We start from the raw sequence: 57,671 nt of genomic DNA on the forward strand, positions 1-57,671 counted from the left end.
ACAGATGACCGGAGCGCATCGCCGCCGGGCTGCCGACACCAAGTTTCCACCCTGCCCGTGGCCCTCCGGCAGCCTTGAACAACTGGTTCTGCGCAGCATAGCCCTGCTCAAGCGTCACGGGCCTTAGCGCTGGGGGCAACTCAAGCAGCAACTCACCGTTGCGCCAAGCTTGCAGCAGGACCGAGGCGGTAGCCGTTGAATCGAAAGAAGTACTTTGCATGGATCAGTTCCAGTCATTGGTCGGAGATGTCGTTGTCGCTATCACGATGACCCCCAACGACGCCTCATTGATGCGTGCAGCATAAAGCAGGTCACAGCGATGTGCTGCAACGCGGGATTCAAACGCAAAACATTAGCGCGTTTACCTGAGGGGTATGCCAGATAGAAACCTTGAGTTTCCCCCTTGTGCAGGCTCCGCGAGCAAATCAGTAGCCCCCGGTATCGCACTGTTCCTTCTATTGCCAAAGTGCCGACTGAAAAGGCACAAAGCCGCAATGCAGCTGACAAAAAAATGCAGAACAGCTACGCCATCCCCTCTGGCACGGTATCCACAGAGCGAAACATTATTTTGTGTAAAAATTGACGACAACGGCATTTAGCCATTACTGTTGCCGCCTGCTGAAGCGTCTTCATCAGCCAATGGATTGAATTACAAGGGAATGTTCAGCATGCACGGTGCGCTGCTTCGTACGGGCAAAAGTGACGATTTCATTGCCGTGGGAGAAACAGGGCAACCTGTTTACAAGGCTGCGCTGCAACTCATCGCAGCGCTGACCCGAAAATCGCCTGCATTGGCTCTGTTCCTCGCTGTGCCAAAAAGCAATGAACAAGGCAGCGTCATTGACTGGTATAGCCCGGTTCAGGGTGACGTTGTACCCTGGAGTTCTGCCACAGAAGCAGAGACCGAAGAAGCCCGCTCGCAACTGATTCATTTCAAAAATACCATCGCGGACATGAGTCTGGCACTGGTGCAAGCCGGTAACAAAGGCGGCCAAAGCGATCAGGTTATTTTCGGAAAACTTCTGGGCCTCGTGCCTCATGCACCCTCTGAGAACTATCTGTACCTGGTCCAGGCCAAGCGTACCAACGCCCAAGGTGAGATTGAGCATTACACCCAGCCGGTATTGAGCTTCTGGGGCTTTGTGCAGCACGAAGGCGATCGCCATCGCGACCCGCTGTATTTCCTGACTCCCGCGCCGATCGTCGCCCCGCCCGCCCCTCTGACGGCACTCACACCTGTTACCGCGCCTGACACCCCGATATCTCTGACTACGCGCGTGCGTCCCTGGTGGCGCCGTTTCTGGTGGCTATGGCCATTATTGCTTTTACTACTGGCCCTGCTGCTATTTGGCCTGCTACGCGGCTGTATACCAACGGTCACGCTGCCGGTGGGAAGCGTGTCCCTGCCCGCCACGACCACGACCACGACCATAGACACTTCGAATCTCAACAGTCAGTCCGGAAACGTTGTACCTCGCGGCGCAACATTGCCTGCCAGCGAAATACCGGCGAACGGCCAACTGCCTTCCCTCCCGGCTACGGAGCCCGCTACGACGACGCCAGAGCCGAAGACAGAACCTGTACCAGAGGCCGGCGAACCACAACCCGCCGAGCCACCTGCACCTGAGCCAGCTTCGCCGCCGACCACGGCCGCCGAGCCTGCGCAATCCAGCGCCCCAGTTGCTCCCGGTACACCGCTGAGCATTCCACCGGGTATTGCTGAAGGCCCCGCTGATTTTCTCAACGGCAATTACCGTGCGGGCGCCGGAATCATGGACGCTAAAACCTCCAAGCCATTACGCCTGGAATACGCATTCGAGAAAGGCCAGGGCAACGTCACTATCCGCCGCCCGGATGGCGTGTCCTGCACAGGTGCAGTCAATGCTGCGATGAATGCTGGCAACTTGGGCATACACAGCCAGGATCAAGCCAGTTGCACCGACGGTAGCCGTTATGACATGCCTCAAGTGTCCTGCAAGCCAGGCGCCCAAAGCATCGCTGATTGCCAAGGTAACTATGGCAACACCCAATTCCCCATGTCCATGCGGCGCGAATAAAGGCTGGACCCATGCTGCCAGAACTCACGCAATTCGAAGATACCGTTCACCTGATCAATGACAGCGGACTCCAGTTCATGGACTTCGCCGTCAAGCTTGATTTGCGTAACGAACCCGCCGGGCGCTTTGCCAGGATGGGCAATACGCTCATCGCCCGTCTGTTGCAGAATCAGGAAACCAAACAATATTTCCACTTGGGCCCGGTCGGCACTGCCAACCAGTCTGGCGAGCGGCTGATTCAGTCGCAGACTCAGGAACGGCTGATCAGCGAAGTCGATGACGAAGACCTGACGCTGAGCATGCAGGCGAGCCTCAAGCTGCTGGACGGCCTATGGCTGCCCGCGCCATTCTTTCGCTTCCTGCCGCCCGAGCGCTATGACGAAGGCCCGACCAACTGGGCGCGAGTTCGCCTGATTGAACTCGAACAGCCGGATATTGATGGCAATACCCACCGCCTTACACTGGTGTTCGACACACGCTCGATGGCGTCGGCAGCGGGCATGCAGTATCTGGCCCCTACACGTGACGACATCAATGCGGGCTCGTCTTTCCGCCTGGCCTGTCACGCACGCCAGAGCCGTTGGTTCCTGGACCAGAAATGGGTGCAGGACTGGCTGACGGAAATCTATCGCGAGGGCAATAAGCATCGCCCCAGCGAAGACATTGATGAAGAGCTGGTTGAGCAGCGGCACATCGGCCACTACCTGAACTTGCTGAGCCTGCTGGCCAAACCGATTCCGGAACAGCGCAGCAGCGAGCCAGCACGTATTGAAGTGCCTGAAATCAAGCTGACCGCCAACGGTGTGGATTCCATTGATCCGCCGATCCCGGTGGACTTGGTACTGGACGTTGGCAACTCACGCACCTGCGGTATTTTGATCGAAAACCACGGGCAATCCGGCGATGGGATGAAGCACAACTACATCCTGCAAATCCGCGATCTGGTGCGACCAGAGCGGGTTTACAATCAGCCGTTTGAAAGCCGCATCGAGTTCGCGCAGGCATCGTTCGGCAAAGAAAACTTCTCGGTCCAGAGCGGTCGTCATGACGCCTTCCAGTGGCCGACGATTGCCCGGGTTGGCGTCGAAGCCGGGCGCCTGTCTGGCCGCCGTCGTGGCACCGAAGGCTCCACAGGATTGTCGAGTCCCAAGCGCTATCTTTGGGATGAAAACGCCTACACCCACGGTTGGCGCTTTAACAATTCCTATGTGCAGACCGACAGCGAGCCAAAGGCAACCGCTGCACCGTTTTCGCACAAAATCACCAAGCTCGGGCAGGCGTTCTACAAGCTCAAGAACGAAGATGACCGCCTGCCTGCGTTTTCTCCGCAATACTCGCGCAGCTCGCTGATGACCTTCATGCTTGCCGAGGTGTTGACGCAAACGCTTTCGCAAATCAACAGCCCGGCGCAACGTACTCGCATGGGACACACCCAGCGGCCACGCCAGTTGTCCAGCATCACCCTCACCGTGCCACCGGGCATGCCGCAAGTTGAACGCAGCCTTCTCAATGATCGCTTGCTGCAAGCGCTGGCGTTGGTCTGGAAATGCATGGGCTGGCACGACGGCGACCTCGACCCAAGCAAAGCCAAGGGCCTTAACTCGCCGGTGCCTGCACCTCGCGTGCCCCTGCCGCGAATTAAAGTCGAATGGGACGAAGCCACCTGCGGGCAACTGGTTTATCTGTATACCGAAATTCGTGAGAACTTTGCCGGCCACGCTCAAGAGTTTTTTGACACGTTGGCCCGTCCGGACAAGGCCGACCGCGAGCGTATTACCCTGGCCAGCATCGACATCGGCGGCGGTACGACAGACCTGGTAATCACTGATTACTCGCTGGAGCGCGGGGCCGAAAATGCCAGCGGCAGCAACGTCTCGATCATCCCTGAACAACGCTTCCGTGACAGCTTCAAGGTCGCCGGTGACGACATCCTGCTGGACATCATCCAGCGCTTTGTATTGCCGGGTCTGGAACTGGCGCTGAAAGAGTTTGGCGTGGTTTCGCCACGCTCGCTGCTGTCAAAGCTGTGCGGCGATGAAAGTACCAGCGCCCAGGACGCAATCTTGCGCCAGCAACTGAACCTGCAAGTCTTCGTGCCGCTGGGCCTGCGCCTGCTCAAAGACTACGAAGCCTACGACCCGGAACTGCCAAGCCCCGTGCACCACTACACCTTCGCCGAGTTGCTGGAAAAAGACGCCATCAGCGAGCGCATCCACGAATACGTCGCGGGCGGCGTACGTCGTATCGATGGCGGTCGCGATGGCTTCGACTTGCGCAACGTCACGCTGCGCATTGATCTGCCCGCCATTCACCAGGCGTTCCTCAAGGGCCAGATCAACCTGAGCAAGATTCTTGATGCCTTGTGTGAAGTGGTGTTCCAGTACCCTTGCGACGCATTGCTGCTGACGGGGCGGCCATCACGCCTGCCGGGCGTACAAGCCTACATCCGTCGCAAGGTGCCGCTGCCACCGGGACGTATCGTCCCCATGAACGGTTATCGCACCGGCGGCTGGTACCCGTTCCATCGCAATGGTCAGATCGACGACCCGAAAAGTACTGCCGCCGTCGGGGCGATGCTGTGCCTGCTTAGCGAGCAGCGTAAAGTCTCGAACTTTTACTTCAGCGTCGGGCGCCTCAAGCCCTACTCGACCATGCGCCATATCGGCAAACTGGACGAAAACAATCTGGTTATTGACCACGACATGCTTTACAGCGACGTGATTAAAACCGACGCGAAAGGCAACGAATTCCTGCAACTGCACGAACCACAACTGGACGGCCCGCAACTGCGGGTACTGGGCAAGACCCGTCTTGGCTACCGCCAGTTGAATGCCGAACGCTGGGTTGCGGCGCCGCTGTATCTGATTGAGCTCACCGAGCGCGGTACGCGCAAACTCGTGGGTAAACCAACCACTGACGGCAAGGAAGCCTGCCTCTTATTGCGTTTTCGCGTAGAGAACGCCGATGCCGACCGCGGCGACGCCGAGATCATCGCCGAGACGCTGGTCATTGATGACAACATCGCCAGCAACGTTCAGGACCAATCCTTCGACCGCAAAGACGTGAGGCTGCAGCTCTACACCATGTTGAGTGCTGAAGGCGGTGCCTCCAACTATTGGCTCGACAGCGGGAGCGTGAGTCCGAAATGACTACTCTGAGCACTGAACAGATGCAACTCGCCCACGCCTGGACCTCTGTCCATAAAGGCGCAGGTCTGGCCCTGGACTGGGTGGCCGAAGTGGCCGAGAACAGCGAAGAAGTAGCGACCAAGGCTCACGCCTTGAACCGCGATTTGTATCGCGCTCGCAACCTGGCGCGCAGCCTTGGGCGTGTGTCTACCACCCCTATGGGCATTGGGTTTTTCGGCCTGTCCCAGGCGGGTAAGAGCTACCTGATTTCGGCATTGGCCGCAGACGGCAAAGGCCAGTTACTGACTCAGTTCGGGCCTCAGCAACTGGATTTCATCAAACACATCAACCCGGTCGGCGGCGGCAAAGAAGCCACCGGGCTGGTCACCCGCTTCACCCGTCGGGCACTGCCGAGTACGGATCCACTGTTCCCGGTGGAGCTGCGTTTGTTCCGGGAAGTGGAGATTGCGATTGTCCTCGCCAACGCATGGTTTGAAGACTTCGACCATCAAAAGCTCAATAGCCAGATCACTGATGCGCAGATAGACGCGGTGCTGCACCGCCTTGAAGAAAACGCAACAGCCGCGCCCTCGCCCGGCGTGGGCAGCGACGACGTGGTGCTGCTGTGGGACTACCTGGAGCATAACTACCCCAACGCCGTTCGGCCGTTGAGCGCGCGGTATTGGCCACAGGTGATCAAGCTGGCTCCGCGACTTTCGATTCGCGAACGCGCCCAGTTGTTCTCCTTGCTGTGGGGCGGCGTCGGCAAAATGACCGAAACCTACGAGCAACTGGCGACTGCCCTGCACCGCCTTGGTCTGGCGGAAACGGTTTACGCACCGCTCAGCTCGCTGGTCAGTGAGCGCGACGGACAGATGATCCAGACCAACAGCATCATCAACGTCGATATCCTCAGCCGTCTGGGCGGCATTGGCGACAGCCCGCTGGAAGTCCGCCCGTTCATTGACGGCAGCTTGCGGCCCGCTGTCTCAGTGGGCAGAGCAGAACTGGCGGCATTGACCAACGAGCTGATTTTTCGACTGGACAACGAACCGGCCAACGCCATCGTCAATAGCGTCGACCTGCTGGACTTCCCGGGCTACCGCAGCCGCCAGAAGCTGATGAGCATCGATGAAGCCAGTGAGGTGGACAGCAACGGCGCCACTAATAACCCGGTCGCCAAACTGTTGCTGCGCGGCAAAGTGGCTTACCTGTTCGAGCGCTACACCAACGAACAGGAAATGAATGCGCTGGTGATGTGTACCAGCACCTTCAAGCAGAGCGAAGTGGTCAGCGTTGGCCCAGTGCTCAAGAGCTGGATTGACAAGACCCAGGGCACCAGTGCCCAGCAACGGGATGCACGGGCCAGCGGTCTGATCTGGGCCCTGACCATGTGCGACGGCTTTATCGGCAGCGCGCTCAACGGTGAGATCGTGCAGTTCCCTGAAGCCTGCGACAACATGCTCAAACTGACCATGATCGAGCGCTTCGGTAACGAAGAGTGGATGAAGCAATGGGGCAGCACCCCGTTCAGAAACACTTATCTGGTGCGCAAGCCACGCTTTAAGACAACCTTCCTCGACCTGGAATCTAACGGCGAAGAACTACGCTTCAACGAGTCCTACGACGACGCCTTGCAAGCTCTGCAAACCGCATTCAGCAGCAGCGAATTGGTCAAACGCCATGTCGCTGATCCGCAGGATGCCTGGCAAGCGATGCTCAAACTCAACGATGGCGGCATGAGCCGCTTCAGCAGTGCCTTCACGCCCGTCGCCAACATCGACTTCAAGCTGCAGCGCATCGAAGAACAACTCGAAGAGTTAATGGTGCAACTGCTACCGCGACTCGAGCAGTACTACGAAGCCGGTGGCGAAGACGAGCGCGCCAAGAAGAAAGTCATTGCCAACCTGATCGTCAAACCGTTTGCCACGACCAAGCATGGCAAATACGTGCTCGGCGAACTGCTCGCTTACATGGCGATACCTGAAGATCAACTGCGCGACCTTTACCTGAGCGGCGACTTCGACAGCCCTTCCGTCGAAAGCAGCGAAGCTGTGCAGAACGTGAGCGAGCCGGAAATTGAATACGACATTTTCGGAGAAGCCATTGTCCAGACAGCTCAGTCAGAAGCGACCGCACCTGCAGCAGTGACCGCACCGCAATATCAAAGCCACGAACATCGGTTCGCACGGGCTGCATTCGATTTGTGGGCAACTCACCTGCGCAACCTGAGCCGTCGCCAGCATCTGCTTGAGCTGCTGGAGCTGCCTGCTGAAGCCATCGCCCTGCTGGTGAAGGAACTGGTGATCTGCGCCGAGCGTCTGGACCTGCCATCCCAGCTCAGCGCAGCCTTGCTCAAGCGTGCCCAGAGCGGTGTGCGCAGAGAGAATCTGGTGCAGCGCCAAGTCCTGACAACGCAACTGCTGCTCAACGACTTCGCCGCCTGGTTTGGCCATACCGCCGATCCTGCCGAGCAGCGTCCTAAAGGATTGCTCGGTGCAAAACAGCCACTTTTCGCCTTCTATCAACAGGAAATGCCAGGTCGCTTCCCGCTTCTGGCAGCGCAGGCCGACGACCAGAGCGTGATCTTCGCTGACGACTGGATCTCCGGCATCGCCATCCATACCCAGAACAACGTTGGCCATCGCAAGGGCAAAGAAATCACGCCCGAGCAAAATGAGGCCATGGGCCGAGCCATCCAGGCCTTCAAAGCGAGATAATTCATGTCCATCACGATCAAACTCTCTCCACTTGCCAACCCGATACCGGGGCACGGTTTTCTTCAGGTACGTGGTTGGGAGCATGATGCTGGCAACCTGGAGTTTGCCTTCCAGCGCAATCAGGATGACTACTATCTGCAACACGACCAGCAATGGGGCAATGCGCCTTGCTGGTTTGCTCAGCATTTCGTGGAAGCTGCCGACGGCGACTCCATCAGCTATCAGGTCGGCCCGGAGATCGTAGATCCGCTGTTGCAGAATTCGGCTACCGGGGTTTTTAACTTCCGCCTGCGTAGCCCTGACGGCAGTGGCGAAGATGAAAACCCGATGAAACTGATGGAGGGCCTGGCGTTGTCGGGTGCGGGCAACGCCACCGGACCAGGCGCCGCGCAAACGACAGTTAGCCTTGCTCCAACGCAAACAGCGCCAGAGACACCGCAGCCAGTCGTCGACTCGGTGAGCGAAGCAGCAGTCGAACCTGCAACGTTAGCGGAGCCCATTGTTGAGCCTGCTCCCGCAGCGTCCACGAAACCGGCCAAAAGCCGCACGGCGTTGTTGGCCGTTGTCATTCTGGCGCTGCTGGCGATTGCCGCTGGCCTGTGGTTCTGGCTCAAGCAACCCGCAGCTCCGACTCCGGTCGTGGCGGCCACGCCTCCTCCTATCGTGGCAGCGCCCGCACCGACAAGTGCTGCGCCGTGCAGCGTTGAAGCATTAAGCACTGAAACCGAATTGAATTTTGTTCAAGGCTGCATCAAGCAATCGCCGGACAGCGCGGCATTGCTCAAAGTCATTGAACTGGCCAAAGCCAACAAGCAATGCGGCGTCGCGCAACGGCTGTATGCCAACCGTGCACAAGCGGGCAATGTCGACGTTGCCTTGGCGTACGCTCGCGAATACGACCCCAAGTATCTGCAAGCCAGTGACTGCTTCACGACCCCTGACAACGCCACCGCAGCCTATTGGTACGAAACCATTCTGGGCTATCAGGCCGATAACGCCGAAGCGGCGCAACGCCTCAAGGAGCTGAAGCCGTGACCTTGCGCCATTTTTCGCTGACGCTCGCAGCCTGTCTGTGCCTGGGTTCAGGTTGGGCGTTAGCCGCTGACAAACCGTTGTTGCAGGACGGCAAGAAAACCCTGTTCCAACGTGTGCTCACCACACCCGGCTGCCATTTGAGCACTGCCGCAGGTGGGCCAGCCGATGCAGCGCAGCCGCCGTTCAGCCGTTTCTATGTTTACGAGCGGGCCAGTGCGGGCAATGCCCAGTGGTTGAAAGTCGGACCTGACAGCTTTGGCAAGACCAGCGGTTGGTTACCCGCAGACTGCACCGTGGACTGGAAAATGCAGTTGACCCTGGCCTTCACCAACCCGGCCAACCGCGACCGACTGATGTTTTTCAAGGAGCGCGAAACCCTCGAAGGCATCCTCGACGCTCCGGATCCGGTCAGCCGGGTTGCCCCATTGCGCGCCAAACTCAAGCAAAACACTACCGCGCCCGGAGTACTGGCTCAGGAGCCGGAATACTTCATTGATATGCAGAAGCAATTCTACTTGCTGCCAGTGCTGAGCGGCGAAGAAGTCATGACCGAAGCCGGCTTTCGGACCCGCATCCTGAATGTCGCGTCAGTCAGCAAAGCTGATGCGGCGGCAGCTGCAGGGCAACCTGGCCAGACTGCCGCAACCCCAGGCCAAGGTCAGGGACAAACCGGAGCAGCTGCGGCCAGCCAACTCAAAGAGTTCAGTGCAGCCGTCGTGTTCGTTATCGACTCAACCATCTCCATGGACCCGTACATCGAGCGCACCCGCGAAGCCATCGCCAAGGTGTACGCGCAGATCGCCAAGGAAAACCTTGATCGCCAGGTGAAATTCGGTCTGGTTGCATTCCGTTCCAGCACCAAAGCCGTACCGGGACTGGAATACGTCACCAAGATGTACGCCGACCCTAATACCGTGAAGGACGGCGCCGACTTTCTGGCAAAAGCCGCTGACCTCAAGCAGGCAAAAGTGTCGAGCAAGAGCTTTGCCGAAGACTCGTATGCAGGTGTGATGCAGGCGATCGACCAGGTTGACTGGAGCCCGTTCGGCGCACGTTATGTCGTGCTGATCACCGACGCTGGCGCTCTGGATGGCGACGACAAGCTGTCCAAAACCGGCCTGAATGCCGAGCAGGTCCGTATCGAAGCCAGTAACCCTGGCGTGGCCATCTACACCTTGCACCTGAAAACCGCTGCCGGGGTGAAGGATCACGCCAAAGCCCAGGCCCAGTACGAAGCGCTGTCCACTTACTCCGGAACAAACACCTCCCTTTACTACCCCGTGGATGCCGGTGACGTGAACGCCTTCGGCAGCAAAGTCGATGCGCTGGCTAACGCTATTACCGGCCAGGTCAAAGCCGCCTACATGGGTGACGACGCCATCGGCAGCGCCATGAACGCCACCGCTGCGCCCGCCGAACAGAAAATGCTCGACGATGCCGCGCTGATCGGCCATGCCATGCGCCTGGCCTATCTGGGCGACAAGACCGGGACCCAGGCTCCCCCGGTGTTTCAGGCGTGGATTGCCGACCGCGACCCGATCAAGCAGAACGTCCCGACCACTGACGTCAGGGTGCTGCTGACCAAGTCGCAACTGAGTGATCTCAGTGACGTGCTGAAGAAGATTCTGGATGCCGCCAACGAAGGGCTGATTTCGCCGAGCGAGATGTTCGAGCGTCTGCGCTCTGTCGCCGCAACGATGGGCACTGACCCTAATCAGCTCAAGCAGAATGGCACGGCCAAGCTGTCCGAACTGGGTGTAATGGGTGAGTACCTGGATGACCTGCCCTACCACAGCGAAGTGTTGAACCTGGATGAGGACACCTGGAAAAGCTGGGATGGCCTGGCGCAGGAAAAATTCATCCGTACGCTGGCGACCAAACTGCGCCACTACCAGGTCTACAACGCAGATGTCGACCGCTGGGTATCACTGGCCGAAGGGAGTGATGCCCGTGACAACGTTTACCCGGTTCCTCTGGAAATGATGCCCTGACATGCTGCAGATCAAAGGACTGAAGGTGCAACGAGGGAGCGGTACACAGGCACACCGGGTGCATCTGCCCGAGTTGACACTGGGGCGCGGTGCGGTGCTGGCGATCACCGGCGAAAGCGGTTGCGGCAAAAGCACACTGCTCGAAGCGCTGGGTCTGCTGCTGGCGCCTGAGCAGGTTGCGCACTACCACTTGGGGAACGCGAACATCGCTGCGCTGCTGGCAGCCGATGATCAATCGGCACTGGCTGAAGTGCGTGCTCGTTCGCTGGGTTTTATTCTGCAGAATGGCGGATTACTGCCATTTCTCAACGTTCGTGACAACATCAGTCTGCCCATGCGTCTTCTCGGTATGGGCGGCGAAAGCGAACATGTCGAACGCGCCATTGCGGCCCTGCACCTGGAGCCGCTGCTGAAAAAGCTGCCTCAGGCCCTGTCCATCGGCGAACGTCAGCGGGTGGCCTGCGTGCGCGCCATTGCCCATCAACCGCTACTGCTTCTGGCCGATGAGCCTACTGCCGCTCTGGACCCCCATAACGCCAGGCAACTGTTTGAACTGCTGCTGGGGCTGGTCGATGAATTGGGGCTGAGTGCGCTGATCGTTTCCCACGACTGGGAATTGGTCAGCAGCTTTGGTCTGGCGCGCCTGAGTGCTGTCTCCCAGCCTGGGGAGACACGCTTTGAAGCATTCAATTGAACGCCTGAAGCTGCTTGTAAGCCTGGCTATTGCTGACCTCTGGCACGACCGAAAAGTCTCGCTATGCATCGCGGCCTCACTGGTTGCAGTGATTGCGCCGCTGTTGCTGCTGTTCGGGCTCAAGCATGGCGTGGTCAGCCAATTGCAGGAGGAACTGTTACGCGACCCGCGCAACCTGGAAATCAAGTTGCTCAGCAGCGGCAACTATGACGGACAGTGGCTGAGTGAACTGCAACGACAACCACAGACCGGCTTCGCATTGGGCCTGACCCGCTCGCTCAACACACAGGCTGACCTGCTGGGTAATCGCGGACGCTTCATAAACAACGTCGAAATCATGCCCACTGCTGGCGGGGACCCGCTGCTCAACACGCCTGCCAGCGCACTGGCGCCTGATCAGGTGATTCTCAGCGCGGCGGCGGCTGAACGGTTGACGCTGAAGGTCGGTGAACCGTTGCGCATGCTTGTGCAACGACGCCTGGACGGGAAACCGGAAAGAGGCGAAACCACGCTGACGCTGGTCGGCATTATCCCTGCTGTCAGCTTCGCCCGGCCAGCCGCATTCGTGCACCCCGATGTGTTGCTGCAACTGGAGCGTTTTCGCGACGGCTACGCGGTCAATGCGCTCGGCGCCACGAGCGGCCAACCGGAAGTCGAATTGGCCCCCCGCTACGCCCGAGCCCGGCTTTACGCCAAAGACATTGACAGCGTCGCACCACTGGAGCGCTGGTTGAATACACAGAATATCGAAACCGCCAGCCGGTTGGCCGACATCGAGAACGTCAAAGCCATCAATCATGTACTGGGGGTGATTTTCGGCGTTATTGCCGGAGCGGCCTTAATGGGCTGCATCGCTTCGCTGGTAGGTGCCTTTCTGGCCAATATTGATCGAAAACGTCGCAGCCTGGCTTTGCTGCGTCTGATGGGGTTCACCAGTCAGGCAGTCGCCGGTTACGTCGTCCTGCAAGCCCTGGTGCTGGCAGGAATTGGCTATATCGGTGGCCTGGCGTTTTACCTCGCCGGCAGCCAGGCCTTCAACCAGTTACTGGGCGGCCAACGCATCACTGGCAGTTTTGTATGCCACATCACCCCTTTGCACGGCCTCGCGGCGCTGGCGCTCGCTCTTGCGATTGCGGCACTGGTTGCGCTTGTCGGTGCCACCCGAGCTATCAGAATCCAACCCGCGGAGAGTCTGCGTGAACTGTAAACACTGGCGCCACCTGCTGTTTGTGCCCCTGACATTGGCGAGCTTTCAGGCATCAGCCGCTTGGGAAGAGAAGTTCTACAACCCAATGCCAGACGCTGACGACGTCGTGCTGCCGATGCCCTGCGACGGTGCCATGGTGTTTCGCAAGGTGTTTATCCCGCTGGCCGGCCCACTGGACGACTACCCCATCAATATTGGCGGTGACAACAACGAATGGGGCTATGTCGAACAGACCCATCCAGCATTCATTGCCGGTAGCTTCACTGCCGAAAAAACCGCCAAGTCGCGTTATTACCTGCTCGCCAAATATGAGATGAGCGACCTGCAATATCGTGCGCTGACACAGGCCGAGTGCCCTACGGCATCGAACAAGCAACGGTTGCCAGCCGTTTCGCTGAGCTGGATGCAGGCAATGGCAGCGGCCGACAAGTACAACCTGTGGTTGCGCCAGAACGCAGCGGACAAGTTGCCCAAAGAAGACGGCGTGGCGGGCTTTGTCCGCTTGCCGACAGAAGTTGAGTGGGAATTTGCTGCACGCGGCGGGCTGAATGTCAGCACCGCGGAGTTCCGCGACCTGCGCTACCCGATGCCGGACGGGTTGAATGCCTATGAATGGTTCGCCGGAGCCCAGTCCTCCAATGGTCAACTGCAACTGACCGGGCTGCTCAAACCCAATCCGCTGGGCTTGCACGACATGCTTGGCAACGTCGATGAGATGATGTTTGAGCCGTTTCGCCTGAACAAACTGGATCGCCAGCATGGCCAGGCTGGAGGCTATGTGGTCCGTGGCGGTGACTATCGGACCGCTCAAGGTGACCTGCGCAGCGCCTTGCGCAAGGAACGCAACTACTACGAAGCCAAAGACGCTGCGACCAGCAAAACCACAGGCGTGAGATTCTCCTTGGTGTCCAGCACGCTCACCTCTCGCGAACGCGTTGCCAGCATCGAAAGCAGCTGGAAAAAACTGGGAACCGGCAACGGCGACACCAGCCAGGACGAAAAAAACACAGCACAGGCACTGGGAACACTGGCCTCTGGCGTCGAAGACGAGGTGTTGAAAGAAAAACTCAAGACCCTGGAAAACCAGTTACGTGCCAGTAACCAGCAGCAGGAAGAAACTCGCGATCAGGCGATCCGCGCGAGTCTCAACCTTGGCGCATTCCTCTGCACCAAGATGCTCGACGACGGCAAATACCTGGACTTCCTGCAGAAGAATTACGAGCTTAATTGCTCGGCAACTGACCAGGACAGCAGTTGCCCGATGCGCAAAGGCAAGCTCGACGAGCAGCGCGATCGACTGCACAAACTCAGCCGTTACTACGCAAGTAGCCTCGTGGACTCCGCAACACTCTACGGCGAGCCGCTGTTGGCCAGGCAAATACCGGTCATGGGCGAAATCATCACGCGCAACGAACAGCTCAAAGAGCTCAAGCCCTACTTGCAGACCCACTGGGTCAATCAGCAGGCATTTCTTAAAACCCAAAAAATCGACACCGATGCCTGGCTCGGCCGCTGCAAAGCAGTCCAGTAACTCGACGTCACGCTTACTTCAAGGAGCTTCAGTATGGAACAAGTACGTAATTATCTGCCCAAGGTCATGCTCGGCCTGCTGCTCTCTGTCAGCCTGGTGTTGGCAGGCTGCGGCACCAACGGTATCGGCAGCAGCATGCTCGATAACTCCAGCACAGCACCCGACCCACGGCTAACCAAAAGCGCCGATGCGTCATTCTTTTCCACCTCCGGCCTCACTGCATGTGCGGGTGCCGCAGGTGTTGGCGTTCTGGCTTGTGCCGTGACCAGCCCTAACGACAAAGTGAAATGCATGGTAGTAGCCGGTATCGCTGCCTGCGGCGTGGCCATGGGTGCCAACTATTACTACGACTACCGTCGCGCCAAGTACTCCGACACCACTCAACGCCTGCAACTGATGAATGACGAAGTGAAAGCGGACACCGAAAAAGTCGCTCAGCGCACTGCCACCCTGCAGCAAGTGATCAACGACGACAAAGAGCGCATCGCAGACATCCAGAAATCGATCAAAAGCAAAACCGTGGATAAAGCCAAGGCACAGCAGGAAATCGCCAGCGTCGACAGCAATCTTGCGCAGATGAAAAAAGACCTGAGCGGCATGCGTGACAAAGTCAACGAATACCAGAAAACCGCCAATCTGGAGCGCGTTAATGGTGGTGGCAAGCAAGTGACCGAGATCGATAACGAAATCACCAAAATGAACACTAAAGTAGCGTCCTTGCAGAAGGAAGTCGACGGTCTGTACAGCCAGCGTCAAGCCATCACTCTGGGTTGAGATGAACATGATTATTCGAGCACTTGTCGTCAGCTCGGGGCTGTTGCTGTTGGGTGGCTGTGCCACTCAACCGGGTAGCTGCGATTCAAACAACGCAGAAGCCAGCCTGATCGCAAAAATGAACTGCGATCACTCGGGCGGCTACAGCGAACAAATCCGCCAGCGGGAACAGTCGCTAACGGACGCCCGCGCAGAAAATGCGGCATTCCACGACGTTTACAACGCCTTGCAAGACCAACAGAAAGTCGCCAGTAAAAGCCTTGCCGAGCAACAGCGGCAGCAGGCCACGCTGGACGCGTCGATGAGCAAGCTACTGGGCCAGCTCAAGACCCGTCATGCCAACAAGACGCAGGTTCAGCAACAGATCGCTGACCTCGAAAAGCAGATGGCCGCCAAAAAGCAGGCCACCGCCAGTACTGATCCGGCGGTTATCGAGGCACGTAAGCAAGAACTGAAAGCCCTGCAGCAAAAAGTTTCTCGGCTGCAACTAAGCCTCGGCTACGAGTAACTCCCTTCCTGGAGGCCCTTCGGGGCCTCGTTTTATTCCGGACCTGTGCCATGCAACGCATCTCCCGCGACGCCACCCCCTATCCATCGGCGCTGTTGCGTGCGTTGGAAAGCAAGGTCGAACTGCTGCACCGTTATTTCCCTCCCAGCGTTGCCAGCCTTTACGCTATCCCGCGTACAGGAGGCGAAGACATAGTGCAGTGGTGGTCGGAGCTCGGAGGTCAACCGCTGCAATACCGTAACCTGAACGCCACGGCACAGCAGGCATTGATCGCACGCTACACCCAACGCCAACAAGCCATCAGACTTCTGGTGGATGAATTGCAGTCGCGCGGTAAAGGCGAGGACGCCCAGGCACTGAGCAGCATGATCGGCGCTCCGGATCTGGATCACCTTTATAGCCTCAACGAAGAGCCCGTCATTATTCGCTGGGGCCTGCCACTTCCTGCAACGCCTGCCGCTCCGGCTCCCGCTGCGCATAAGCAAACGGCCCTGCCCACTGCCAGGCCGCATTCACGACGTTGGTGGTTGCGCATGCCTTTCTGGTTACTCGCGCTGCCTTTACTGTTGTTACTGCTGTGGCTTCTGTGGACCTCGCGCGGCGGATTGTGGCACTTGATCCGTCCGGCTCAGGTAAGCAGCTATGCCTGTGAAGCAGGTGCAACTGCGCCTGATTTCGTGGTTGTACTGGACACATCCGGCTCCATGAATCTGAACATCAATACCTCCGCAGAAGACGAAGCCTGGATGAACAAGATGTCCAGCAAGCTACCGGACAGCAATCCCAGAAAAGCGCGCCTGCTTGCCGAACCCACTCGACTGACGGTTGCCAAACAAGCGTTTGGAGCAATGGTTGACCACCTGCACCCTGACATTGATACCCGCCTGATCACTTTTCAGGGCTGTGAGCGGACAGTTGATCATGGCCTGTTCGCGCCCAATGCCAGGCAACAACTGGTTACCGGGGTTAACCAACTCGACGCAGACGATGGCACACCGTTGACCGCGAGCCTCATCCAGGCCGCAAGCAAGGTCAACGGGCGCTTCAAGGATGCCGTCGTGGTGATGTTTGTCGACGGTGAAGATGGTTGCGACAAGAACGCTTGCGAAGCCTCCGCGCGTATTGCCAGCCAACAGCCGAGATTGCGGGTCAATCTGGTCAACATCAGTGACGGAAATCTGTCCAACTGTATCGCCGAAAACACCGGCGGCCGGGTTTACGCTGCTCGCGATGCCGTCGAAGTACAACGCATGCTGCGTGAGGCAATGGAAGAAGTTGCCGACACGCCAGCGTGTGCAAGTCCCCCTCCAGGCAAAGAGCCCCTCTGATCAATGCAGTTATGCGTGCGAAACAGGTGGCCTTGAAGGTAAGAAGCAGAACAACCTCTTGAAAACTCTCCCCAATCGTCCGACAACACATCAACAGCCACAGTGTGGATGTCAATAATTTGATACTGTGTCATCGGATTTTTGGGGACGAATGCAATTCGGCGTTCTTCAGCTCTTCACCTGGGTCTGTGCCTACCGTCTCCAAATCCTTCAAAAGGGGGAAGTTTTGACCGCTACCGACACTCACGTCTCTCTGCAGGCGGCCATCGATAACTGCGCGCGCGAGCCTATTCGCACGCCCGGCAGTATTCAGCCACAAGGTTTTTTGATCGTTATCGATGAACCGGCGATGACCATCGTCCAGATCAGCGAGAACATCGCCCAATGGTTGAATGTTGATACCGATGTCTTGTTGGGCAGCCACCTCGACTCCCTCGTCAGAGATGGCACAGCGTTTGTCGGCCAGTTGGGTGAACTGGACGAGGACGAGGCGCAGCCTTACCACGTAGGTGACGTAACCTTCCTCAAGGGCGATCGCGCAGGTCAACCGGTAGCGATGATGCTGCATCGCAACGAAGGCGTATTGATTGCCGAGTTCGAACCGGCCGGCGACACCGCGACCGCGCATGGCAAGTTGTATCCACTGGTGCGTGCGTTCATCAGCCAGATGCGTGAAGAAGAAAGCGTCGACGAGCTGTGTGATCGCTCAGTCCGCTTTATCAAGCGCATCACGGGTTTCGGACGCGTCAACTCTTACCGTTTCGATGAGTCCGGTAACGGCCTGGTCAATGCCGAGTTGGTTGACGCAGGCATTCCCAGCTATCTGGGCCTGTGTTTTCCGGCGTCGGATATTCCGGCGCAGGCACGTGAGCTGTATTGCCTGAATCGCATCAGGATTATTGCTGATTCGAATTACACCCCGTCAGCGATCATTCCTGAAACAAACCCGAAAACGCAGCCCCCTCTCGATTTGAGCTACGCCACGCTGCGTAGCGTATCCCCGGTGCACTTGCAGTACATGCGCAACATGGGCACCGGTGCCTCCATGTCCATTTCGATTGTGGTGGATGGTAAATTGTGGGGGCTGATTTCCTGCCATAACCCTACACCGCAACCGGTAAGCTTCCAGACCCGCTCGGCCTGCGAATTGCTGGGCCGTGTCCTGTCGTTACAGATTGAGACCAAAGAAGCTCACCTGCGTAACCACCGAATGCTGGGATTGCGCAAAGACATCGTGCACATGCTGGCGGCCATGGCCGACCATGACAGCGTGTTCAAGGGCCTGAAATCATTGCCTGAAACATTCATCAGGTTCGTCGGAGCCTGCGGCGCAGCAGTGGTCTCGGATGATGAGTGCAACCTGTTCGGCCAGACGCCTCCCGAGGGACAGGTTCGGGCACTGGCCGAGTGGCTGGCAGAGCGTGCAGGCCCCAATGTCTTCCAGACCAACAACGTCAGCCTCGACATCGCGCAAATACCTGGTTTGGCCAAGGCAGTGAGTGGCGTACTGGCGGTGTCGATTTCCGAGCTGCATTCGAACTACCTCATCTGGTTCAAACCCGAGCAGGCCCGTGTCGTTCACTGGGCAGGCAAACCGGAAAAAGCCATCGATAAACACGGCTCGCTGACACCTCGTCTAAGCTTCGAACTCTGGAAACAGAAGGTTGAAGGTTACTCTACGCGCTGGGAAGAAACAGAGCTGGAAGGTGTCGCGGAACTGCGTCTTGCCGTCCTTGGCATCGTGCTGCGCAAAGCCGAAGAAATGGCGCAGCTGGCCACGGAGCTCAAACGCAGTAATAAAGAACTGGAAGCTTTTTCCTACAGCGTTTCCCATGACCTGCGTGCGCCGCTTCGACACATCGCAGGCTACGCTGAACTGCTCAAGGACATGGAAGAGGTCAACCTCTCCCACCGCGGCCAGCGCTTCCTCGACACCATCGGTGAATCAGCTAAATTTGCCGGAACACTGGTGGACAACCTGCTGAGCTTCTCGCAGATGGGACGCTCTGCCATGCGTCAGTCAGAGGTCAATCTGACAGCCATGGTCGAGTCGATCCAGCGGGAAATGCAGCCCGACTATGAAGGCCGGACCATCGAGTGGGCAGTGGGCGAATTGCCGATCATTATTGCCGACCCGGCATTTTTACACCTGGCGATGCGCAACCTGCTCGCCAACGCAATCAAATACACCCGCAATGAAACCATTGCTGTCATTGAAATAACTGCGGTTCAGGAACCTCAGGGTGTTGTCGTCAGCGTTCGTGATAACGGCGTGGGCTTCGATATGCAATACGCCGACAAGCTGTTCGGTGTCTTCCAGCGCCTGCACCGGATGGAAGAGTTCGAGGGCACCGGTATTGGCCTGGCCAACGTCCGGCGCATCATCGAGCGCCACGGCGGCACCGTTCAAGCCCAGGGCGTACTGGGTGAAGGAGCGACGTTCTCCTTCACCCTGCCTTACAAAACTCCTGAACCCAGTCGTCTGAGTACGAAGGAAAATTAATGCTCAAGCCAATCCTGCTGGTTGAAGACAACCCCAACGATCTGGAACTGACCCTGGTCGCGCTCGAACGCAGCCAGTTGGCCAACGAAGTGATTGTTCTGCGCGACGGCGCGGAAGCTCTCGACTACCTGTTCCGCCGCAATGCGTACGCAAAGCGCACTGGCGGCAATCCAGCAGTACTGCTGCTGGACCTGAAACTGCCCAAGGTCGACGGTTTGCAGGTGCTGGACGCCATGCGCCAATCCGATGATTTGCGCAGCATCCCAGTGGTCATGCTGACCTCCTCCCGCGAGGAACTGGACCTGTCACGCGCCTATCAGTTGGGCGTCAACGCTTACGTGGTCAAGCCTGTCGAGTTCAAGGAGTTCGTCAGCGCCATCTCCGATCTGGGTATTTTCTGGGCTGTTCTGAACGAACCACCACCAGGTTCGGTCAGAGCTCAGCGTCGTCCCAGCACCTGATCCCAATTTGATTAAGCGCAGTCAGACTTAATGCCACTCAATGAACTGAAGCTCCTCCTTATCGAAGACAGTCCGCAGGATGCGGAGTTGACCCTTTTGTCCCTGGAGGCCAGTGGTATCAAAGTTGACTCGACCCTGGTGCACAACCATCAAGGCGCTTCCCAGGCGCTTAGTCAGCAAGTGTTTGATGTGGTGCTGTGTGACTTTCTGTTGCCGGGATCATCCGGCGCAGACGTCCTCAAGATCGCCCAGCAGTTAGCCCCCGAAACCCCGTTCATCTTTCTCTCAGGCATTTTTGGCGAGCAACAAGCCGTAGAAATGATGCGTCTGGGCGCGGTCGATTACGTCCTCAAGCAAAACTTCAAGATGCTGCCCAAGGCCGTCAAGCGTGCCGTATCTGAAGTCCGCGAACGGACTCAACGCCGTGCCGCGGAAACCGCTCTTCAGGACATTGAAGTGCGGGCCCAGCTCGCCATCGAAGCCGCGATGATGGGCGTCTGGGAAATCCAGCCCGCCACCGGCCGAATGCTCTGGGACGAACGCTGTAATGCCCTTTACGAGATTTTGCCCAACACCGCGGTCGATTTGCCGTTTCTGCTGGATCGCTGCCATCCGGATGATCGCGCGCTGCTGGAATCGAAGATTCATGCAGCCATCGCCCGTGAGTCCGACTATCAGGTCGAATACCGCGCACTGATGCCCAGCGGCCGATCACGCTGGCTGTTCTCCAGTGGGCGCTCGGTGTTCAAGAACGGTCAATGTGTACGCATTACCGGCGTGATGCAGGACATCAGCGAGCGCAAGCAGGCAACCCGTGAGCTGGTCGAATTGAACGAAGCCCTGGGCGCTCGTATTGAGCAGCGCACACGGGAACGGGATCGCACCTGGGAATTGTCCCGGGAGCTGCTGGCCGTATTGCAACTGGACATGACGCCGATCTCTTTCAACCCGGCCTGGGAAGCCACGCTGGGCTGGTCGAACGAGCAAATCAGCCAGATGCGCTTGTGGGAGTTGATCCATCCGGACGACTTCGACACGACACTCCATGAAATGGAGAGTATTGCGCAGGGTTATATCTCGACCCGTTTCGTCAACCGGATGAAGCACAAGTCAGGTGACTACCGCTGGCTGTCCTGGACCATTGTGCCCGAAGGCGGACTGATGTACGCCGCCGTCCGCGACATTACCGAGGAGCGCGCAGTCATTGATGAACTGGCCGCGGCTAACCAGAGGCTGCGGGCGCAAATCAGCGAACGGGAGCGGATCGAAGCGGACTTGCAGCAGATGCAGCGCCTGGAAGTAGTAGGTCAGCTAACCGCTGGCGTGGCTCATGACTTCAACAACCTGCTGACCGTGATCCTGACCAGCACTACCTTCGCGATCAGGGACATCGAACGCGGCACGCTGGACAAGACCGCCACACGCTTGCAGAACGTCAAGGACGCAGGCGAACGCGGGGCCAAGCTCACGGCTCAACTGCTGTCTTTCTCCCGCCGCCAGCGCCTGCAACCAACCGCCATCAATCTCAATGACACCATTCGTGGCATGGGCACCCTGCTCGGCCGCGCACTGGGTGGCAGTATCTGGATCGAAACCGATCTGGCCAATGACCTCTGGTATGCAATGGGCGACCCGACCCAGACCGAGATGATCATCCTCAACCTGGCAATCAATGCGCGAGACGCCATGGCCATGGGCGGCTCGCTATGCTTTTCGACGTTCAATGAGCACGTCACCCGGCCTGCTATACGCCCCGAGGACCCGGAGCCAGGCAAATATGTAGTGTTGGCTATCCGTGACTCAGGCAGCGGCATGAGCCCCGAGACCCTGCTTCGGGCGTTCGAACCGTTTTACACCACCAAAGACGTGGGTAAGGGCTCGGGCCTTGGCCTGGCTCAGGTATTCGGCTTCGCCAAGCAATCGGGCGGCGGCGTGATGATTGAAAGCGAGCTGGGGGTCGGCACCAAAGTCATGGTCTATCTGCCCAGCGTCGACAAGCCGGTGACACTGCCGGATGAACAGACATCGGCTCAGGCCCCGTCTGAGGTGGGGGGCGCGCACACTATCCTGCTTGTGGACGACGACCCGGAAGTCAGGGCCGTGACAGTGCAAATGCTTGAGTCCATGGACTACAAGGTCATACAGGCAAAAGACGGCGCACAGGCGCTGACCTTGCTGGATCAGGACATTGATCTGGTGCTGACTGACTTTGCAATGCCGGGCATGACCGGTGGTGAGCTCGCCAGCCTGATTCATAAGAACCATCCAGCCCTGCCGGTGCTCTTTGTCACAGGCTATGCCGACACCGACGTTCTGGGTCTGAACGGTTCGGCTGTGGTCCAGAAGCCATTCAACGAGTTCGATTTGCGAAACAAGCTGCACGCCACGTTGAGCAGCACCGGGCGTCGCTAGTACTCCCCTCTCAGAGAGGCTGCTCCAATCTCGGTCAGCCCGCTGATGATGTGCTGGGTATAGGGGAACGCGGGATCCTCATCCAGTATCCGCTCTGACATCAACAGCCCCTCCTTCACCAACGCATCAACCGCTTCTACGCACTGAGCAATCGGTGGAAGGCCCGTGCGCGTGCGCAGCATCTGCATGTAGATCTGGCCAAAGGTCAGTTTTCTGGACTGGACATGATTGAGTTGCTGGACGGTTTTCAGGACGGCGAGGTCGATCGCGTATTTCCTCTCAGCAGTCGCTGGGTGGAGCGTATCGGCGGGAAGTAACTGCATAAATGATGACATCGTTAAAAAGGGGAAAGACGATACTTAAACCACTAGCCCACTCACGGACCAACACCCTCCAGCATGTACTTTATATAAGCTCGATTAAACCAAACACTGAAACAGCGTCACCCACTGCTATTCCCAAACAGGTCAAAACCAACAATAAATCTTCTTATTAGGCACCCAACAAAAAGCCTTATAGCGATTAAGTAACAGACTATTAAACCTCGCATAATATCGCCCACTTCAAGCACGACGAACAGCTTACCAGAGCGTTAAACCTAACGACAGTTAGGTTTATAACAAAGCAACAATAAGCTCATACCATGAGCTTAAACGGCTTTTATAGCCACAATAATAGATTTATCAGCAATAAATAACCCTAGATAGGCACAAAATCAAAAGAACCTCCAAACTCAATTCTGCTTAAACCGCTAAAAAACCCTTCTCAGGCCATGTGCCATCATTTAATAACGCCGCGCTTACAAATATCCTTCTTCGCCACTGAACTTTTATGACTCGAACCTGACTTAACGTTCGGCGCATTTAGCCTTGCGCCCACAGCCTTTTCTTTTTCTTCTAAACCATCAATCGAGATGCAATCGATGAGTCGACCCTTGCTGTCTGTTATTAGCGCTGTATTACTCTGCGCGCAAAGTTTGTCTGCCCTGGCGGCAGACTCAACTTCTGCGACAAACGCTGCCACGTCCGCCGAGCAGATTCGTGTGCAGGTAGAAGCCAGACGTGACCAGCTGACTGGCGCTGCCAATGTCAGCACATCCACGGCTAAAGGCCCTTCCACCGTGCTCGACGCACCGGTGGTGACCGATGACGCCCCGACCCAGGCGCAACGTCCATGAACCAGCCCAACCCTCAGCCGATTGCATCCGCCAAAAGGACGCTTGCCGTGTCAGCCTTAAAACACACCCTGAGCCTGAGCCTGCTGACCTTCAGCGTCCTGCAGGCCAACCTGGCCCTGGCCGCCGTCACGCCAGCCACCGGCAATGAAGTCGAAGCCCGTGTCAGTTCAATCCTGGACAACATGAGCCAGTCCGAAAAGATCAACTTTACCCGGGTCAACGACGGACACATGATCCCGCCGCTGCTCAAGTGGGGCATCAAAGGCACCACGGCCTACGACTCCTCAATGGGCGTGCACGTCAACAACGCGACATTCGGTGCGCAGTACCCTTCCCAGTCCGCGCTCGCTGCGACCTGGAGCATCAATCGCGCCAAGGAGTTCGGCTTGGCCATTGCCTACGAAACCCGTATCTCGGGCGGCCAACAAATGCTCTCGCCGGGCGTCAACCTCTACCGGACTCCCTACAACGGTCGCTCCGCCGAGTACATGAGTGGTGAGGATCCGTTCCTCGGTGCCGTGCTTGCACCGGCCGTGGTCAACGCGATTCAAGTTCAGGGGATTCAGGCCAGTGGCAAGCATTACCTGGCCAACGAACAGGAAGCCAATCGCCAGGCAGTCAACGTTATTGCTGACGAACGCACCCTGCGCGAGCTGTATCTGCCGGGCTTCGAGTCGATGGTGAAAAATGCCAACGTTGCGTCGATCATGTGCGGCTTCAACAAAGTCAACGGCGACTACGCCTGTGAAAACCATCACCTGATCACTGAAGTGCTCAAGGGTGAATGGGGTTATCAGGGCACCGTGATCAGCGACTTCAACGCCATTCACGATGCGTTCAAAGGCGCTTGGGCCGGTACCGATATCGACATGCCGTCGGGCCTGCAATTTACCGAAGCCAACCTGCTGCCGTATCTCTGGAGTGGCCAGCTCACCCAGAACGTTATCGATGACAAGGTCAAACGCAACCTGCGCGCCATCGTCAGCTATGACTTCCAGGAGAACCTCAACACTGCCAGGACGCTGGATCATCCCGAGTATGGCGCGCGTGCGGCGCTGAACACCGCTCGCGAATCCATCGTGCTGCTGCGCAATGAAAACACCACAGAAGGTAAACCGCTGCTGCCCTTGGCGCGGTCCGCCAAAATTGCGGTGATCGGCGACTGGGCGCACGAGGCCCCCGCCTCACCTTTCGGCACCGCCAACTCACCGCCCAACAGCTACGTGACCGAACTGAGCGGTTTGCAACAACTGGCGTCGAGCAGCTCGAACGTCACCTATCTGCCGGAACTGAGCCTGAACCCGAAATCGTCGGCCTGGTATCAACCGGCAACCAATGACAAAGGCATCAGCAATTCCGGCGTCAAGGCTGAGTACTTCTCCAACACCAGCTTGTCCGGTAGCCCGAGCGTGACTCGCGTCGAGCCTGGCGTGAACCTCAACTGGACAACCGGCACCAACGAAACCAACGCGGGCACTACGGCTGTGTCTGGCTTCAGCCCGACAGCGGGTGCTTTCTCGGCCAGATTCACCGCGACTATCAAGCCGACGGTGTCCGGTGCACACGTGTTCAAAGTCCGTGCGGACGGCCCTTACAAACTGTGGGTCAATGATGAGCTGGTGTTGCAGAGCGACGGCGTGCCGTACTCCGCAGACGTGGTGAACGCCATGACCACCTCCGGCAAAACTCCGGCACTGGTCGCTGGCAAACCCTACACCGTGAAGCTTGAATACCAGCGCGTGCAGGGTAACTTCATCCCGGCACTGGGCGGGATTACCGGGGTACAGATGAGCTGGGCGTCCCTGCGTCCACCTAAGGATCTGTCGAAATACGACGCGGTCGTGGTCGCCACAGGCTCCAATTACGAGCATGAAGGCGAAGGCTCTGACCATGGCTTCGAGCTGCCCGATCAACAGGCTGAGCTGATCAGTTTCGTGACCCGCGCCAACCCGAACACCATCGTGGTCATGCACGGCGGCGGCGTTGCTGACATGCAGCCTTGGGCGAACAAAGTCGGCGCCACCTTGCAAGCCTGGTTCCCGGGCCAACAAGGCGGTCAGGCACTGGCAGAGATTCTGTATGGCAAGGTCAACCCTTCGGGCAAACTGCCGATCACCATCGACAAGAAAATCGAAGATAACCCGAGCTATGCGTCCTATCCGGACCCGGCGGCTTACCGTGGCAGCAATCCACTGACCGACATGACCTACAGCGAAGGTCTGTACATGGGCTATCGCGGTTATGACAAGAAACACGCCAAACCGCTTTACCCGTTCGGCTACGGTCTGTCGTACACCACGTTCGGCTACAGCGATCTGAAACTGTCGACCAACGTACTGAGCCCCGGCGCAACCATCGACGTGAAATTCACCCTGACCAACACTGGTAACAAGGCGGGCTTCGAAGTCGCGCAGTTGTATGTGCAACCGGTGAAACCGGCCGTTGATCGTCCTGAGAAGGAACTCAAGGGCTTTACCAAGGTGTATCTGCAACCCGGCGAAAGCAAAACCGTCAGCATCCCGATCGATTCACGCTCCCTGGCCTACTATGTAGACAAGACTGCAAGCTGGGACGTGGACGCTGGCAAGTTCAAGATTCTCGTCGGTTCGGATTCGGAAAATCTGCCCCTGAATCGCACCTTGACCACTCTGTTCCCGGAACACCTGACCACCCGCGACAGTAACCCGCTGCCACTGCCACTGCGCAAAGCCGTGCAGGTGAACGCCACACAGGCTTACTAAGCGTCAGCGTTCAGGCTCAAGGATGAGCCTGAATGTCCTTCCCGAGACGCCGCAAATAGATGTCGAACACCGCCATGACATCCACCTCTTCCGGGCATCTCAGCCACTGAATCTGCAAGCCGTCCATGACCGAGAAAATCTCCTGAGCCATGGCCTTCACGTCGATATCGGCACGAATTTCCCCCGCCTCTTTCAACGCGTTCAAATGGCCGCGAGCATGCTGGTGGGTAAGGTGAAATCTGTCTTGATGCCAGGACCATGCCGGATGAGCATGGGAAAGGCTTTCGGTATTCATCACCAGTGACGCCTGACATTCGGCAGCGTCTTCGACACTGAACCCCATGCTCAGCCTCAGGAACTTGAGAAAACCCTCCACGGTGAGCTCGGTCGTCAGCTCGTGAAACCTTGAAGTCACCCGTTGATCCCTGCGATCCAGCAGTGCAGCCAGCAACGCCTCTTTATTGGGAAAGTGATGCAACAGGCCTACGGTCGTGATACCGGCAAGCGTCGCGACATCGCGCATCGAAGCACTGGTATAGCCATCCCGGGCAAAAATCACTGTTGCCGCATCAAGCAGCGCCGCCCTGCGCATTTCTCCCTTGGGAGCCCTACGACGCTTTGGCGCGACCTCTTCGCCTGATTCATTCCCTGATTCGTCAATTGACATAAAAATCCGATAACCGCTTCGTTCAAATTATCCCGGCATTCGCGGGCTGGATCCGTCGTTCAAAAAACCGTTTTGCAGTAATGGACGCAACAACGGTCGAGATCACTGCAATCAGCGCATTGCCGGTAAACATGCCTGGCATCACCCCACTGCTGCCGAACACATGCATGCCGGCGAACACGAACGGTACTGTGCCTGCAGTGGACCTAAGCCAGGCGAACATCGCCACGAACCAAGGCCGCTGCATGGTTACGAAAACGGCAATCGAGACGAAATCCAGACCAATCAGTACCCACAAACCACCCCCCAACTGACAAAAGGCCAGAAACAGCACTCGGCCTTCGCCTTCAAGGTTGTAGAAGTCGGCAATGGTACCGCAGGAAAGCAACAGCAATCCCCAGACAGACAGCCCGTAAACAACCACCAGCCTTCGCGAAAAGACGATTGCCGCGTTGGCCCGCTTATCGAGGTGAGCACCGATATTCTGTCCGAGGACCGGTGCCAAGGCACTCGGCAACGCAAAAAAAGCGCAGTAGGAAAACTGCAGGACCCGGTCAAGGACTGCCATCGCCGCTAAAGCTGATGTGCCAAAAGTAGCCACGGACGAGACAAGATACGCCAACCCTACGGGCGTCGCCAAATTGCCAACCATTGCAGGCAAGGCCACCCGGAACGTGCGTTTGACGTGCATGCGCAGCAGTTTTGGCCTGACTGACACCTTCATCCCGACATGGCGACGCACCCAGTACAGCCCCAGACTGGCAGAAACGAACGCCGACAACGCGTAGGAAATACCGGCCCCTTCAAGCCCCAGGCCCAGTACAAAGATCAGCAGCGGATCGGCAACGGCCAACGTAACAGCACCTGAAAGCACCACCCACAATGCTCGGCGACTGTCCCCGGCAGTCCGCAGGATTTGCGCGGACATCTGCATGGCGGACTGCAGCACGCTGAACGGCAATGCCAGCCAGATGAATACCCGTGCGGCCTCATAAGTCGCAGCATCAGCACCCAGCAGATGGGTAATCGGAACGATCAACGCCAATTGCAAGGCTGCCGACAGACTACAGACGATCAGTACCATCAGGATCAGGCTGGTGGTGAAACGTGAAACTGCCTGGCTTGCGCGATGACCGATTCGTTCGGCCAGTACCGTCGCAGCCGCAAGAATCAGCCCATTGGCCAGCGCACTGTTGAGGAAGATCAGCACCTTGGCAATGCCGACGGCTGCAAGCAGCAAAGGCTGGTGCAGCATGGAGACATAGACGAGCGTCAGTATGTCCACCAGAAACACCGCGAACAGGCTCAGGGCACTCGTGCTGCTCATGACCAGAATATGGCGTGCTATGCGCCCTTCAGTAAACGTCGCGCGGGCTACCGCCATCACATTCCCCAAACAGACAATGCCTGGCCAGCAACAGTGGCCAAGCCCATTGAGGCGGCGATTCTAGCGGCGGGCGGGCTTGGGAGCTATCACCGCCACTCGATATCGGCGACGCGCCGACCAAGGGTTCAGGATGTCATGTACCTACTCCGGCAATGGCTCGGAAACGGGCCGCCCCATCAACAGGACAGCCAGCAGAATGGAAAGCCCGACAAAGCACGCTGCCGCATAGCCCAGGCTCTGCAGCCCATACGAATCGATCATCCGACCGCCCACGATAGCCCCCAGACCAATCCCCAGATTGGCACCTGAAATATTCAGTGAAGCGCCAAAGGCTGTCGCGCCCTCCGCAGCTTTCATGACTCGCACATGGCTGACCAGGAACAGTGCCGCCTGCGTAATCCCCCAGGTCGCCAGCGCCATGGCCAGAAAAACCGGTGAGTGGATGCTCGGTATCAACGCAACCATGCCCGCCACCATGAACGCGCAGAAGACAATCGACGCCATCAGCGGATGCTTGTCTACCGCGCGCCCACCCAGTGAATTGCCGATCAGGCCCACCGCACCAAACGCCATCAGGCACCAGCCCACCACGGTGCCGTTGAAGCCAGCCAGCCGTTCAAGGATGTCCGCCAGATAGGTGTAGGCGGTAAACATCCCGGAGAACACCAGCACCGACAGCAACACATGGCCTTGCAATACGGGGCTGCGCAGAACGCGCATCTGTTGGCGAAGAGAAGCGTCCTGCCGGGTCACGCGGATGCTCGGCAGATACACCCACAGCAGCAGCGCTTTTGCCAGTGCCAGCACCGCGAGCATGCCAAACGCCATGCGCCAGCCCACGGCGTCCGCGACCAGCGTCCCCACCGGGATGCCAAATACTGTGGCGCAGACGATGCCGAAAGTGATCTTCGCCATCGCACGACCTGCGTGCTCAGGCCCGACCAGATCAACCGCTGTCTCACTGGCCAATGCCCAGAACACCGGCAAACCGAGCGCGGGTATCAGCCGGGCGATGCCCATCACGACGATATTGGGGCTTAGTGCCGCAAGGGTATTGGCGAGCGCAAACAGCACCATGACCGTTACGAACAGTTTCTTGCGCTCGAAGCGCGCGAAATAGGCGGTCAGGAATGGGCCGAGGCAGGCCACAGTGAACGCGAACAATGTCACCAGCAAACCCGCTTGAGGGATGCTGACCTCAAGGTCCCGGGCAATGCCGGGCAACAGGCCAACAATGACGAATTCGGTCGTCAGCACCGTAAAGCCGGCAGCCGACAACAACAGAATGGGTAACAGCATTTGAACTCCAATAGCGAAGCGCCAGGCCGGTGAACACCGGACTGGTTTTACAAGGAAATGATTGAGCTGATATGACTTGAGTACTGACCGATCACTGATGCGGCAGGCGATCGATGCAGGCGGGAATTATTGGCAGGCAAACAGCGGCCGCCATTATGTCCGGCCACCTCGTTCCGGTCTACTGTCGGGACATGCATTGATGCGTCGTCAGTGGTCATCGGTGGTGGTACTTAGGCGCCCGAAATTGTACCGTCGCTGACATCACGCCGTTTGCCTGATTGGCGCTGTTCATTGCACGATCCTGCGGGCGGTGGTGAATACCCACCCCCGTGGGAGCCGGTCTCACGCCGTCAGCGCAAATCCCGGTAGGAGCGAATTCATTCGCGAAGGGGCCATTACATCCAACAAACCTGCATCATCAGAAACACCGCCCTCCCGTTGCAAACAGCGACGATCCCACACCCGCAAAGTGTACTGCCCACTCTGTCGCTCTCTGTAGCGCTTGGACAGTGCGCCTCTATGGCTAAATACCGGCCCGCATCCCTGAACGACGAGCCGTTTATGAAATCTCGCGTTAACACCGGCATGGCCCTTGGCCTGCTCGGCGTTATAATTTTCAGCCTGACCCTGCCCATGACCCGCATCGTGGTCGAAGAAATTCATCCTTTGCTTAACGGCTTGGGCCGGGCGCTTGTTGCAGCAATTCCTGCTGCCGCGCTACTGCTCTGGCGACGCGAGCGCTGGCCGACGTTGCAGCAATTCAAAGGCCTGTGTTTCGTGATCCTCGGCGTGATTGTCGGCTTCCCCGTCCTGTCATCATGGGCGATGCAAACACTGCCCTCCTCCCATGGCGCACTGGTCAATGGCCTGCAACCGCTGATCGTCGCCATGTACGCCGCATGGCTGCACCATGAGCGTCCCTCCAAAGCATTCTGGGCATGCGCCGCACTGGGCAGCGTGCTCGTTCTGACTTACGCCATGATTCAAGGTGCAGGCAGCGTCAGCAGTGGCGACCTGTTGATGTTGGCAGCCATCGCGCTTGGCGGTCTGGGCTATGCCGAGGGTGGACGTCTGGCCAAAGAAATGGGCGGCTGGCAAGTCATCTGCTGGGCATTGGTGCTGGCTTTTCCGTTACTGCTGGGCCCTGTTCTGTACCTCGCTTCGCAGCATCAAGGCACGATCAGCGCGCCAACATTATGGGCGTTCGGCTATGTCACCCTGTTCTCGCAATTTATCGGTTTCTTTGCGTGGTATGCGGGTCTCGCCATGGGCGGCATCGCCCGGGTCGGACAGGTTCAACTGCTGCAGATCTTCTTCACGATCGCCTTCTCCGCACTGTGGTTCGGTGAGCACATCGACCCTTTGACCTGGGTATTTGCGGCGGGAGTGGTGGGCACTGTGGTACTGGGGCGCCGGACCACGGTCAAGGCGCCACAGCCCATCAAGATCTGATCACGACTCTTTTGTAGCGCGGGCGTTGACCGCTTCGTCGAGAAACGCCTTTACCGCTCGCCATGATTGCTCGTTGGCTTCGGCATTCGCCGCAGGTGCTCCGTCAACGCTGTAGGTGGCAGGTATGTGCGGCAGCAGAATGGTATGCCCGGCGTGTTCGAAATCCAGATGCTGCACAGGCCAGGGATGGCCCGCCTCTTGAAGCCGCTGCAACGCCATTCTCGAAAACCGCGCTGAAGGCCATGCAGCGTCGTCACCTGCCGACAGCAACAAGACTGGCCCCTGGATTTTCTCTACCGGAATGGCTACCCGCTGCACGGCTTCATGGTCCAGTAGCGCGGTGCTGATCGATTCGGCATTACGCAAACCGGCATCTTTTGCAGCCCAGGAAGCGGTTTTATTATCGTTCCAGAGATGCACCAATGGCTTGCCTTCATAAAGCCAGGCTGGCCCATCGCGGCCTACCGCCGGGTCCGCCGCCGCTTGCCCGCCATGCACCAACGCGCTGGGGACGTAACCGATAACCGCCGATACCGCCTCTGGGAACATGCTGCCCAGCAGCAACACCAATTCGCCGCCCCGCGACTGGCCACTCAGCGCGACAAAATCATGAGCAGGCCGCACCTCGCGACGAACCCAGTTCAAACCCGCCACGAAATACTCCAACGGCGTATTTGAGATGTAAGGCGACAAGCCCGGTGCTTTGAAATAGCCCAGCGCTAACGCCGCATAGCCCCGCGAGGCATAAAGCGCAGCCCGAGGCTCGTTGATCCCGCCACCGGAACCGTTGAGGACAATAATCGCGGGATGTGGCCCGGCACCGGCAGGCGTAAAGAGCGTTCCTACCAGACCGTCCTCACGAACGTCCCGGCGAGTAACACCTTGGGCGGCGAGACGCTGAGTCAACGCGACAGTCTGGTCGCTGCCTTCCACGCAAATCTGAGTCACCAAGGGCTGCAGCACGTCATCCGGAAACACGTCAGCAGCGCCCTCCACTTCAGGCCGCTGACTCCAGAGCAAGCCCAACGCAGAAACATCCTTGTAGCTGCCAGACACCGGAGCATCTCGCTGCAGATTCACGCAACCGGATGCGTCCGCAATGTACGTCGCAGCGCTGACCCAATACTGGTTGTTGCCACGCAAAGTACGCGTCGAGAGCACGACCTTCTGCCCAGGCGTCAGGCCTTCAACAGTGATAAGTCGCGGCTCGTCCAGCAAACCCTGTGCGGGTGTGACTGATAGTTTCGTCATTACTTTCCTCGTTTCCCTGTCCGACTGCATCAAGGCGTCACGGGCGTACTTAACCGTGGATCATTGCGGTACCGCTCGTGCAGCTCAACGATCATCGGCGACGCCGCCATCTGGTACTTGCGCCCCTCTTCCAGCAGCCAGCCACTGCCATGCCAGTCGCGCACTATACGGTCCAGAACCTGCTGCGTCTGCGCCTGCTCCTTGCGTAACCAGATGACCGAGTCTGCGGGCACGAGATCTTCACCAATGGGAATCTCGAAACCGGCCCATTCAGGTTGGCGCATGAGCTCGTGCATGATCGGACTGTTCAGCACCACACCGTCGCAGCTTTGGCCACGCAAGGCCAACAGCACCTCCGACTGCGCCCGGAACGCCTTGAGCTGGACACCGTAATCACGGGTCAGTGGCTGCTGAAAACTGGCGCCCTGAGAAATACAGATGGTCTTGCCACGCAAATCTTCCCAACGCTTGAAGCCGGAGTTCTTCGGCGCAACCAGCGCTCCGCCCAACTGCTCGTAAGGAGTTGGCACATAATCCAGTTGTTGAGCGCGCTCCGGGGTTACGGTCATGTTGGCGATGAGCAGATCAACCTTGCCCTGCTGGAGGAATACTGCGCGGTTGGCGGCCACCACTGGTACTACTTCGGTCTTGACCCCAAGCTTTTTGCCAATGTCTTCGGCCAGCTCTACCGCAAAGCCGATCGGGCGTTGAGTGCCGGTGGCGTAGGTGCCAAACGGCAAACCACTGAGGTTGACCCCGATCCGCACCACACCGCGCTCTTGAATGGTCGTCCAGGTCTGATCGGCGAATGCGCTCTGGGTCATCGCCACGACCAGGCCGATGGCCAGACCGGTACGTTTAAAATCTGGGAACGTCATGGGGCGGGCTCTGCTCCTGATGCTGATTGAAAAATTGTTCGAGGGTGATTGCGTAGCGCTGTTGGCCGGCGGCTGACAGCCAATCGTCGAATGCTTGAGCATCAGGCGCCAAAGACAGGATCTCTTCGCTGATCACTCGCGGATGGCGCGCATCGTCGCCGGGCAAGACTAAAAGGGGCATCGTGCAGGCTTTGACGAAATCTCGCCCCACGCTATAGACGAAATCGCTGGCAAACAGGTTGTGCTCTACAGCGCGCAGCACCTCCTGTGGCGGAAAAACATTTCGCAAATGGAGTGTGTTGACCCACGTCTGAAATGACGCCCGCCGTAACTCTATATTCTGCGCAGTCCTGCCAATCGGCTGCTGCAGCACAGCAGACAGAAAACGTTGCGGTGCCAGGCTGATCATCTTCAGCGCAAACGACGGTCCGATACATGCGCCCAACAGGTGGCATCGCTCGATGCCCAAGGCGTCGAGCAACTGCAAATTATCCTGAGCGTATTCATCCCATCCGTCATGCGCCGTGACAGGCGCGTGAGAACCGCCCGTATTGCGTTGATCAACCGTGATCACCTTGAAACGGGAAGAGAAGGCTTGCACGGGGTCGACCAGGCCTCGCGGTCGTCCGTCTTCACGATGGGTCCACAACTCGCTTCGGGAAAGTAAACCACCTGGGGCCAGTGCCAATAATGCGGGACCGTCACCGGTTACCTCGAAACACAAATGAGTACCGTTGGGTAAATCAATTGTCGCCATGCTGATGACCTGAATCCAAACATCCAGCGCTCAATGTGAACAAATCGGCCCGAGAAGCCCAATTCACAGATCACATAACTTTATAACCCTCACGGTTATAAGTGCCCTGCACTCATAGCATAAGCAGACGGGGCGAAGCTGCACGGGCGGCCCTTTTCATCTCCCACCCTGAACGACAACGAAACGTTATGTTTTACCTGCGATCCGTGATGAAAAATGACCTTGATGCGCAGCATCACTAATTACCTAACGCTATATAAATGGACAAATATGTGATTATTCAGAAATAACCGGAATTGCTACTGTTCGGCCACTGGCCCCTTGGTCTCTACCTGCCTTCTTCGGCTGCAAGCATGCCCAACTATCTAGATACCGCCCATCAACAGCGCATCAGCGAACTACGTTCAACCTGGACCGCGCGTACCGACTGGCCGACCTGGCTGTTGCTGATAGGGACTTACACCGCCTGGTTCGCGCTGATTCAGTACTCGCAAGAGTTAGGCCGAGGCTTGACCATGACGCTGTTGGTGCCGGTAATTACTTTCTGGATGTCCGTGCAACACGAGCTGCTCCACGGCCATCCCACACGCTGGTTGTGGGTGAATAAACTGCTCGGCTATACACCGTTGGCAATCTGGTATCCATACACCCTGTATCGCGATAGCCACCTGTTGCATCACCGCGATGAAGAATTGACTCTGCCGCAGCGTGATCCTGAGAGCCGCTACTTCAGCGGGCAGCATTGGCATCGCAACGGCACAGGGTCTCGAAGCGTGCACTGGCTGAACAAAACGCTTTACGGTCGATTGCTGGTGGGCCCACTGATTGCCCTGGCTGGCATGGCGGCGGATGAACTGCAAAGGTTACGCCGAGGTGACCAACAGGCCTGGCTGATGTGGCTCACTCACACAGCCTGCGTGATCGGGCTGTTGTTGTTCGTTCAGGCACAGGGCGGTATCGGAATATTCGACTATTTGCTGACCAGTGTTCTGGCGTTGGCGTTGTCCATGGTGCGCTCCTTCTATGAGCACCGTCCTGCGTCATCGCCGGAGCATCGTTCGGTCATCAATGAGGCTGGCTGGCCATGGCGCTGGCTGTTCCTGAATCTGAACCTGCATCTGATTCATCACGATCTCCCCGGCTTGCCCTGGTATTACATACCCCGTGTATACGAGGAACGCCGCGAAGACTGGTTGCAGCGCAGCGGCCATTTTCTGGTGGGGGGTTACGGCGAGTTGTTTCGTCAGCATGGCTTGCGGCCCATTGATAGCCCGCAGCATCCATGGCATTAAGGCGCCCCGTCCCGGGACGACGCTGTCGTACCCCCTGCAGGGCTGGCTTTAGCCGGGAGAACGTTGTTGCTGAAGAAATACAGGCAGCGAAAGTGCCGTCTCCCTCCCGGCTAAAGCCGGTCCTACGTTCATTGCACTCCCTCACAAACCCAACGAACCGGCACAAGGCCGGTTCGTGTTTGCTACTGATTAAAACCTGAAGATCAAGGCTTCCAGTTACCGCCTTCAACGATCACCGAATTTGGATCGGTGCCTTCAGCAAGCTCAGGGCGAACATACTGGTCGTACAGTTTGAGCAGGTATTTCTCCTCGCCCAGTTTCGCCAGCTCGGCGTTGATCCAGTCACGCAGTTCGATGTTGCCTTTCTTCACAGCGGGAGCGATAGGCGCCTCGTCACCGAGTTTTTCCGGCAGTACGCGGTAGCCCGGATTTTGCTTCGCCCAACTGAACAGCACCAGATTGTCCTGGGCGTAGGCATCGCCACGACCATTAGCCAATGCTTGCAAGGACTCGGAGTTCTTGTCGAACTTGAGCACTTTCCAGTCAGGGTGGTTCTTGGTCAACCATACGTCAGCGGTAGTGCCGGTGGTGACGATGGTGGTCTTGGTGGCCAGGTCGTCAAGGGTCTTCACCGGGCTTGCATCAGGCACTAGCGCCTGCACTGCTACACGCAGATTCGGGTTGGTGAATTCCACCGCTTCGCGGCGCTCCGGGGTGACCGTCACGTTGGCCAGGATCAGATCGACCTTGTCGCTTTGCAGGAACGGAATCCGGCTGGCAGGTTCCACGACCACGAACTCGATTTTCTTCTCGTCACCGAGCAGGTCCTTGGCAAAGCGCTTGGCCAGATCAGTATCAAAGCCGACGTATTCGCCTTTTTCACTGACAAAGCCAAACGGCGGTTTGTCGCTGAACACACCGACAATCAACTTGCCGCGAGCCTTGATGGTTTCCAGGTAGCTACTGGACGGTGAAGGTGCCGCCTTGGCGACCGGTTTCTGTTCGGCAGGTTTGTCGCAACCGGCCAGCAGACTCAGGGCAATCAACGGTATAACGAGGGCAGTTTTAAAACTCACGATGCTTTCCTTTTTGGCATGTTTTCCACGTAGGAGAACCTCTCCAGGAACTGCTGCGCGCGTGCGGTCTGCGGGGCGCTGAAGAAAGTTTCGGGGTCGTTCTGTTCCGCGATCCGGCCGCGGTCCATGAACAGGATTCGATCTGCCACCGCACGGGCAAAAGCCATTTCGTGAGTGACGATAAGCATGGTCATGCCGCCTTCAGCGAGGTCGAGGATGACCTCCAGCACTTCCTTGACCATTTCCGGATCAAGGGCGGCGGTAACTTCATCAAACAACATGACTTTGGGATTCATGCACAGTGCCCGAACGATGGCGATGCGTTGCTGCTGCCCACCGGACAGCTCACGCGGATAAGCATCGCGCTTGTCCGCGAGACCGACCCGCTCCAGCAAGGCTTCAGCTTGTTGCCGAGCCTCGCCGGCTGCGCGCTTCTGCACTTGCAGCGGGCCGAGCAGGATGTTGTCCAGCACGGTCATGTGCGGGAACAGGTAATAGCTCTGGAACACCATGCCGATCTGCTGGCGAACCTTGCGCCAGTCAGCATTGGCTGGCAGCGCCTTGCCAGCAAAATGCAGACTGCCCGCATGCCCCAGTTCCAGGCCGTTGAGGCAACGCAGCAAGGTGCTTTTGCCACAACCACTAGGCCCGAGGATCACCACCACCTCGCCCTCTTTCACTTGCAGGTCGACGGACTGGAGAACCGGTGTATCGCCGAAGCTTTTACTGAAACCGGACAGTTCGATCAATGTACTCATGCGTGGCTCCAGCGCCGTTCAAGCACGCGGGACGCGGCCGACAACGGATAGCAAACAAAGAAGAAGAACAGAAACAGGAAGCCGTAGATCAGCACCGATTCGTAGGTCCGCTCGATGATCTGCTGGCCCACCTTGGTCACATCCACAACACCGATCAGCACCGCCAGCGAACTGGTCTTGATGACCCGCGTGTAGACGTTGATCACCGGCGGCGTCAGGCGTTTCAGGGCCTGGGGCAACAACACACGACCATAGAGCTGAACCAGCCCCAGTCCGATTGCCAGGCCTGCTTCGCGCTGACCGCGTGGAATGGAGCGCAGCCCGCCACGCACTACCTCGCCCACTTCACTGGCGCCCCACAAGGACAACACCAGTACCGCGCACCAGAACGCAGGAATGCTCAACCCGAGGAAGATTGGCAAACCGAAGAAGAACAGGTACAGCCAGACCAGTACCGGAATCGCCCGAAACAGTTCCAGATAAATCCGCAGTGGCACATCCAGCCAGCGTTTGCCGAGGCTGCGCAGCACGCCATACAACAACCCGCCGATACTGCTGAACAGAATCGCCAGCAGTGAAATACCCAACGTACGACTCGCACCGGTAACCAGTTGCGGCGCGGAAACCCAGAGCAGATCAAGACCCGAACTGGCCATGCTGGAGCCTCCTTTCCAGAACACCCAACAGCAGCGACAGAGGCAGGAATACCAGCAGGCACATGCCCGTCATGACCGCGAGCATCTCGTAGGTTTTGTAGTACAGCGCAATGTAGCTTTTAGTGGTGTAGAGAATTTCCGGCACCGCAACCGCCGAGACCACAGTCGTTTCCTTGAGCAGGAACACAAAGTTGGCGAACAGCGCTGGCAGGCTGAGAATCCCGGCCTGAGGCAGAATCACGTGCCGTAGCAATTGCCAGCGCGACAGTCCGATAGACAACCCGGACTCGATCTGCGCCTTGGGCACCGCCTCAATCCCGGCCCGCAGAATCTCGGTGAGGTAGGCACCGCCGAGAAAAGTCATCGCGATGACTGCAGAGGCGAATCCGGAAATCCTGATCCCGATACTTGGCAATGCGAAATAGATGAAAAACAGCTGAATCAGCAGCGGCGTATTACGCGCCAGTTCTACGTAAACCGGTACCAGCCGATGCAGTACCGGCACCTTGAAAATGGCAATGGCCGCGTTGATGACCGCCACGGTCAGCGAAGTAAGAATGGCGATCAGCCCCACTTGCAACGTGACACCAACAGCTTTGAGAAAGGCAGGTAACGTGGATAACGCGAAGGCATAGTCGTAAGTCATTGCTGACCGTCCGAGGCAGGTCTAAAGAGGCAGAAATACATCGAATGAGGGCCTTGAATGGGCTTATTGATATATAGCTTAACCTTCTGTTTTATTTAAATTTAATACCTGTTTCGCATAAGCATAGAGCCACTTATCAATGGTGAGTGCGGCCAACCGCGCCTCGCTCGCAACGGCAGGCAGAAGCCGTAGGACCGGCTTTAGCCGGGAGTACATTATTTCGGGCGAAGGATACATGGCGAAGGGACGGGCGCCCTCTCGGCTAAAGCCGCTCCTACGGCTTCTCTGTGTACTTTGCACAGCGGCGTCAGGGGCACCGGAGGACCTGCAAAGGAAATCGGCCAAGGACAATATTTACAAACAGTCAATTTCTGGATAATTTGTCTTATCCATTCATCAAGACACTATCTCCATGTCCGACGCTTCCGCAGAAACCCGCAACCTGCTCGAACAACTCAAACAGGTCGCTCAAGGCCTCGGGGAGACCTTCGGACCGTTTTGCGAAGTGGTCGTGCATGACTTGCAGGCTCCGGATCACGCGATCTACGCGATTCATAACAACCTGTCGGGGCGCAAGGTCGGTGACCCGGCAACCGAGTTGGGGCTGGCGCGAATTGCAGATCCGTCCTATCCACAAGTCATCGCCAATTACGCCAACCGTTTTCCGGATGGACGTCAGGCCAAAAGCACCTCCATCGGTATCCGTAATGTCGAAGGGCAATACGTTGCAGCGCTGTGCATGAACGTCGATCTGACCCTGTTTCAAGGCGTGCAAACGGCCATGGCCCAGTTCACCCGCGTCGATTGCGTCGTGGATGAGTCGCTGGAAGTGGACAGCGCGCAGAGCATTCGCAAACGGATCGATGAGTTTGCAGGCCGATCGGCGAGCACGCCGCGCTCACTCAAGGCAGATGAACGCCGCGCCCTGCTTCGAGAGCTGAAAGCGTCGGGCGCTCTGGAAGTGCGTAAGTCCATGGACGTCGTCGCGCAGCACTTGGGCGTATCCCGGGCTGCCGCTTACAGCTACCTGAAATAACCGCTGCGCTGTCTTTATCCTCATCGCCTTGATCGAGAGAAGCTCCATGCCCCAGTCAATCCTATGCAAGAACAGCAACGCCATCACTCCACCCGCCGGACACTACTCTCACCTGTCCATCGCCAATGGCTTCGTGATGATCAGCGGGCAATTACCGATCACTGCCGACGGGGCGCATCTGGCGAATGCCTCGTTTGAAGATCAGACACGGCAAGTGTTGCTCAATCTGGACAGCTGTCTGGAGGCCGCAGGCATCAGCAGAAAACAGTTGGTGCACGTTCGGGTGTACGTCACGAACATTGATCAGTGGCCGCTGTTCAATCGCCTCTACGGCGAATGGCTGGGTGAGCACCGTCCCGCCAGAGCCGTTGCAGGCGTTGCACAACTGCATTACGGCTGCGCTGTAGAAGTCGAAGCCATGGCCGTTGCGGCCTGACATTTTCATTTCGAGAAGGTGATAACCCACGTGAACACATTGACGCTCCCCACCTATCAAGATGTTGAAGACGCTGCCTTACGCCTGGTTGGCCAGGCCAATCGCACGCCGGTTCTGACGTCGCGCACCGCAGACAGCCTGTTTGACGCCCAGGTATTTTTTAAATGCGAGAACCTGCAGCGGGTAGGCGCCTTCAAGTTTCGCGGTGCTTTCAATGCCCTGGCCAAATTTGACGAGCAACAACGCAAGCGTGGAGTGGTGGCGTTTTCCTCAGGCAATCATGCTCAGGGCATCGCCCTCGCCGCCCGGCTGCTGGGCATTCCGGCCACCATCGTCATGCCTCACGACGCGCCGCTTACGAAGATTGCGGCGACCCGTGAATACGGCGCAAACGTGGTGCTTTACAACCGCCAGACTGAAGATCGCGAAGCCATCGGCCGCGAACATTCCGAGCGTCTGGGCATGACCCTGATTCCACCTTACGATCATCCCGATGTGATTGCCGGACAGGCTACGGCGGCCAAGGAGCTGTTCGAAGAAGTAGGCCCGCTGGATACGTTGCTGGTTTGCCTCGGTGGCGGCGGACTGCTGGCAGGCTCCGCACTGTCTACCCGCGCACTGTCACCGACCTGCAAGCTGTATGGCGTGGAACCGGAAGCCGGGAACGACGGGCAACGTTCGTTCCGCTCGGGAGAAATCGTCCGGATCGCCGTTCCAGATACCATCGCTGATGGCGCACAAACGCAGTATCTGGGCAACCACACCTTTCCGATCATTCGCCGTGACGTGGACGACATCCTCACGGTCTCCGATACGCAGCTCATCGAGGCCATGCGTTTCTACGCCGAGCGAATGAAAATGGTCGTCGAACCCACTGGCTGCCTGAGCTTTGCCGCCGCACTGCAGATCAAAGACCAGCTCAAAGGACAGAAAGTCGGAGTCCTGATCAGTGGCGGCAACGTCGATCTGCAACGCTATGCGGCGTTATTGGCGAAGTAGATCCGGATTGATGCCGGACAACTGGGTTGCTTTCCGAAACCCTGCATGCTGCGCGACAAAATGCCACATCAGGAATTCAACTAGTTGTCTGACAACCGCCGAACGGTCATAGATGGAGAAAACCAATTGTTCTAAAATGTTGCAATACCGGCAAGCGTAAGCGGAATCGAACGTCAACGACATCATCAGTCGTCAACATCGAAGCCCGACGACTTGACCAGATTTATAAAAAGAAAAGCCCGTCATAGACGGGCTTTTTTCGTTTTCGGCATTTGTAGCCGAGCGCGCCATGAGCGCAAACGACGATTTCGGGCCAGCCCATCGGGCGCCCTACTGCACACTTTTAAAACTTGAGGCTACTACCATGCTGCGACTCGTCATGATCTACCTGCTCCAATGGTTCAAACGTCTGGCTTCCAATGCGGTATCCCGCAACGGCAACAATGACACCTACACCGAGAACTTCTCGTCCCGTGAAGAGAATGACGGCGGCCGCTGGACATTCGTGACCATTTTCATCGTGTTCACCCTGAGCATCTACTCCCTGGCGGGCCTGGGCTACTACGCCAAGGTGCATGTCTGGGACGGTTTCACCGAAGCAGAAAAAAACAACATCGCCCAGGCCATGGTCGTTGCCAGCCAGAACCTGAACTAAACCTGTGACCTAGCCGCGACCAACGAACGGCATCTTAGTGGCCATAACGGTCATGTTCAGCACGTTGGTCGACAGCGGCAAGCCCGCCATGTAACGCACCGCGTCGGCGACTTCCTTCACGTCCATCATCGGCTCCACGGCGGTCTGCCCGTTGGCCTGTCGCACGCCGGTGGTCATGCGTGCAGCGAGTTCGGTCAAGGCATTACCGATGTCGATCTGACCGCAGGCAATGTTGTACTCACGCCCGTCCAGTGCAAAGGTTTTGGTCAACCCGAGCACAGCGTGTTTGCTCGCTGTATAAGGCGAGCTGAATGGACGTGGCGTGTGGGCGGAAATCGAGCCGTTGTTGATGATCCGGCCACCCTGCGGCACCTGCCTGCGCATCAGCCCGAACGCGGCGCGGGCGCAAAGAAAGACCCCAGTCACGTTGGTGTCGATCACGTTCAGCCACTTCTCGACGTCAAGCTCATCCACCGGCACGGCCGGAGCACCCACACCGGCGTTGTTGAACAACACGTCCAGGCGGCCATAAGCCTCTTCAATCTTCGTAAACAGCGCATCGACGCTCGCTGGATCACGCACGTCGGTGGACACTGCGATGGCCTTGCCACCCGCCTCGCCAATAACCGCCGCCAATTCGTCGAGCGGCTCCTGACGACGCCCCGCCAGCACCAGGCTGTAGCCATCCTCCAGCAAACCCAACGCAACAGCACGACCAATGCCGCTGCCTGCGCCCGTGACAAGTGCAACCTTTGAAGCGTTGGTGCTGGTCATTCTGGTACTCCTTCTGATTCGAAAAGTGCGGATAGCACAGGAGATTACCCGGCCTTGCTGGATCCGCGCCATCGAGTTGCAAACACAGGACCTGTAGGAGCTGCCGAAGGCTGCGATCGCGGTGTGTCAGACTGAATGCCTCGCAGCCCTCGGCTGCTCCTACAGATAATGCATTACATGCAGTAGTTTGCATGTTGAGTGTAGGAGCGCTTTAGCGGGGGTGGCATTCAATGCCGATTAACTCATCAAACCCTTGCACCACTGACGCCTTCCTGAGAAAAAGCCGTCCTTGTCGCTTTATTAGAGAGAAACACCATGAACAACGAATTGCTGATCACAGACATCCGCACCGGTGACGGCAAGGAAGTCGTCAAAGGCGCGCTGATCACCACCCAATACACCGGCAAACTGGAAGACGGCACCGTGTTCGACTCCTCCCATGAACGCGGCAAGCCTTTCCAGTGCGTGATCGGCACCGGGCGCGTTATCAAAGGTTGGGATCAAGGCTTGATGGGCATGAAAGTCGGCGGCATCCGCACCCTGTTCGTGCCTGCGCATCTGGCGTACGGCGATCGGCAAATGGGCGCGCATATCAAACCGGGGTCTGATTTGTATTTTGAGATTGAATTGCTGGAGGTTTTGACTCGGGATGATTGAGAGATCAATAGCGGAGCAGTGAAGGCAAGGCACGCGCTCGATAAATTATTTCACTGCAACTCGACGTCGCCAGCTTCAATCCACATACCTCACATACTGCGCCATCAAATTTGGGCGTCGAAAACTGTCGATGTCATCAATGCTGTCCAGCAAATAGTCCAGATGCCGTTTATACGTTGCGTCATCCATATCGATCCAGAAGCGCGGCGGACGCCCGGTTTGCTGGTCGTAGGCGGCGGTCGTGGGATCGAGGTGGCGGAACTCTTCGTAACGCGGCAACTCCGGCAGCGGACCACTGGTGTCCATGTAGGTCTGAATGAAATCCCATAGCGCGCAGGGCATTTGCCAGCGGTTATCCAGGTTTACCAAGGCGGAGAAGTCGATCACGATGTCGCGGTAACGATGGGCGAGAAACAGCACATGGTTCATCGAGCCCTGCCGCTCTGCCACGGAAACGATGTAAGCATCGAACTCATAAAATGGGGCCGTCAGTTCGCCGATAGTGCCGTTCTTTTTGTATTCGCCGTTATTTTTGTAATCGAACAGGGTGACAAGACCGGTACGACGATTCAGTTCCCAGATGGGGCCACGGGAGGGTTTTACCCAGAGCTTGGGGAATTTGTGGATGACGAGGGATCCTATGGCCCAGCAGAGAAGAGGAACTCCTAAAAACCAAGAAAAAAAGCCGTTAATCAAATCTAGCGTAACAAACAACCATGGTTCGGGATCTAGATATACCGCTGATATGAGAGCAAATAGCGATGGCACAATCCCAACCAGAAATAACCCTTTACCGAACATCAAAAGATATAACCAAAACTGCGATTTTTTAGACCACAACGAAAACCTGAACCGCTGATGATCATGTCGATCATGAAAGTCCACGTGCTCATAAGGAGCTGGTACATAAGTGCCCGCCGCCTTTTTCTCTTCCCGTTCTTTATCCATCTGTTCGCGAAATCGCAAGCTGCTGGGCGAGCGTTTACGCATGAAATCATCAGGGGCAATATCTAGCGTATATCCCCATGGCAAGCGTCGTTTGCCGAAGCGCTTTAACCAGGACCGCTCTGCTGAAGGCAGTTGATCGGGGATCTTGTCCGGGCGGTAGGCTGTCGGGGCGTAGTAAGGTATTTCACTACAGTTAGTCGTCATCGGTTTCAATCCACATACCGCACATACTGCGCCATCAGGTTTGGCCGCTGAAAAGTGTCGATGTCATCAATGCTGTCCAGCAAATGGTCCAGATGCTGTTTATACGTTGCGTCATCCATATCGATCCAGAAGCGCGGCGGACGCCCGGTTTGCTGGTCGTAGGCGGCGGTGGTGGGATCGAGGTGGCGAAACTCTTCGTAACGCGGCAACTCCGGCAGCGGACCACTGGTGTCCATGTAGTTCTGCAGAAAATCCCACAGCGCGCAGGGCATTTGCCATCGGTTATCCAGGTTTACCAGGGCGGAGAAGTCAATAACGATGTCCCTATAACGATGGGCGAGAAACAGTACGTGGTTCATAGAGCCCTGCCGCTCTGCTACGGAAACGATGTAAGCATCGAACTCATAAAATGGGGCAGTCAGTTCGCCGATAGTGCCGTTCTTTTTGTATTCGCCGTTATTTTTGTAGTCGAATACCGTTACGAGACCGGTGCGACGATTCAACTCCCAGATGGGTCCACGGGAGGGTTTTACCCAGAGCTTGGGGAATTTGTGGATGACGAGCGCAGCCAATGCCCAAGCTGCATAAAGTGGAAGTAGCATTACGTCATAGGTGCCTTGCACAAAATCCATAAGCGATGGTAGAAAATCTCCCCTCGCAGTAACACCGATAGAAATAGCGGTGAAAATGTAAACGGGAGTGAATAGGAGCGACCAGCCTTTTCCAAACATGTATACATAAGCCCAAAACTGAGATCTGGCGGACCAAAGTGAAAACCTGAATCGCTGATGATCATGTCGATCATGAAAGTCCACGTGCTCATAAGGAGCTGGCACATAAGTCCCAACCGCCATCTTCTCATCACGCTCTTTGAACATCTGTTCCTGAAACCGCAATTTATCCGGTGCTCGCTCCCGCAAGAAATCATCGGGGGCAATGTCTAGCGTGTACCCCCATGGCAAGCGTCGTTTGCCAAAGCGTTTTAACCAGGACCGCTCTTCGGAAGGCAACTGATCGGGGATCTTGTCCGACCGGTAGGCTGTCTCGGCGTAGTAAGAAGTCTGCTCCGTCGTCATAGCGCAGTCTTCGCTCTGTGTGTTTGTTCATCAGCCCAGAACAGACGTTCGATGTTTTCAAAATCCGGCTTGGCATAGGCCGGGTCGAAGGGCGTTGGGTCCTTGGGGGGTGGAGCGGGAAAGACCCAGATGCGCGGCCCGTCGCTCAAGCTGAACTGGGCGCGGACTCGCCATACGTGATAAACCTCGGGAAGGTTCGCGAGAGGTTCTGCCTTGTAAGAAAACGGCGTGTTCACAAACAGTTCCAAGGCCTCTGGCCAGAGTCGGTGGGCAACGGGTGTCACCTCGAGTTGGGATCTGTTCGTTCTGCTGCGCTCACTGCTTGCTTCGAAATAAACCTCGAAGCTTTTCAGGTTAAGCAGAGCTTTAGTATTTAAAGAACTCGCCCCCCCGAATAGCCCGCTCAGATTGCTTTCAATACGGATACGTGTGTTAGCACTGCGTACTTCGAAGGGCACCGTGTCGCGAAAATCCAGCTTGGCATCAGACTTGAAATCCGGGTTGCGATCTACGCCGATTCGGATGTTGGCCAGCAGGCTGACCAGGTAATAAAAAGCTGTTTGGGGATCACGCAGGTGCTCCGCCATGTTGTAGGGATCATCCCCAAAAGGACCTTTTTTCAACCAGTCTTCCACGGGACTACTGCTAAACATAAAAACCCAGGCGGCCCCTATGCCGATTAAAAGCAAACAAGCCCAACCCGCTGGCGATAGACCGAGAAACGCACTGCTGCTGACGATGAGACTACCGGCTGCGCCGATAAGCCCGCCAGCGGCCATAAGCAAGTGGCCGATATAACCATCGTCGCCCCATCTGTAGGAATACCAGGCGTCATAGAGGTTAAGACCGGCGAACACCAAACCTGCACCCACCTGGCCAAGGAGGCGAGCGCTGTATTTTTTTACTAACCGAGTGCTCAGCGACCCAAGAAGCAGCTTGGCGGACGCGTCAGAAATAGTGAATAACGTCTTGCGCCCCGCAGCCAGAACAGACTTGCTACCCGCTAGCTTTACTGTGAGAGCCTCCATCGCAATAGCGAGATCTAACGATGCGCCTGAAACTCCTGCTCTCGCCCTTAAATGGTTTTTTTCCCTCCTGACTTGCTCCTGCGCATCCAGCTCATTCCTCAAATTCCAAAGCTCCAACCCCACCACTACCCCCGCAAATGGAGCCGAATTCAACACCTCGAAAAACCCGTTACTGCGTAGCCCATCAAGCTGCTTCGCCGCCTTTTCTATAGCGCTTGCCTTTTCAGCCGTATCCGCTGCGCTATCCATCAACTCTTTCTGCCACGCCTCATTGAAACGCTGATTCGCGCCACGCACCGATATTGCGGTGGGATGTTGCCCTGGCATGCCAAGCACCTTTCGGTCAGGCGAGAGTATTACGGGCTGCTCGGCGTAGCCGTGTCGCTCAGCTGGACTTTTCATGACCCCGTTTTGATTGCGATATACCCCATACGTCTGGGCAGAACGGTTGGGCTGCTCGGGCAAGTCGTCCAGACCGAAAACGTAGTATTCCTTGTGATGGGCCTCGGCACGGGCAAGGAAATGCAGGTCGCCAAAGGTGTCAGGCAGCATGCTGCGCAGCTGTGCAACGCCCCGCCGTTGTATCGCAGTACTTGCACGCCAAGGTGTGGAGGATTGCCGGGTGCTCGCCTGCTTCGCTTTGTGCAAAGCCTGCTCGGCAGCTTCGACAGCGCCTTGCAGGTTTTCATGGACAGCAATGAGTGCCCCAGCGGCACCTTTAGCAGCTGTCGTGAGCGTGGAATTGAGATTGCCGCTTTTAAGCAACGTCGCCAGGAACAGGCTGTTGATATCGCCGGGGCTTGTAGGTGGAAAAAAGTTGCTCCGCTCGATTGTCGCTAGTTCAGTGGCGCGAAACTGTCCGTCGCCCTGATTAACTTCAGGGGTACTGGGCGGCTGATAAGGAGCGTTGAGGTCCTGCTGCTCGACATCTGGCCAAAGCATCCGGTGCAGCGGATGCTCTGGATCGTTGACGACTTTAGCAAGCCAGCGCTGACCGGCGCTCTCTTTCGGACTGTAAAGACTGAGCAGGGTTACGGCATCAGTAATGTCGCCACTGACCGCCAATGGATCGTAAGCCGCTGGGCGCAACGCCAGCGTGACGAACATCTGACTGATGAAGTAGAGAGAAGCCGCGTATTTGAACCCGTCCTGGCTCGCGTAATCAGCAAGGCTCTGCTCAGTACGCGGCTGTTGCAGGCACTCACAGAGCAGCGACTGACTCATTTCCAGGCTGCGCCACACCTGGGTGCGCTCGCCGGTAGCGGTAAAGCGATTGATGTCCAGCCGCCCTTGCTCTTTGAGATGCTCCAGTTGTTGATGCATCGGGTTCTTCTGGCCGCCGATGGACGCGGGCACGATCAACTGCTGTACCAGCAGCGCACTGCCGTGATGACCGTACTGTTGCGCCCGAACGCCACACAATTCCAGTAACTGCTGTTGCTCTTGAATACGGGTGTTCAAATGCCGCATCCGGTAATGCGCGTCTTCAAGCATTACGCCGTAGAGGTGTCGGGTACGAGCATTCGATAGGACGTCCTCGGCGGGCGGATGAGGCTCCCATAATCCGCTGTTGTGTTCGGCCTTCGGCTCAACGATTTGCTCCAGACGCTGCGCCCAGGCTCCTGTTTCGAGGCGTTGCTGACGATAGGCGGCCTTCCCGTCTTCACACCTTTGAACGTGCTGCCGCGCAGCCTTGAAAGCAGTAGCCAGAAACTGCCCACTCAGGTCACACAAATACTGGGCGGGCTGATCGAGCATCCACTCGAAACCAATCTGCCGCCCGCGTTGCGGCGCTGGAACCGACACCGGGAAAGCATGCTGCCTGAGGTTCAACCAGGTGGTATGAGCAGCACTCGTTTCGGACTGGCTGATGACGTCAAACGCATCGAAGGCGCTGAACGCTTCAAGCATGGCCATACCATCGGGCTTGTCCTGAAAGCGACGGTTGGAGGCATCTTGCGCAACCCTGAGGTCGGGTCGTTGGCAGCGTTTTTTACGCAGTGCCGGATCCTGCTCCAGACGTTTGAGTCGCGCATGGTTGAGTTGCACTTCGCTAAAGCATAATTCGGCTTCAACGCGTCTATTGTTCCAGTTGGCGGGCAGCCAGATGTCGTCCAGTCCCTTGCCCGTAGCTAGCCGGGCATCATCGGCGTACCCGCCCTCAATACGGAACCTGTCCAGATCGATGTCGTGATAGGTGGTGCCTTCGTCCGTGACCTGAACTTCCAGTTCGCGCCACAGGCGATTACCGAGGAACACATAGATATAACCGGCACGGCATAGCACCGGCGTACCGTGGTCATGGGCACTGTTGATTCCGGGCAGCGCCACGAATGGCAATATCGGGACGATCTGGTTGTGCTGCTGATCCAGTTGCCGGACTGTGATGCCGACGTCAGGCAGCGGTAACAGAATCGGTGGCCCACACTCTGAGTCAACCTCAAGCATCATCCGGTGCCGAGGATCGCCGCTCCAGTCCCAGACATGCAACATGCTCGGCGCACACATGAACGCCGTAATGGTTTCCGGACAGTCCTGAGCGGTCAGCGCACCCAGTCGTTTGTCGCTGTCGCGCTCATAAAAAGCCAGGCGCTGGCTCGCAGGATGGTCATTACCAACCACCTGAACGATGAGTTTGTTGATTTCACAGCAAGGGCCACGGCTCAGATCGCCGACGTTGTGCGACATCTCAGTTTTCCTGTCCGGTGGTGTTTTGTTGCAGGTGGTGCAGCAGATAGGCAAAACGAATTTCGTCGGAGCCCTTGGGCAACTCTTGCGGCACATCAGCCGCTGGATAGTCCCGACGCACGTTCAGGTAATGCTCAAGCGAGTCAGCCTTTGTGAATCCGTAGCCCAGCCCTTCATGCAGCCACTGCTGGCCTCGCGAATAACAAAGATCACTTTGTTTGAGCCACCATCGGTACAGGAAGTGATCCTGCTGATGGCGCCGAAGGGCCTGCTGTTGATGGCTGTCGAGTGCGGATTCAAACGCCAAGGGTTTCCAGCTTTGCGCCTCCAGGTTCTCAATATTCCGCCAGGAATAGGTGTTCGAGGCTCGGTCTGCCCACTTCCCGCCGTACCAACTCAGGCGGCTGATCGGCCCAAGCCAGTAGTTGAGTGAGTCGGGCTGACAAGCCGGGAAAAAATAGCTGGCAGTGACGGGATTGGAGTACCGCAAAACGCCTCTGCCCAAGTCATCAAAGCGGACCAGCAGAATGTGACGCAGATGTGCCAGCACCACCGATGTCGAGTGATGACTCTGGATGATCAAACCTGGCCAGTCTTCAGGTACTTGCTGTACGGCTTTGAACAAGTCCGAGGTTTTATCGGTCGTTACCAGAATCGGGCTTTGCTCGGTATAAGCGGCTAATTCAGTGGTGTCGAAAAGCATTGAGAGCTGGGGAGCTCCGACCCGTCGGTACAGCTGCGGCAGAACTGACTTTGTACGTTCAAGCAGTATCCAGGTATTCATTACTGCCCACCTTCGCGTAGTTTTCTTGCACAAGGGCAATGCGCCAACGGGCATTCCATCGGCGTTTTACCTTCAGGCTTCTGGCACAGCTCGACAATCGGGATGTCACCCACCAGTAGCTCGGGAAGCGCCAGACTTGAATGATCTGCGGCAGACTTGGGCGCAGTGATTGCCGTTTGCTTGTCCAGCGACATCGGCAGTGAAGGTGTCGACGGCATCCGCGGCACCGGAATCCCACCCAGCAGAATCGGTACGCTGGTAAAAATCCCCGCCGGAGTGATCGATATCCAGTGACCACCTGCCTTGATCGTCGTACTCAACGTGGCGTCGACAATCATGTTTAGCCCGGCCGACAGGTGTATTTCCTGCGCGGCGCTGACCAGATGATTCGCAGCACTGATGTGCTGGTTGCCGACTACCGTCAACGAGTCATCAGCCAGCACCTGGGTTTTACGGGCACCGTGCGTGAGGTGGTGTTCTTCGCCGTGTAACTCGTGGCTGGACAGCCCGGTGACCTTGACCTTGCGCTGGTTGTCGACCTGAATCGACTGATCGTTGAGGACGTGCTCGGACCAGTTGCGTTGAGCACGGATGGAAATGGACTCGGCGCCTTTGCGGTCTTCGATACGCAGTTCGTTGAAGCCTGCGCCCCCAGGGCTGCTTTGGGTCTTGAGTACGGTCTGGGTGTTCTGCGCCGGCAGGTTTAGCGGTGCTCGCGTACCCGCAATGGGCAGGCAAGCCTGCACGTAAGGCTGGTCCGGATCGGCGTCGAAGTAACCGACGATCACTTCCATACCGACTCGCGGGATCATCGCCGTGCCGTATTGCTCGTGCGCCCAGCCGGTGGCGACCCGCAGCCAGTAGCTGGAATGCTCGTTACGCTTGCCTTCACGGTCCCAGAAGAACTTGACCTTGATCCGGCCATATTCGTCGCAGTAAATTTCTTCGCCCTGCGGGCCGGTGACCACCGCGTGCTGGCTGCCTAAAACCCGTGGCTTGCGGTGCCTGAGCGGTGGACGAAACGGCACTTCGCCGGGGATGGCTTCAAAACGGTTGCGATAGCCTTGGGTAAACGCTCCCTGCTCAGACGAGCGAGGCATGGACTCTTCAAGCACCTGCGGCTGTTTGCCCTCGTGGAAAACCGAGGTCAGCAACCATTTTTGGCTCCACTGCGGATTGGGATGCGCCAATTCAAACAAGTGACCGCTGACCAGCGCGCTCTGATCGCTGTTGCCACTGGCCAGTTGAACGTCGCTGCGGTTTCGTTCCAGTGCCTTTCGCGCCTGCCGTGTGCCGACGCTGAGGTCGGTGAACGGCGCTGGATAATGGTAATCCTCCAGCTCACTACGACCTTCGCCGCCCACGCTGCTGAGCAGGTCCACCTTGGGCAATTGAAAGTGATAGTTCTGCTGGCTGGCCTTGCCCGATCGGGTGGCGAGACGAATATTGAATCTATTGATAACCGAAGCTTCTGCGACCAGCCCGCTGCTCTGCACGTATGAGACCGCAGGTTTGAGCACCGGCAATTGAATCGGGTCGTCAGCAAACACCAGCAGATGCGCGCTCGGGCTGTGCTGGAAGTGAAAGTGGATGCCCTCTTCTTCACACAGCCTGCGCACGAAATGCAGATCGGTTTCCTGATACTGGGTGCAGTAGTCGCGGGGCTTGCAAGGCTCGCGCAGCCTGAAAGCAAACGCATTACTGAAGATGGCGTGATCCTTGAGGACCAGCGCGATGACTTCCGGGACGGTCTTGCCCTGAAAGATCCGATGATTGCTGCGGTACTCCAGTCGTTTAAGGCTGGGCACCAACTGGATGAAATAGTGGGTGAAGCGCTTGCCGGAATCGCCCTGAGCGATTTCGCCAATCTGTCCGTGAAGGCCATTACCGTCGGCGTAGAACCTCAGAAACGCCAGGCGGTGTAACAAGTCCTCCAGTTTGAGATTGGCACGCTCGCTGACCAGCTCTATCCGCACGCTGAACGGTCGGCTGATGGATTCCTTGGCAGTAAAGGCGAGCACTCGCAAGTCATGCTCAAGCCCGGCAATTTCCAGCGTGAACGAGGCGCGATTGGCGAAGTTGAACATGGGCGAGTCCTTGGCCTGAGTAAAAGGCGGGACTTTGCCGACAGCAGCTCGATACGTCAGCCAGCCTATGCCGAGCAGGTTTGTAGGAAGCTTCCGAAACACGGGAAGTCCCCGTTATAGGATTACAGCCCGCCAAGACGTCGCTTATGGATAACCAGGTAGCCAACGCATTGCTTGTTCCCCCAGAAAAAGCGATGCTCCACCGCATAGCAATCGACGGTACTTATAAGAAGGAAACATCATGGCCCTGAACAAGCCAACCCAGGAACTCAAGCGGCACCTGAAAGGGACAGCCGCTAATCTTGAAAGCACTGCCAACGAAATACTCAAGCTTGCCGAACAAATGACTGATGTCGACGTCACGGCCATTCTGCAGTTGGTCAATCGCCTATACGGCGATGCTGACCAGCTCAAAGCCTACGCAGACGAGATCAAAGCCAAGCGGATCGTTCGCGCCAAAGCGCTTTAAGCGTCGCACTGCTCGTGTCTGAATCAGTGATCAATGCAGGGACCTTCGATGCTTCCTTCTACCGTCAGTGCCAGCACTAACCTGAAGCATCTGCACATGCAGAAATGGCGCGGCCGTGTCGGCATGTCATTGGCGGCGTGTCTCTCGATTCTCGCTGGCATGACCGACGCGATTGGCTTTATGGCAACCGGCGACTACGTCTCTTTCATGAGCGGCAACACTACGCGCCTTGCAGTGGCGATCAGCGATGGCGATCTGAACACCACGTCCCGCCTGTTGCTGGCAATCATCACCTTTGTAGCGGGCAACGCACTGGGTGTCATTGTCGCCCGTCTCGCCGGTCGACGCGCCCTGCCCTTGCTGCTGAGTATCGGCATGCTGCTGTGTGCTGCTGCGGCATGGCCGATGGGCTCGCAACTTCTTACGGTGATGGCGGCCATTCTGGCCATGGGCATGCTCAATGCGGCCGTCGAACAGGTTAACGGGCTGCCGGTGGGGCTGACCTACGTGACAGGGGCTCTTTCACGTTTCGGGCGTGGCCTGGGCCGCTGGATGCTGGGCGAACGCCGTGACGGCTGGCGGATACAGTTGGTGCCGTGGGCGGGCATGTGCATGGGCGCTGTCATCGGCGCATTGCTGGAAAATCGTCTGGGAGCCAATGCCCTGCTGATCAGTGGCGCATTTGCCGCATTGCTCGGGCTTTTGACGCTGTTTATCCCCCACCGCTGGCAACGTCGTTATATGCCACGTTAAGTCTTCAAACTGTCACCTTTGCGTCATATAGCCTGATTAACATCTGAGGACTTTTCCTACAGGTGAGCGCCCGACATGTCTCCTTCCCACGAAAATCTCGCGCGTCGCATCCACCGTGAACTGCTCGATCACAACGACGAAGAGCTGGAACTCGAACTGGCTGAAGACGAGTACAGCCTCGACAAGCTTTTCGAAAGCGACATCAGTGACAGCGACGAGAAACAGGCCCGCCACCTGTATTTCAGCGAGCTGTTCCGCCTGCAGGGCGAACTGGTCAAGTTACAAAGCTGGGTGGTGAAGACCGGTCATAAAGTAGTGATCCTTTTCGAGGGCCGCGATGCCGCCGGAAAAGGTGGCGTGATCAAGCGTATTACCCAGCGGCTTAACCCTCGGGTCTGCCGTGTCGCCGCGCTGCCCGCGCCCAACGACCGTGAACGCACCCAGTGGTATTTCCAGCGCTACGTTTCTCATCTGCCTGCCGCCGGAGAAATCGTTCTGTTCGACCGCAGCTGGTACAACCGTGCCGGTGTCGAAAAGGTCATGGGTTTTTGCGATGACGATCAGTACGAAGAGTTTTTCCGTACCGTCCCCGAGTTCGAACGCATGCTCGCTCGCTCCGGCATACAGCTGATCAAATACTGGTTCTCGATTTCCGATCAGGAACAGCATCTGCGCTTTCTCAGCCGCATCCATGACCCGCTCAAGCAATGGAAGCTCAGCCCAATGGACCTGGAGTCTCGGCGGCGCTGGGAGGATTACACCAAAGCCAAGGAGATCATGCTTGAGCGCACCCACATCGCGGAAGCACCCTGGTGGGTCGTACAGGCTGACGACAAGAAGACCGCGCGCCTGAATTGCATTCATCACCTGCTCGGCCAGATGCCCTACGAAGAAGTCGAGCAACCCGCCATTGAGCTGCCTGAACGGCAGCGCCGCGAGGACTACAGCCGAGTGCCAACGCCAAGTGAGCTGATCATCCCGCAGGTCTATTGAACGTACGGCGACGGAAAATAGATTGGACGCTAACGATTTTCGTGCTTAACCTTGCCAGCCTGTTTGTGCGCAACGGGTCAGGCCTGAATGTTTGCTGTTCTCAACGTATTGCTGCCGATTTTTGCCTTGATCCTGCTGGGGTTCATCTGCCGTCGTACAAATCGTCTGGGGCCCAACGCTGCATCGGAAATCAACCGGATGGTGGTCTGGCTGTGTTTGCCAGCACTGCTGTTCAGCGTGACGGCAACCTCCACCTGGGAGCAGATCTGGCACCCGGGGTTCGTGATCGGTTTCACGTTGAGCACCTTGTCGGTATTCGTCATCACGCTGCTGCTGCGCTGGAAAAAAGGCACTAACCTGGCCGACGCCAGTATCGACGCGCTGGGTGGTTCCTATGCCAATGCCGGTTATATCGGCATTCCTCTGTGCGTAATGGTGCTCGGCCAGGAAGGACTGGAACCGGCGCTGGTCGGGGCACTTCTGGTGGTATGCGTATTATTTGGCCTGGCGCTGGTCTGTGTGGAAGTCGGGCTGCAAACCGAACGCAGGCCGCACCGTATTGCCTTCAAAGTGTTCCTGGCGCTGGCGAAAAACCCTCTTGTGGTGTCTCCGCTCCTTGGCGCGTTATGGGCCAGCACCGGCGCGCCGCTTCCCGGTGCCCTGGAAAAACTGCTCAGCCTCTTGGGTGCGGCGACCAGCCCCTGCGCACTAGTCGCGCTTGGCTTGTTCCTCGCCGAAAAACAGCAAGGCACACGCGAGGGGACATCGCTACTGGTTCTGATCAAGCTGATCGGCCACCCTCTGCTGACCTGGGTGCTGGTGTTTCATGTCTTCGACGTGCCGCTCTTGTGGGCCAATGCCGCCCTGCTGCTTAGTGCACTGCCCACCGGCACTGGCCCGTTCATGCTGGCCGAGTATTACAAGCGCGAGGCGTCACTGGTCTCCAGCACAATTCTGGTTTCGACCCTCGGCTCGCTGGTGACGCTGTCGATCTGCCTGTACCTGATCAGCCATCCGGCTTGACGTCGCTGCCCGTCCGGCATCGATAACGTTTAACATGTCGCGCCCTTTCGCCACTGATCGCCTGTCATGACCCCAGAAGCACTCGCCATCCTTAACCAGCATCTGCTTGATGCCCTGCAAACCGCGCCCGATGAAACCCGGCGTTTGTTTCATGGCCGGGGCCGCGTCTGGCCAGGACTTGAGCAGCTCACTGTCGACTGGATGCAGGGCGTGGTCCTGGTTTCGCTGTTCCGCGAGCCTGCAAAAGCCGAACTGGACGCGCTGACCGAATTGTTGCTGGAACTGACCCACACGCCGCAATGGCTCAATAGCAAAGCGCATACCTTATTGTTGCAACACCGCTACTTGCCGGAAAGCACCACCGAGTGGCTGCTGGGTGAACGAGTGGAAGAATGGCAAATCACTGAAAGCGGTCTGCACTTCAAGGTCGATCTGGGCAGAAAGCAGAACTGCGGGCTGTTTCTGGACATGCGTTACGGGCGCGACTGGGTGCGTGCTAACGCGCAGGGCAAACGGATATTGAATCTGTTCGCCTACACCTGTGGCTTTTCCGTCGCGGCCATCGCAGGCGGCGCTGAACACGTGGTCAACCTGGACATGTCCCGGGCAGCCCTCACCCGCGGCCGCGACAACCATCGCCTCAATCAGCATGACCTGCGCAACGTTAGCTTTCTGGATCATGAGCTGTTCAAGTCCTGGGGCAAGGTCAAAAAATCCGGGCCTTATGACCTCGTTATTATTGATCCGCCCTCCTTCCAGCGCGGCAGCTTCCTGCTCGACAAGGATTACCAGAAAGTGCTGCGGCGTATGCCCGAGCTGCTAGTGCCGGGCGGTCAGGTACTGGCCTGCATGAACGAACCCAGCCTGGGCTCCAGTTTCCTGATAGACCACACCGCCATCGAAGCTCCGGCCCTACGCTTCGAGCAACGCCTGGAAAACCCGCCGGAGTTCCCTGACGCCGAAGCCGAAGGCGGACTCAAGGCATTGCTCTTTACTGATACATCGCAAGCCGCAGCGGATATAACATAACACCAATAGTTAGTAAGCTTTGCAACTTTAAACTCACCCAAGTGGATCCAATTAATATTTAATGGCGTCAAATAAACCACTTCTTGAAGCCCTTAAAGTTTCAGTTATAAACGCCGATGGACTTGAATAACCCGCCCTGTGTAAACAACAAAACTTTTTTACACAGGTGATGGTTTTTTCACATTGTGGCGACTACATTGATGGCAAGTCGCCATGAGATAGATCAGTTGAATCTCAGCTATCGCAGTGTGGCGATTCGAGGTATCTCGGCATGAAAACAAGAAATATAAAACTGACCACCAGAGCCCTGTTCAGCTTCGGCATCATCTGTTCATTATTGATCGGCCTTGGCGTTGCCTCGCTGCTCAAAATGGACGACATCCATGACTCCGCATCCGACCTGCAAAATAACTGGCTGCCCAGCGTCAGACAGGCTGGCAGGATAGAGACCGCGATGCTTCTGTATCGCCTGGACGCGAGGCGTTTTGTCATGGATGACGCACGCCAGGGCGAAGCATCGATCAAGAAAATCAATCAACTTAAAGCCAACTTGAGTACCGCCACTCAAGACTATGCACCGATGGTCGGTGGCGCTGACGAGAAAGAGCTGTTCAATAAAGTCTCGGCCAACGTCAGTTCCTACCAAAGCAAAATCGACGAACTGATGGAGCTGAGTAAAACCCGCACCTACCAGGAAATGGCGGTATTCATACAGGACACTTCCAAGCCTCAGGCCGTGGCACTGCAAAACTCGATCGAGGAGTTGATTGCCATTAATGAGAAAGGTGCAGATCAGTCTGGCGCCATCGCGGATGGAAGTTTTACCAGCGGGCGCTACATATCAATGATATTCATTGTGATCGCCGTGCTTGTAACGATAATTGTAGCGGTGGCGTTTACCCGAAGTATTACCCAGCCTATTCAAACCTTGTTGATCACCACCCGCAAGATTGCCGACGGCGACTTACGCACGACGGTCGAAATCAGCGGCGCAGATGAAATGACCGAGCTGCAGACTGCCACGGCAACGATGCTCGCGAGTCTCAAAGGCACGATCCAGCACATCTCGGACTCATCAGGACAACTCGCCTCCGCTGCCGAGGAAATGAGCTCGATCACCAAAGAATCCAATGCCGGTATCCAGCGTCAGAGTATGGAAACCGAACAGGCAGCCACGGCCGTTAACGAGATGACCGCTGCTGTCGAAGAGGTCGCACGCAATGCGGTTGCTGCCTCTCAATCAACCCAGGCATCAGAACGCTCGGCCCGGACCGGACAGGAACGCGTCAGCCAGACCATCGCCTCGCTGGAAAAACTCAGTACAACGGTTGAGCGCACCGGCGTTGAAGTCGAAGGCCTGGCCAACCAGGCACAGCATATTGCCAAGGTGCTGGACGTGATTGGCTCCATCGCCGAACAAACCAACCTGCTCGCCTTGAACGCCGCCATCGAAGCAGCACGCGCCGGTGAACAAGGTCGCGGGTTTGCCGTGGTGGCCGACGAAGTCCGCGCACTGGCTCACAGGACACAGACGTCTACCCGGGAAATCGAGCAGATGATTCAGGGCATCCAGAAAGACTCGACGCTGGCGGTGCAATCGATGAAACAAAGCACGCTTGAAGCCGGGTCAACCTTGCAGATTGCCC

The 57,671-nt window shown here is 57.3% G+C and carries 47 protein-coding genes (2 of these 47 running past the window's edge); 29 read left to right on the forward strand and 18 right to left on the reverse strand.

All coding sequences use genetic code 11. The features are described 5' to 3' along the window. A protein-coding gene (locus tag ACYASS_RS01725) for a 2-keto-4-pentenoate hydratase (protein ID WP_463584808.1) crosses the window boundary here: on the reverse strand, positions 1–220 show its 5' end (the start). It extends 566 nt beyond the left edge of the window; 220 of the gene's 786 nt are visible here — the first part of the coding sequence; it begins with the start codon at positions 218–220; its stop codon lies off the left edge, out of view. Positions 221–668: 448 nt separating this feature from the next. Between ACYASS_RS01725 and ACYASS_RS01730 the strand changes: the two genes are divergently transcribed. From ACYASS_RS01730 to ACYASS_RS01795, 14 genes are all read left to right on the forward strand, one after another. After that, on the forward strand, positions 669–2,057 hold the full coding sequence (locus ACYASS_RS01730) for an SrfA family protein (protein ID WP_463584809.1): 1,389 nt from the start codon (positions 669–671) through the stop codon (positions 2,055–2,057). Between the two features lie 11 nt (positions 2,058–2,068). Further along, the gene (locus ACYASS_RS01735) at positions 2,069–5,206 is read left to right on the forward strand and encodes a virulence factor SrfB (RefSeq protein ID WP_463584810.1); all 3,138 of its coding nucleotides are present in this window, start codon (positions 2,069–2,071) and stop codon (positions 5,204–5,206) included. Continuing rightward, positions 5,203–7,905, forward strand: coding sequence for a putative virulence factor (locus ACYASS_RS01740; protein ID WP_463584811.1), 2,703 nt, complete (start codon positions 5,203–5,205; stop codon positions 7,903–7,905). The genes ACYASS_RS01735 and ACYASS_RS01740 overlap by 4 nt, the downstream gene beginning before the upstream one ends. Before the next feature lie 3 nt (positions 7,906–7,908). Further along, positions 7,909–8,940, forward strand: coding sequence for a hypothetical protein (locus ACYASS_RS01745; RefSeq protein WP_463584812.1), 1,032 nt, complete (start codon positions 7,909–7,911; stop codon positions 8,938–8,940). Then, positions 8,937–10,931, forward strand: coding sequence for a vWA domain-containing protein (locus ACYASS_RS01750; protein ID WP_463584813.1), 1,995 nt, complete (start codon positions 8,937–8,939; stop codon positions 10,929–10,931). The genes ACYASS_RS01745 and ACYASS_RS01750 overlap by 4 nt, the downstream gene beginning before the upstream one ends. A gap of 1 nt (position 10,932) precedes the next feature. Further along, positions 10,933–11,625 (forward strand): ABC transporter ATP-binding protein, encoded by a 693-nt coding sequence (locus ACYASS_RS01755; protein ID WP_463584814.1) that lies wholly within the window; start codon positions 10,933–10,935, stop codon positions 11,623–11,625. Beyond that, on the forward strand, positions 11,609–12,832 hold the full coding sequence (locus ACYASS_RS01760; protein ID WP_463584815.1) for an ABC transporter permease: 1,224 nt from the start codon (positions 11,609–11,611) through the stop codon (positions 12,830–12,832). The genes ACYASS_RS01755 and ACYASS_RS01760 overlap by 17 nt, the downstream gene beginning before the upstream one ends. Positions 12,833–12,917: 85 nt before the next feature. Further along, positions 12,918–14,363, forward strand: coding sequence for an SUMF1/EgtB/PvdO family nonheme iron enzyme (locus ACYASS_RS01765; RefSeq protein ID WP_463584893.1), 1,446 nt, complete (start codon positions 12,918–12,920; stop codon positions 14,361–14,363). 33 nt (positions 14,364–14,396) lie between these two features. Further along, entirely contained in the window at positions 14,397–15,137 is a 741-nt protein-coding gene (locus tag ACYASS_RS01770) for a hypothetical protein (protein ID WP_463584816.1), read from the forward strand. Between the two features lie 7 nt (positions 15,138–15,144). Then, positions 15,145–15,645, forward strand: coding sequence for a hypothetical protein (locus ACYASS_RS01775; RefSeq protein WP_463584817.1), 501 nt, complete (start codon positions 15,145–15,147; stop codon positions 15,643–15,645). A 50-nt stretch (positions 15,646–15,695) separates the two neighbouring features. Beyond that, positions 15,696–16,973: a vWA domain-containing protein gene (locus ACYASS_RS01780; RefSeq protein WP_463584818.1), complete on the forward strand. Its 1,278-nt coding sequence runs from the start codon at positions 15,696–15,698 to the stop codon at positions 16,971–16,973. Between the two features lie 226 nt (positions 16,974–17,199). After that, positions 17,200–19,476, forward strand: a complete 2,277-nt coding sequence (locus ACYASS_RS01785; RefSeq protein WP_463584819.1) for an ATP-binding protein — start codon at positions 17,200–17,202, stop codon at positions 19,474–19,476. After that, on the forward strand, positions 19,476–19,937 hold the full coding sequence (locus tag ACYASS_RS01790) for a response regulator (RefSeq protein WP_463584820.1): 462 nt from the start codon (positions 19,476–19,478) through the stop codon (positions 19,935–19,937). Before ACYASS_RS01785 ends, ACYASS_RS01790 begins: the two co-directional genes overlap by 1 nt. A 30-nt stretch (positions 19,938–19,967) precedes the next feature. Further along, a complete protein-coding gene (locus tag ACYASS_RS01795; protein WP_463584821.1) occupies positions 19,968–22,349 on the forward strand; it encodes a hybrid sensor histidine kinase/response regulator in 2,382 nt (793 codons plus the stop codon). On the opposite strand, the gene ACYASS_RS01800 is transcribed toward ACYASS_RS01795, so the two are convergent. Continuing rightward, the gene (locus ACYASS_RS01800) at positions 22,346–22,672 is read right to left on the reverse strand and encodes a hypothetical protein (protein ID WP_463584822.1); all 327 of its coding nucleotides are present in this window, start codon (positions 22,670–22,672) and stop codon (positions 22,346–22,348) included. The two genes, ACYASS_RS01795 and ACYASS_RS01800, sit on opposite strands and share 4 nt — an antisense overlap. A 611-nt stretch (positions 22,673–23,283) precedes the next feature. Between ACYASS_RS01800 and ACYASS_RS01805 the strand changes: the two genes are divergently transcribed. Continuing rightward, positions 23,284–23,526, forward strand: coding sequence for a hypothetical protein (locus ACYASS_RS01805; RefSeq protein WP_463584894.1), 243 nt, complete (start codon positions 23,284–23,286; stop codon positions 23,524–23,526). Beyond that, a complete protein-coding gene (locus tag ACYASS_RS01810; RefSeq protein ID WP_463584823.1) occupies positions 23,523–26,267 on the forward strand; it encodes a beta-glucosidase in 2,745 nt (914 codons plus the stop codon). Before ACYASS_RS01805 ends, ACYASS_RS01810 begins: the two co-directional genes overlap by 4 nt. A gap of 16 nt (positions 26,268–26,283) precedes the next feature. Here ACYASS_RS01810 and ACYASS_RS01815 read toward each other — a convergent pair whose 3' ends face one another. From ACYASS_RS01815 to ACYASS_RS01825, 3 genes are all read right to left on the reverse strand, one after another. Further along, positions 26,284–26,934 (reverse strand): TetR/AcrR family transcriptional regulator, encoded by a 651-nt coding sequence (locus ACYASS_RS01815; RefSeq protein WP_463584824.1) that lies wholly within the window; start codon positions 26,932–26,934, stop codon positions 26,284–26,286. Positions 26,935–26,956: 22 nt separating this feature from the next. Beyond that, positions 26,957–28,318, reverse strand: a complete 1,362-nt coding sequence (locus ACYASS_RS01820; protein ID WP_463584825.1) for an MATE family efflux transporter — start codon at positions 28,316–28,318, stop codon at positions 26,957–26,959. A gap of 144 nt (positions 28,319–28,462) precedes the next feature. Continuing rightward, complete coding sequence (locus ACYASS_RS01825) at positions 28,463–29,620, reverse strand: MFS transporter (protein ID WP_463584826.1); 1,158 nt, start codon at positions 29,618–29,620, stop codon at positions 28,463–28,465. 561 nt (positions 29,621–30,181) lie between these two features. On the opposite strand from ACYASS_RS01825, the gene ACYASS_RS01830 reads away from it, so the two are divergent. Beyond that, the gene (locus ACYASS_RS01830; protein ID WP_122663653.1) at positions 30,182–31,072 is read left to right on the forward strand and encodes a DMT family transporter; all 891 of its coding nucleotides are present in this window, start codon (positions 30,182–30,184) and stop codon (positions 31,070–31,072) included. On the opposite strand, the gene ACYASS_RS01835 is transcribed toward ACYASS_RS01830, so the two are convergent. The 3 genes from ACYASS_RS01835 to ACYASS_RS01845 are packed head-to-tail and all read right to left on the reverse strand — an operon-like array spanning position 31,073 to position 33,958. Beyond that, on the reverse strand, positions 31,073–32,323 hold the full coding sequence (locus ACYASS_RS01835) for an acyl-CoA thioesterase/bile acid-CoA:amino acid N-acyltransferase family protein (RefSeq protein ID WP_463584827.1): 1,251 nt from the start codon (positions 32,321–32,323) through the stop codon (positions 31,073–31,075). It lies immediately after the preceding gene. A 29-nt stretch (positions 32,324–32,352) separates the two neighbouring features. Beyond that, positions 32,353–33,201, reverse strand: a complete 849-nt coding sequence (locus ACYASS_RS01840; RefSeq protein WP_463584828.1) for a transporter substrate-binding domain-containing protein — start codon at positions 33,199–33,201, stop codon at positions 32,353–32,355. Continuing rightward, positions 33,182–33,958, reverse strand: coding sequence for an alpha/beta fold hydrolase (locus ACYASS_RS01845; RefSeq protein ID WP_463584829.1), 777 nt, complete (start codon positions 33,956–33,958; stop codon positions 33,182–33,184). Before ACYASS_RS01845 ends, ACYASS_RS01840 begins: the two co-directional genes overlap by 20 nt. A gap of 353 nt (positions 33,959–34,311) precedes the next feature. Here ACYASS_RS01845 and ACYASS_RS01850 point away from each other — a divergent pair, with 353 nt between their 5' ends. Continuing rightward, on the forward strand, positions 34,312–35,250 hold the full coding sequence (locus ACYASS_RS01850) for a fatty acid desaturase (protein WP_463584830.1): 939 nt from the start codon (positions 34,312–34,314) through the stop codon (positions 35,248–35,250). A 203-nt stretch (positions 35,251–35,453) separates the two neighbouring features. Here ACYASS_RS01850 and ACYASS_RS01855 read toward each other — a convergent pair whose 3' ends face one another. From ACYASS_RS01855 to ACYASS_RS01870, 4 genes are read right to left on the reverse strand one after another with little or no spacing between them, the layout of a single operon-like run. Then, on the reverse strand, positions 35,454–36,326 hold the full coding sequence (locus ACYASS_RS01855; protein WP_463584831.1) for a transporter substrate-binding domain-containing protein: 873 nt from the start codon (positions 36,324–36,326) through the stop codon (positions 35,454–35,456). After that, positions 36,323–37,084 carry an amino acid ABC transporter ATP-binding protein gene (locus ACYASS_RS01860; RefSeq protein ID WP_463584832.1) on the reverse strand — a complete coding sequence of 254 codons (762 nt, stop codon included), beginning with the start codon at positions 37,082–37,084 and terminating at the stop codon, positions 36,323–36,325. Before ACYASS_RS01860 ends, ACYASS_RS01855 begins: the two co-directional genes overlap by 4 nt. Beyond that, on the reverse strand, positions 37,081–37,740 hold the full coding sequence (locus ACYASS_RS01865) for an amino acid ABC transporter permease (protein WP_463584833.1): 660 nt from the start codon (positions 37,738–37,740) through the stop codon (positions 37,081–37,083). The genes ACYASS_RS01860 and ACYASS_RS01865 overlap by 4 nt, the downstream gene beginning before the upstream one ends. Next, complete coding sequence (locus ACYASS_RS01870) at positions 37,721–38,386, reverse strand: amino acid ABC transporter permease (protein WP_463584834.1); 666 nt, start codon at positions 38,384–38,386, stop codon at positions 37,721–37,723. The genes ACYASS_RS01865 and ACYASS_RS01870 overlap by 20 nt, the downstream gene beginning before the upstream one ends. 412 nt (positions 38,387–38,798) lie before the next feature. Between ACYASS_RS01870 and ACYASS_RS01875 the strand changes: the two genes are divergently transcribed. From ACYASS_RS01875 to ACYASS_RS01890, 4 genes are all read left to right on the forward strand, one after another. Next, positions 38,799–39,422 (forward strand): helix-turn-helix transcriptional regulator, encoded by a 624-nt coding sequence (locus ACYASS_RS01875; RefSeq protein WP_349970747.1) that lies wholly within the window; start codon positions 38,799–38,801, stop codon positions 39,420–39,422. Positions 39,423–39,468: 46 nt separating this feature from the next. Continuing rightward, positions 39,469–39,858, forward strand: a complete 390-nt coding sequence (locus ACYASS_RS01880; RefSeq protein WP_463584835.1) for a RidA family protein — start codon at positions 39,469–39,471, stop codon at positions 39,856–39,858. 39 nt (positions 39,859–39,897) lie between these two features. Continuing rightward, entirely contained in the window at positions 39,898–40,857 is a 960-nt protein-coding gene (locus tag ACYASS_RS01885) for a threo-3-hydroxy-L-aspartate ammonia-lyase (RefSeq protein ID WP_463584895.1), read from the forward strand. 364 nt (positions 40,858–41,221) lie between these two features. Further along, on the forward strand, positions 41,222–41,512 hold the full coding sequence (locus ACYASS_RS01890) for a hypothetical protein (RefSeq protein WP_087273385.1): 291 nt from the start codon (positions 41,222–41,224) through the stop codon (positions 41,510–41,512). 9 nt (positions 41,513–41,521) lie between these two features. Here ACYASS_RS01890 and ACYASS_RS01895 read toward each other — a convergent pair whose 3' ends face one another. Beyond that, entirely contained in the window at positions 41,522–42,286 is a 765-nt protein-coding gene (locus tag ACYASS_RS01895) for an SDR family oxidoreductase (protein WP_463584836.1), read from the reverse strand. A gap of 315 nt (positions 42,287–42,601) precedes the next feature. Between ACYASS_RS01895 and ACYASS_RS01900 the strand changes: the two genes are divergently transcribed. After that, complete coding sequence (locus tag ACYASS_RS01900; RefSeq protein ID WP_087273389.1) at positions 42,602–42,943, forward strand: FKBP-type peptidyl-prolyl cis-trans isomerase; 342 nt, start codon at positions 42,602–42,604, stop codon at positions 42,941–42,943. A gap of 75 nt (positions 42,944–43,018) precedes the next feature. Here the strand turns inward: ACYASS_RS01900 and ACYASS_RS01905 are convergent, their stop codons facing one another. The 5 genes from ACYASS_RS01905 to tssI all read right to left on the reverse strand — a co-directional run bounded on the left by ACYASS_RS01905 (position 43,019) and on the right by tssI (position 51,758). After that, positions 43,019–44,095: a hypothetical protein gene (locus ACYASS_RS01905; protein ID WP_463584837.1), complete on the reverse strand. Its 1,077-nt coding sequence runs from the start codon at positions 44,093–44,095 to the stop codon at positions 43,019–43,021. Positions 44,096–44,100: 5 nt separating this feature from the next. Continuing rightward, positions 44,101–45,171 carry a hypothetical protein gene (locus ACYASS_RS01910; protein WP_463584838.1) on the reverse strand — a complete coding sequence of 357 codons (1,071 nt, stop codon included), beginning with the start codon at positions 45,169–45,171 and terminating at the stop codon, positions 44,101–44,103. Then, positions 45,168–48,458: a hypothetical protein gene (locus ACYASS_RS01915; protein ID WP_463584839.1), complete on the reverse strand. Its 3,291-nt coding sequence runs from the start codon at positions 48,456–48,458 to the stop codon at positions 45,168–45,170. The genes ACYASS_RS01910 and ACYASS_RS01915 overlap by 4 nt, the downstream gene beginning before the upstream one ends. Positions 48,459–48,888: 430 nt before the next feature. Next, the gene (locus ACYASS_RS01920) at positions 48,889–49,671 is read right to left on the reverse strand and encodes a DUF4123 domain-containing protein (protein ID WP_463584840.1); all 783 of its coding nucleotides are present in this window, start codon (positions 49,669–49,671) and stop codon (positions 48,889–48,891) included. Continuing rightward, positions 49,671–51,758: a type VI secretion system tip protein TssI/VgrG gene (gene tssI / locus ACYASS_RS01925; RefSeq protein ID WP_463584896.1), complete on the reverse strand. Its 2,088-nt coding sequence runs from the start codon at positions 51,756–51,758 to the stop codon at positions 49,671–49,673. The genes ACYASS_RS01920 and tssI overlap by 1 nt, the downstream gene beginning before the upstream one ends. Positions 51,759–51,999: 241 nt before the next feature. Here tssI and ACYASS_RS01930 point away from each other — a divergent pair, with 241 nt between their 5' ends. From ACYASS_RS01930 to ACYASS_RS01955, 6 genes are all read left to right on the forward strand, one after another. After that, on the forward strand, positions 52,000–52,227 hold the full coding sequence (locus ACYASS_RS01930; RefSeq protein ID WP_122663666.1) for a hypothetical protein: 228 nt from the start codon (positions 52,000–52,002) through the stop codon (positions 52,225–52,227). Between the two features lie 48 nt (positions 52,228–52,275). Beyond that, on the forward strand, positions 52,276–52,980 hold the full coding sequence (locus tag ACYASS_RS01935; protein ID WP_463584841.1) for a YoaK family protein: 705 nt from the start codon (positions 52,276–52,278) through the stop codon (positions 52,978–52,980). A gap of 75 nt (positions 52,981–53,055) precedes the next feature. Further along, positions 53,056–53,973, forward strand: a complete 918-nt coding sequence (ppk2, locus tag ACYASS_RS01940) for a polyphosphate kinase 2 (RefSeq protein WP_122663668.1) — start codon at positions 53,056–53,058, stop codon at positions 53,971–53,973. An 87-nt stretch (positions 53,974–54,060) separates the two neighbouring features. Then, entirely contained in the window at positions 54,061–54,996 is a 936-nt protein-coding gene (locus ACYASS_RS01945; protein ID WP_243247436.1) for an AEC family transporter, read from the forward strand. Positions 54,997–55,062: 66 nt separating this feature from the next. Further along, complete coding sequence (locus tag ACYASS_RS01950) at positions 55,063–56,025, forward strand: class I SAM-dependent methyltransferase (protein ID WP_463584842.1); 963 nt, start codon at positions 55,063–55,065, stop codon at positions 56,023–56,025. Positions 56,026–56,296: 271 nt separating this feature from the next. Beyond that, positions 56,297–57,671, forward strand: partial view of a methyl-accepting chemotaxis protein gene (locus ACYASS_RS01955; RefSeq protein WP_463584843.1) — the 5' portion only. 248 nt of this gene lie beyond the right edge of the window; the window shows 1,375 of its 1,623 coding nt (coding positions 1–1,375); the start codon lies at positions 56,297–56,299; its stop codon lies off the right edge, out of view.

The organism is Pseudomonas sp. HP_14 (assembly GCF_055283875.1).

Excerpts from the sequence above, each read along its gene's own strand:
- ACYASS_RS01730 (WP_463584809.1), top strand. The coding sequence starts at position 669 with ATGCACGGTGCGCTGCTTCGTACGGGCAAAAGTGACGATTTCATTGCC.
- ACYASS_RS01735 (WP_463584810.1), top strand. The coding sequence starts at position 2,069 with ATGCTGCCAGAACTCACGCAATTCGAAGATACCGTTCACCTGATCAAT.
- ACYASS_RS01740 (WP_463584811.1), top strand. The coding sequence starts at position 5,203 with ATGACTACTCTGAGCACTGAACAGATGCAACTCGCCCACGCCTGGACC.
- ACYASS_RS01745 (WP_463584812.1), top strand. The coding sequence starts at position 7,909 with ATGTCCATCACGATCAAACTCTCTCCACTTGCCAACCCGATACCGGGG.
- ACYASS_RS01755 (WP_463584814.1), top strand. The coding sequence starts at position 10,933 with ATGCTGCAGATCAAAGGACTGAAGGTGCAACGAGGGAGCGGTACACAG.
- ACYASS_RS01765 (WP_463584893.1), top strand. The coding sequence starts at position 12,918 with ATGCCAGACGCTGACGACGTCGTGCTGCCGATGCCCTGCGACGGTGCC.
- ACYASS_RS01770 (WP_463584816.1), top strand. The coding sequence starts at position 14,397 with ATGGAACAAGTACGTAATTATCTGCCCAAGGTCATGCTCGGCCTGCTG.
- ACYASS_RS01775 (WP_463584817.1), top strand. The coding sequence starts at position 15,145 with ATGATTATTCGAGCACTTGTCGTCAGCTCGGGGCTGTTGCTGTTGGGT.
- ACYASS_RS01780 (WP_463584818.1), top strand. The coding sequence starts at position 15,696 with ATGCAACGCATCTCCCGCGACGCCACCCCCTATCCATCGGCGCTGTTG.
- ACYASS_RS01790 (WP_463584820.1), top strand. The coding sequence starts at position 19,476 with ATGCTCAAGCCAATCCTGCTGGTTGAAGACAACCCCAACGATCTGGAA.
- ACYASS_RS01795 (WP_463584821.1), top strand. The coding sequence starts at position 19,968 with ATGCCACTCAATGAACTGAAGCTCCTCCTTATCGAAGACAGTCCGCAG.
- ACYASS_RS01800 (WP_463584822.1), bottom strand. The coding sequence starts at position 22,672 with ATGCAGTTACTTCCCGCCGATACGCTCCACCCAGCGACTGCTGAGAGG.
- ACYASS_RS01810 (WP_463584823.1), top strand. The coding sequence starts at position 23,523 with ATGAACCAGCCCAACCCTCAGCCGATTGCATCCGCCAAAAGGACGCTT.
- ACYASS_RS01815 (WP_463584824.1), bottom strand. The coding sequence starts at position 26,934 with ATGTCAATTGACGAATCAGGGAATGAATCAGGCGAAGAGGTCGCGCCA.
- ACYASS_RS01820 (WP_463584825.1), bottom strand. The coding sequence starts at position 28,318 with ATGGCGGTAGCCCGCGCGACGTTTACTGAAGGGCGCATAGCACGCCAT.
- ACYASS_RS01825 (WP_463584826.1), bottom strand. The coding sequence starts at position 29,620 with ATGCTGTTACCCATTCTGTTGTTGTCGGCTGCCGGCTTTACGGTGCTG.
- ACYASS_RS01830 (WP_122663653.1), top strand. The coding sequence starts at position 30,182 with ATGAAATCTCGCGTTAACACCGGCATGGCCCTTGGCCTGCTCGGCGTT.
- ACYASS_RS01835 (WP_463584827.1), bottom strand. The coding sequence starts at position 32,323 with ATGACGAAACTATCAGTCACACCCGCACAGGGTTTGCTGGACGAGCCG.
- ACYASS_RS01840 (WP_463584828.1), bottom strand. The coding sequence starts at position 33,201 with ATGACGTTCCCAGATTTTAAACGTACCGGTCTGGCCATCGGCCTGGTC.
- ACYASS_RS01845 (WP_463584829.1), bottom strand. The coding sequence starts at position 33,958 with ATGGCGACAATTGATTTACCCAACGGTACTCATTTGTGTTTCGAGGTA.
- ACYASS_RS01850 (WP_463584830.1), top strand. The coding sequence starts at position 34,312 with ATGCCCAACTATCTAGATACCGCCCATCAACAGCGCATCAGCGAACTA.
- ACYASS_RS01860 (WP_463584832.1), bottom strand. The coding sequence starts at position 37,084 with ATGAGTACATTGATCGAACTGTCCGGTTTCAGTAAAAGCTTCGGCGAT.
- ACYASS_RS01865 (WP_463584833.1), bottom strand. The coding sequence starts at position 37,740 with ATGGCCAGTTCGGGTCTTGATCTGCTCTGGGTTTCCGCGCCGCAACTG.
- ACYASS_RS01870 (WP_463584834.1), bottom strand. The coding sequence starts at position 38,386 with ATGACTTACGACTATGCCTTCGCGTTATCCACGTTACCTGCCTTTCTC.
- ACYASS_RS01875 (WP_349970747.1), top strand. The coding sequence starts at position 38,799 with ATGTCCGACGCTTCCGCAGAAACCCGCAACCTGCTCGAACAACTCAAA.
- ACYASS_RS01880 (WP_463584835.1), top strand. The coding sequence starts at position 39,469 with ATGCCCCAGTCAATCCTATGCAAGAACAGCAACGCCATCACTCCACCC.
- ACYASS_RS01890 (WP_087273385.1), top strand. The coding sequence starts at position 41,222 with ATGCTGCGACTCGTCATGATCTACCTGCTCCAATGGTTCAAACGTCTG.
- ACYASS_RS01895 (WP_463584836.1), bottom strand. The coding sequence starts at position 42,286 with ATGACCAGCACCAACGCTTCAAAGGTTGCACTTGTCACGGGCGCAGGC.
- ACYASS_RS01900 (WP_087273389.1), top strand. The coding sequence starts at position 42,602 with ATGAACAACGAATTGCTGATCACAGACATCCGCACCGGTGACGGCAAG.
- ACYASS_RS01905 (WP_463584837.1), bottom strand. The coding sequence starts at position 44,095 with ATGACGACTAACTGTAGTGAAATACCTTACTACGCCCCGACAGCCTAC.
- ACYASS_RS01910 (WP_463584838.1), bottom strand. The coding sequence starts at position 45,171 with ATGACGACGGAGCAGACTTCTTACTACGCCGAGACAGCCTACCGGTCG.
- ACYASS_RS01920 (WP_463584840.1), bottom strand. The coding sequence starts at position 49,671 with ATGAATACCTGGATACTGCTTGAACGTACAAAGTCAGTTCTGCCGCAG.
- tssI (WP_463584896.1), bottom strand. The coding sequence starts at position 51,758 with ATGTTCAACTTCGCCAATCGCGCCTCGTTCACGCTGGAAATTGCCGGG.
- ACYASS_RS01930 (WP_122663666.1), top strand. The coding sequence starts at position 52,000 with ATGGCCCTGAACAAGCCAACCCAGGAACTCAAGCGGCACCTGAAAGGG.
- ACYASS_RS01935 (WP_463584841.1), top strand. The coding sequence starts at position 52,276 with ATGCTTCCTTCTACCGTCAGTGCCAGCACTAACCTGAAGCATCTGCAC.
- ppk2 (WP_122663668.1), top strand. The coding sequence starts at position 53,056 with ATGTCTCCTTCCCACGAAAATCTCGCGCGTCGCATCCACCGTGAACTG.
- ACYASS_RS01945 (WP_243247436.1), top strand. The coding sequence starts at position 54,061 with ATGTTTGCTGTTCTCAACGTATTGCTGCCGATTTTTGCCTTGATCCTG.
- ACYASS_RS01950 (WP_463584842.1), top strand. The coding sequence starts at position 55,063 with ATGACCCCAGAAGCACTCGCCATCCTTAACCAGCATCTGCTTGATGCC.